At 48.1% G+C, this 55,428-nt stretch carries 64 protein-coding genes and 3 pseudogenes (2 of these 67 running past the window's edge); 12 read left to right on the top strand and 55 right to left on the bottom strand.

The window, feature by feature from the left end; translation table 11 throughout:
- From rplF to rpsJ, 17 genes and pseudogenes are all read right to left on the bottom strand, one after another.
- Positions 1-433 carry the 5' portion of a 50S ribosomal protein L6 gene (gene rplF, locus Q0537_RS06140; RefSeq protein ID WP_298028400.1) on the bottom strand. Its footprint begins 104 nt before the window's first position, so only the first 433 of its 537 coding nucleotides appear in the window; its start codon is at positions 431-433; its stop codon lies off the left edge, out of view.
- A 77-nt stretch (positions 434-510) separates the two neighbouring features.
- Positions 511-906 carry a 30S ribosomal protein S8 gene (rpsH, locus tag Q0537_RS06135; protein WP_005868989.1) on the bottom strand — a complete coding sequence of 132 codons (396 nt, stop codon included), beginning with the start codon at positions 904-906 and terminating at the stop codon, positions 511-513.
- A 9-nt stretch (positions 907-915) separates the two neighbouring features.
- The gene (locus Q0537_RS06130) at positions 916-1,101 is read right to left on the bottom strand and encodes a type Z 30S ribosomal protein S14 (RefSeq protein WP_005868990.1); all 186 of its coding nucleotides are present in this window, start codon (positions 1,099-1,101) and stop codon (positions 916-918) included.
- Between the two features lies 1 nt (position 1,102).
- On the bottom strand, positions 1,103-1,648 hold the full coding sequence (gene rplE, locus Q0537_RS06125) for a 50S ribosomal protein L5 (RefSeq protein WP_291938590.1): 546 nt from the start codon (positions 1,646-1,648) through the stop codon (positions 1,103-1,105).
- A 2-nt stretch (positions 1,649-1,650) separates the two neighbouring features.
- A complete protein-coding gene (gene rplX / locus Q0537_RS06120) occupies positions 1,651-1,884 on the bottom strand; it encodes a 50S ribosomal protein L24 (protein ID WP_005868992.1) in 234 nt (77 codons plus the stop codon).
- Positions 1,884-2,252: a 50S ribosomal protein L14 gene (gene rplN / locus Q0537_RS06115; protein WP_005868993.1), complete on the bottom strand. Its 369-nt coding sequence runs from the start codon at positions 2,250-2,252 to the stop codon at positions 1,884-1,886. The genes rplX and rplN overlap by 1 nt, the downstream gene beginning before the upstream one ends.
- Positions 2,252-2,503, bottom strand: a complete 252-nt coding sequence (gene rpsQ / locus Q0537_RS06110; protein WP_005868994.1) for a 30S ribosomal protein S17 — start codon at positions 2,501-2,503, stop codon at positions 2,252-2,254. The genes rplN and rpsQ overlap by 1 nt, the downstream gene beginning before the upstream one ends.
- 9 nt (positions 2,504-2,512) lie before the next feature.
- Positions 2,513-2,695, bottom strand: coding sequence for a 50S ribosomal protein L29 (gene rpmC, locus Q0537_RS06105; protein ID WP_005868995.1), 183 nt, complete (start codon positions 2,693-2,695; stop codon positions 2,513-2,515).
- Entirely contained in the window at positions 2,682-3,107 is a 426-nt protein-coding gene (gene rplP / locus Q0537_RS06100; RefSeq protein WP_005868996.1) for a 50S ribosomal protein L16, read from the bottom strand. The genes rpmC and rplP overlap by 14 nt, the downstream gene beginning before the upstream one ends.
- Positions 3,108-3,109: 2 nt before the next feature.
- On the bottom strand, positions 3,110-3,805 hold the full coding sequence (gene rpsC / locus Q0537_RS06095; RefSeq protein ID WP_005868997.1) for a 30S ribosomal protein S3: 696 nt from the start codon (positions 3,803-3,805) through the stop codon (positions 3,110-3,112).
- A 21-nt stretch (positions 3,806-3,826) separates the two neighbouring features.
- Positions 3,827-4,138: pseudogene (rplV, locus tag Q0537_RS06090) on the bottom strand (50S ribosomal protein L22); the annotation flags it as partial.
- Positions 4,139-4,147: 9 nt separating this feature from the next.
- Complete coding sequence (rpsS, locus tag Q0537_RS06085; RefSeq protein WP_005869002.1) at positions 4,148-4,429, bottom strand: 30S ribosomal protein S19; 282 nt, start codon at positions 4,427-4,429, stop codon at positions 4,148-4,150.
- A gap of 2 nt (positions 4,430-4,431) precedes the next feature.
- Positions 4,432-5,262 (bottom strand): 50S ribosomal protein L2, encoded by an 831-nt coding sequence (gene rplB, locus Q0537_RS06080; RefSeq protein ID WP_297897660.1) that lies wholly within the window; start codon positions 5,260-5,262, stop codon positions 4,432-4,434.
- A 1-nt stretch (position 5,263) separates the two neighbouring features.
- Complete coding sequence (locus Q0537_RS06075; RefSeq protein ID WP_298028398.1) at positions 5,264-5,545, bottom strand: 50S ribosomal protein L23; 282 nt, start codon at positions 5,543-5,545, stop codon at positions 5,264-5,266.
- A gap of 1 nt (position 5,546) precedes the next feature.
- Positions 5,547-6,161: a 50S ribosomal protein L4 gene (gene rplD / locus Q0537_RS06070; RefSeq protein ID WP_299226046.1), complete on the bottom strand. Its 615-nt coding sequence runs from the start codon at positions 6,159-6,161 to the stop codon at positions 5,547-5,549.
- A complete protein-coding gene (rplC, locus tag Q0537_RS06065) occupies positions 6,158-6,736 on the bottom strand; it encodes a 50S ribosomal protein L3 (protein WP_299226043.1) in 579 nt (192 codons plus the stop codon). Before rplC ends, rplD begins: the two co-directional genes overlap by 4 nt.
- 11 nt (positions 6,737-6,747) lie before the next feature.
- Positions 6,748-7,059 (bottom strand): 30S ribosomal protein S10, encoded by a 312-nt coding sequence (gene rpsJ, locus Q0537_RS06060; RefSeq protein ID WP_005869011.1) that lies wholly within the window; start codon positions 7,057-7,059, stop codon positions 6,748-6,750.
- Positions 7,060-7,339: 280 nt separating this feature from the next.
- Here rpsJ and Q0537_RS06055 point away from each other — a divergent pair, with 280 nt between their 5' ends.
- Together Q0537_RS06055 and Q0537_RS06050 are read left to right on the top strand one after the other, a co-directional pair.
- Positions 7,340-8,671, top strand: coding sequence for a hypothetical protein (locus tag Q0537_RS06055; protein WP_299226039.1), 1,332 nt, complete (start codon positions 7,340-7,342; stop codon positions 8,669-8,671).
- A gap of 82 nt (positions 8,672-8,753) precedes the next feature.
- Positions 8,754-9,089, top strand: a complete 336-nt coding sequence (locus Q0537_RS06050) for a hypothetical protein (protein ID WP_299226036.1) — start codon at positions 8,754-8,756, stop codon at positions 9,087-9,089.
- 1,117 nt (positions 9,090-10,206) lie between these two features.
- Here the strand turns inward: Q0537_RS06050 and dapF are convergent.
- The 3 genes from dapF to coaE all read right to left on the bottom strand — a co-directional run bounded on the left by dapF (position 10,207) and on the right by coaE (position 12,926).
- Positions 10,207-11,085, bottom strand: a complete 879-nt coding sequence (gene dapF, locus Q0537_RS06045; RefSeq protein WP_299226033.1) for a diaminopimelate epimerase — start codon at positions 11,083-11,085, stop codon at positions 10,207-10,209.
- A 178-nt stretch (positions 11,086-11,263) separates the two neighbouring features.
- A complete protein-coding gene (locus Q0537_RS06040) occupies positions 11,264-12,184 on the bottom strand; it encodes a tetratricopeptide repeat protein (RefSeq protein ID WP_299226030.1) in 921 nt (306 codons plus the stop codon).
- Between the two features lie 64 nt (positions 12,185-12,248).
- Entirely contained in the window at positions 12,249-12,926 is a 678-nt protein-coding gene (gene coaE, locus Q0537_RS06035; RefSeq protein WP_299226167.1) for a dephospho-CoA kinase, read from the bottom strand.
- 70 nt (positions 12,927-12,996) lie between these two features.
- Here coaE and purM point away from each other — a divergent pair, with 70 nt between their 5' ends.
- Both purM and Q0537_RS06025 read left to right on the top strand, forming a co-directional pair.
- Positions 12,997-13,980, top strand: coding sequence for a phosphoribosylformylglycinamidine cyclo-ligase (gene purM, locus Q0537_RS06030; protein ID WP_299226027.1), 984 nt, complete (start codon positions 12,997-12,999; stop codon positions 13,978-13,980).
- A gap of 44 nt (positions 13,981-14,024) precedes the next feature.
- Positions 14,025-14,384, top strand: coding sequence for an Imm10 family immunity protein (locus tag Q0537_RS06025; RefSeq protein ID WP_299226024.1), 360 nt, complete (start codon positions 14,025-14,027; stop codon positions 14,382-14,384).
- A gap of 66 nt (positions 14,385-14,450) precedes the next feature.
- Here the strand turns inward: Q0537_RS06025 and Q0537_RS06020 are convergent, their stop codons facing one another.
- The 7 genes from Q0537_RS06020 to Q0537_RS05990 form a co-directional block, all read right to left on the bottom strand.
- Entirely contained in the window at positions 14,451-14,624 is a 174-nt protein-coding gene (locus Q0537_RS06020) for a hypothetical protein (protein WP_299226021.1), read from the bottom strand.
- Entirely contained in the window at positions 14,624-14,896 is a 273-nt protein-coding gene (locus Q0537_RS06015; RefSeq protein WP_299226018.1) for a hypothetical protein, read from the bottom strand. Before Q0537_RS06015 ends, Q0537_RS06020 begins: the two co-directional genes overlap by 1 nt.
- A gap of 166 nt (positions 14,897-15,062) precedes the next feature.
- The gene (locus Q0537_RS06010) at positions 15,063-15,632 is read right to left on the bottom strand and encodes a flavodoxin (protein WP_299226015.1); all 570 of its coding nucleotides are present in this window, start codon (positions 15,630-15,632) and stop codon (positions 15,063-15,065) included.
- Between the two features lie 16 nt (positions 15,633-15,648).
- Positions 15,649-16,578: an alpha/beta hydrolase gene (locus tag Q0537_RS06005; protein WP_299226012.1), complete on the bottom strand. Its 930-nt coding sequence runs from the start codon at positions 16,576-16,578 to the stop codon at positions 15,649-15,651.
- 36 nt (positions 16,579-16,614) lie between these two features.
- Entirely contained in the window at positions 16,615-17,466 is an 852-nt protein-coding gene (locus Q0537_RS06000; RefSeq protein WP_299226009.1) for an aldo/keto reductase, read from the bottom strand.
- Positions 17,467-17,691: 225 nt separating this feature from the next.
- Positions 17,692-18,558 carry an AraC family transcriptional regulator gene (locus tag Q0537_RS05995; protein ID WP_299226005.1) on the bottom strand — a complete coding sequence of 289 codons (867 nt, stop codon included), beginning with the start codon at positions 18,556-18,558 and terminating at the stop codon, positions 17,692-17,694.
- Between the two features lie 227 nt (positions 18,559-18,785).
- Complete coding sequence (locus Q0537_RS05990) at positions 18,786-19,931, bottom strand: iron-containing alcohol dehydrogenase (protein WP_299226002.1); 1,146 nt, start codon at positions 19,929-19,931, stop codon at positions 18,786-18,788.
- A 231-nt stretch (positions 19,932-20,162) separates the two neighbouring features.
- Here Q0537_RS05990 and Q0537_RS05985 point away from each other — a divergent pair, with 231 nt between their 5' ends.
- Positions 20,163-20,429 (top strand): AraC family transcriptional regulator N-terminal domain-containing protein, encoded by a 267-nt coding sequence (locus tag Q0537_RS05985; RefSeq protein WP_366811332.1) that lies wholly within the window; start codon positions 20,163-20,165, stop codon positions 20,427-20,429.
- A 170-nt stretch (positions 20,430-20,599) separates the two neighbouring features.
- On the opposite strand, the gene Q0537_RS05980 is transcribed toward Q0537_RS05985, so the two are convergent.
- From Q0537_RS05980 to Q0537_RS05925, 12 genes and pseudogenes are all read right to left on the bottom strand, one after another.
- Entirely contained in the window at positions 20,600-21,127 is a 528-nt protein-coding gene (locus Q0537_RS05980; RefSeq protein ID WP_299226000.1) for a hypothetical protein, read from the bottom strand.
- Positions 21,128-21,262: 135 nt separating this feature from the next.
- On the bottom strand, positions 21,263-21,862 hold the full coding sequence (locus Q0537_RS05975; RefSeq protein ID WP_299225998.1) for a hypothetical protein: 600 nt from the start codon (positions 21,860-21,862) through the stop codon (positions 21,263-21,265).
- Between the two features lie 124 nt (positions 21,863-21,986).
- On the bottom strand, positions 21,987-22,877 hold the full coding sequence (locus Q0537_RS05970; RefSeq protein WP_299225996.1) for an NTF2 fold immunity protein: 891 nt from the start codon (positions 22,875-22,877) through the stop codon (positions 21,987-21,989).
- A gap of 238 nt (positions 22,878-23,115) precedes the next feature.
- Entirely contained in the window at positions 23,116-23,814 is a 699-nt protein-coding gene (locus Q0537_RS05965) for a phosphoribosyl-ATP diphosphatase (RefSeq protein WP_366811330.1), read from the bottom strand.
- Positions 23,809-24,126, bottom strand: a pseudogene (hisI, locus tag Q0537_RS05960) (phosphoribosyl-AMP cyclohydrolase); the annotation flags it as partial. The gene Q0537_RS05965 and the pseudogene hisI, both read right to left, overlap by 6 nt.
- Before the next feature lie 304 nt (positions 24,127-24,430).
- Positions 24,431-25,510: an SPFH domain-containing protein gene (locus Q0537_RS05955; RefSeq protein WP_299225993.1), complete on the bottom strand. Its 1,080-nt coding sequence runs from the start codon at positions 25,508-25,510 to the stop codon at positions 24,431-24,433.
- A gap of 8 nt (positions 25,511-25,518) precedes the next feature.
- Positions 25,519-26,445 (bottom strand): branched-chain amino acid transaminase, encoded by a 927-nt coding sequence (locus tag Q0537_RS05950; RefSeq protein WP_299225990.1) that lies wholly within the window; start codon positions 26,443-26,445, stop codon positions 25,519-25,521.
- 153 nt (positions 26,446-26,598) lie between these two features.
- A complete protein-coding gene (locus Q0537_RS05945; RefSeq protein ID WP_299225987.1) occupies positions 26,599-27,735 on the bottom strand; it encodes a phospholipase A in 1,137 nt (378 codons plus the stop codon).
- Entirely contained in the window at positions 27,725-28,291 is a 567-nt protein-coding gene (locus Q0537_RS05940) for a molybdenum cofactor guanylyltransferase (protein ID WP_299225984.1), read from the bottom strand. The genes Q0537_RS05945 and Q0537_RS05940 overlap by 11 nt, the downstream gene beginning before the upstream one ends.
- 61 nt (positions 28,292-28,352) lie before the next feature.
- The gene (locus Q0537_RS05935) at positions 28,353-29,129 is read right to left on the bottom strand and encodes a hypothetical protein (RefSeq protein ID WP_299225981.1); all 777 of its coding nucleotides are present in this window, start codon (positions 29,127-29,129) and stop codon (positions 28,353-28,355) included.
- Positions 29,130-29,381: 252 nt separating this feature from the next.
- Positions 29,382-29,741: a nitrous oxide-stimulated promoter family protein gene (locus Q0537_RS05930; RefSeq protein WP_299225978.1), complete on the bottom strand. Its 360-nt coding sequence runs from the start codon at positions 29,739-29,741 to the stop codon at positions 29,382-29,384.
- Positions 29,742-29,843: 102 nt separating this feature from the next.
- A complete protein-coding gene (locus Q0537_RS05925) occupies positions 29,844-30,851 on the bottom strand; it encodes an AI-2E family transporter (protein ID WP_299225975.1) in 1,008 nt (335 codons plus the stop codon).
- Positions 30,852-31,054: 203 nt separating this feature from the next.
- Between Q0537_RS05925 and Q0537_RS05920 the strand changes: the two genes are divergently transcribed.
- Positions 31,055-32,143 carry a class I SAM-dependent methyltransferase gene (locus Q0537_RS05920; RefSeq protein ID WP_299225972.1) on the top strand — a complete coding sequence of 363 codons (1,089 nt, stop codon included), beginning with the start codon at positions 31,055-31,057 and terminating at the stop codon, positions 32,141-32,143.
- Positions 32,143-32,622 (top strand): hypothetical protein, encoded by a 480-nt coding sequence (locus Q0537_RS05915; RefSeq protein ID WP_299225969.1) that lies wholly within the window; start codon positions 32,143-32,145, stop codon positions 32,620-32,622. The genes Q0537_RS05920 and Q0537_RS05915 overlap by 1 nt, the downstream gene beginning before the upstream one ends.
- Before the next feature lie 578 nt (positions 32,623-33,200).
- Here the strand turns inward: Q0537_RS05915 and Q0537_RS05910 are convergent.
- The 9 genes and pseudogenes from Q0537_RS05910 to Q0537_RS05870 form a co-directional block, all read right to left on the bottom strand.
- Positions 33,201-33,593: a hypothetical protein gene (locus tag Q0537_RS05910; protein ID WP_295150746.1), complete on the bottom strand. Its 393-nt coding sequence runs from the start codon at positions 33,591-33,593 to the stop codon at positions 33,201-33,203.
- Between the two features lie 513 nt (positions 33,594-34,106).
- Positions 34,107-34,721: a hypothetical protein gene (locus tag Q0537_RS05905; RefSeq protein WP_297902312.1), complete on the bottom strand. Its 615-nt coding sequence runs from the start codon at positions 34,719-34,721 to the stop codon at positions 34,107-34,109.
- Between the two features lie 77 nt (positions 34,722-34,798).
- Entirely contained in the window at positions 34,799-35,290 is a 492-nt protein-coding gene (locus tag Q0537_RS05900; protein ID WP_299225964.1) for a hypothetical protein, read from the bottom strand.
- Positions 35,291-36,002: 712 nt separating this feature from the next.
- Positions 36,003-36,692 carry a hypothetical protein gene (locus tag Q0537_RS05895; protein WP_299225962.1) on the bottom strand — a complete coding sequence of 230 codons (690 nt, stop codon included), beginning with the start codon at positions 36,690-36,692 and terminating at the stop codon, positions 36,003-36,005.
- Positions 36,692-37,987: a GNAT family N-acetyltransferase gene (locus tag Q0537_RS05890; protein ID WP_299225959.1), complete on the bottom strand. Its 1,296-nt coding sequence runs from the start codon at positions 37,985-37,987 to the stop codon at positions 36,692-36,694. Before Q0537_RS05890 ends, Q0537_RS05895 begins: the two co-directional genes overlap by 1 nt.
- A gap of 131 nt (positions 37,988-38,118) precedes the next feature.
- Entirely contained in the window at positions 38,119-39,234 is a 1,116-nt protein-coding gene (gene aroC, locus Q0537_RS05885) for a chorismate synthase (protein ID WP_297988446.1), read from the bottom strand.
- A 248-nt stretch (positions 39,235-39,482) separates the two neighbouring features.
- A pseudogene (gene rnc, locus Q0537_RS05880) lies at positions 39,483-40,145 on the bottom strand (ribonuclease III); the annotation flags it as partial.
- 402 nt (positions 40,146-40,547) lie between these two features.
- Complete coding sequence (gene rnhA, locus Q0537_RS05875; protein WP_297942460.1) at positions 40,548-40,970, bottom strand: ribonuclease HI; 423 nt, start codon at positions 40,968-40,970, stop codon at positions 40,548-40,550.
- On the bottom strand, positions 40,948-41,973 hold the full coding sequence (locus Q0537_RS05870) for a tetratricopeptide repeat protein (RefSeq protein WP_299225955.1): 1,026 nt from the start codon (positions 41,971-41,973) through the stop codon (positions 40,948-40,950). Before Q0537_RS05870 ends, rnhA begins: the two co-directional genes overlap by 23 nt.
- Positions 41,974-42,033: 60 nt before the next feature.
- Between Q0537_RS05870 and dnaG the strand changes: the two genes are divergently transcribed.
- The 4 genes from dnaG to Q0537_RS05850 all read left to right on the top strand — a co-directional run bounded on the left by dnaG (position 42,034) and on the right by Q0537_RS05850 (position 45,932).
- Positions 42,034-44,190, top strand: coding sequence for a DNA primase (gene dnaG, locus Q0537_RS05865; RefSeq protein WP_299225951.1), 2,157 nt, complete (start codon positions 42,034-42,036; stop codon positions 44,188-44,190).
- Between the two features lie 9 nt (positions 44,191-44,199).
- Entirely contained in the window at positions 44,200-45,183 is a 984-nt protein-coding gene (locus Q0537_RS05860; protein WP_299225948.1) for an argininosuccinate synthase domain-containing protein, read from the top strand.
- Between the two features lie 195 nt (positions 45,184-45,378).
- Positions 45,379-45,804 (top strand): hypothetical protein, encoded by a 426-nt coding sequence (locus Q0537_RS05855; RefSeq protein ID WP_299225945.1) that lies wholly within the window; start codon positions 45,379-45,381, stop codon positions 45,802-45,804.
- Entirely contained in the window at positions 45,801-45,932 is a 132-nt protein-coding gene (locus Q0537_RS05850) for a hypothetical protein (RefSeq protein WP_299225942.1), read from the top strand. The genes Q0537_RS05855 and Q0537_RS05850 overlap by 4 nt, the downstream gene beginning before the upstream one ends.
- A gap of 242 nt (positions 45,933-46,174) precedes the next feature.
- Here Q0537_RS05850 and Q0537_RS05845 read toward each other — a convergent pair whose 3' ends face one another.
- The 6 genes from Q0537_RS05845 to Q0537_RS05820 all read right to left on the bottom strand — a co-directional run bounded on the left by Q0537_RS05845 (position 46,175) and on the right by Q0537_RS05820 (position 54,352).
- Positions 46,175-47,305, bottom strand: a complete 1,131-nt coding sequence (locus Q0537_RS05845) for a hypothetical protein (RefSeq protein ID WP_299225939.1) — start codon at positions 47,303-47,305, stop codon at positions 46,175-46,177.
- A 106-nt stretch (positions 47,306-47,411) separates the two neighbouring features.
- Positions 47,412-48,758 carry a CAP domain-containing protein gene (locus Q0537_RS05840; RefSeq protein WP_299225936.1) on the bottom strand — a complete coding sequence of 449 codons (1,347 nt, stop codon included), beginning with the start codon at positions 48,756-48,758 and terminating at the stop codon, positions 47,412-47,414.
- Positions 48,733-50,316, bottom strand: a complete 1,584-nt coding sequence (gene pckA, locus Q0537_RS05835) for a phosphoenolpyruvate carboxykinase (ATP) (protein WP_299225933.1) — start codon at positions 50,314-50,316, stop codon at positions 48,733-48,735. The genes Q0537_RS05840 and pckA overlap by 26 nt, the downstream gene beginning before the upstream one ends.
- 131 nt (positions 50,317-50,447) lie before the next feature.
- On the bottom strand, positions 50,448-52,286 hold the full coding sequence (locus Q0537_RS05830; protein ID WP_299225930.1) for a biotin/lipoyl-containing protein: 1,839 nt from the start codon (positions 52,284-52,286) through the stop codon (positions 50,448-50,450).
- A gap of 41 nt (positions 52,287-52,327) precedes the next feature.
- Positions 52,328-53,689 (bottom strand): TRAP transporter large permease subunit, encoded by a 1,362-nt coding sequence (locus tag Q0537_RS05825; protein ID WP_005871492.1) that lies wholly within the window; start codon positions 53,687-53,689, stop codon positions 52,328-52,330.
- Between the two features lie 93 nt (positions 53,690-53,782).
- Positions 53,783-54,352, bottom strand: a complete 570-nt coding sequence (locus tag Q0537_RS05820) for a TRAP transporter small permease subunit (RefSeq protein WP_299225927.1) — start codon at positions 54,350-54,352, stop codon at positions 53,783-53,785.
- A 96-nt stretch (positions 54,353-54,448) separates the two neighbouring features.
- On the opposite strand from Q0537_RS05820, the gene Q0537_RS05815 reads away from it, so the two are divergent.
- Complete coding sequence (locus tag Q0537_RS05815; RefSeq protein ID WP_299225924.1) at positions 54,449-55,060, top strand: disulfide bond formation protein B; 612 nt, start codon at positions 54,449-54,451, stop codon at positions 55,058-55,060.
- 17 nt (positions 55,061-55,077) lie between these two features.
- Here Q0537_RS05815 and Q0537_RS05810 read toward each other — a convergent pair whose 3' ends face one another.
- Positions 55,078-55,428 carry the 3' portion of a type II secretion system protein gene (locus Q0537_RS05810; protein ID WP_299225920.1) on the bottom strand. 33 nt of this gene lie beyond the right edge of the window, so only the last 351 of its 384 coding nucleotides appear in the window; the start codon falls outside the window, past its right edge; the stop codon is at positions 55,078-55,080.

Raw genomic sequence — 55,428 nt, 5'->3', positions numbered from 1 at the left:
CTGCCACTTGACCTACTTGCTGCTTGTCGTCGCCTTTGATGGTTACGACGTTTTTATCTACGGAAATTTCGATTCCCTTTGGAGATTCAAAATTTATCGGATGCGAAAAGCCCAAATTTAGCTCAAGCACCTTGCCTTTCATCGCAGCCCTATAGCCGACGCCGTTGATTTCGAGCTGTTTTGAAAAGCCCTCGGTAAGACCAAGGACGATATTGTTGGCTAAAGCGCGGTATGTTCCCCAATATGCCCTGCTCTGCCTATCCTCACCCTTAGGTGAGAATTCTATCTTTCCGTCTTCGATTTTTACATCGACATGACCTTTTAAATCAAGCTCTTTTTCGTTATTCGATTTTTTAAATTTTAACGACGAGCCGTCGATTTTGACCTCAACTCCGTTTGGAATAGAGATCGGTTTTTTACCAATTCTTGACATAATTTTCCTTTTTATTTGTCTAGGGTATGTCTACTTTTACGAATGGATACCACAATGCCATAAAAAGTAGAAACTTCTTACCAGATCGTGCAAAGCACTTCGCCGCCGACGCCGGCCTTGTGTGCGTCGATACCGCTCATAACGCCTTTGCTTGTGCTAACGACGACGGTTCCGTAGCCGTTTTTGAAGCGCTTGATCTCGTCTTTGCCCTGATATACGCGGCGACCCGGAGTCGAAATTCTTTTAACTTCGTTTATCACGCTCCTGCCCTTTTCGTCGTATTTAAGCACTACGTTGATGATCTTTTTATTGTTTTCCTCTACTACGTTGTAGCTCTCGATATAGCCCTTCTCGGCTAAAATTTTAAGCATAGCCTCGACTACATTTGAGTGAAAAAGCTTAGTAGTATCTAGCCTTCGCATCGCAGCATTTCTGATGCGAGTTAGTCCATCTGAAATAAGATCGTTAATCATCTCTTCTCCTTACCAGCTTGCTTTTTTTAGACCTGGGATCAAGCCCTCGTTTGCCATCTTGCGAAGGCAAACGCGACAAATTCCAAAATCCTTATAAACGGAGTGCGGACGACCGCAAATTTGACATCTGGTATATGCGCGAGTGCTAAATTTAGCGGGGCGTTTCGCCTTGGCTACCATTGATTTTTTTGCCATATCATTTTCCTTTTGCAAAAGGCATGCCGAATAGCTCTAGCAATTTAAATGCCTCTTTATCGTTATTTGTAGTCGTTACGACGGTTATATTCATACCGTGAGTTCTTAAAATTTGATCGTATTCGACCTCAGGGAACATCAGCTGCTCTTGCAAACCGAAGTTATAATTGCCGCGTCCGTCAAAGCCCGTTCTAGGTAGTCCTCGGAAATCCTTAACTCTAGGAAGCGCGATAGAGATCAGTTTGTCTAGGAAGGCAAACATCTGCTCTTTTCGTAACGTAACCATTATGCCCACCGGAAAACCTTCGCGAACTTTAAAGCCTGCGACCGATTTTTTTGCATTGACGATAAGCGCTTTTTGGCCTGCGATCAGCGAGATAGTGTCGGCCATATTTTGAAGCACCTTTTGATCTTTGCTTGATTCCCCAGTTCCTACGCTGATAACGATCTTTTCAAGCGCCGGGATAAGCATAGGATTTTTTATATCAAATTCTTTCTGCAAAGCAGCTCTGATGGAATTAGCGTATTTATCTTTTAGTCTGCTCATAATCAACCCTCTACCAACGCAACGTTTGAAATATCCATCGGCATCTCTTTGCTCGTAAAGCCGCCTTGTGGATTTTGCTCGGTTGGTTTGATAGCCTTTTTAGCCATTTTACAACCCTCGACGATAACTTGAGCTTTTTTAGGAAACACGGCCTTAACGGTGCCTGTTTTGCCCTTATCGTCACCTGCGATGATCTTTACTTGATCGCCCTTTTTAATCTTAAATTTTACTGCCATTATAAAACCTCCGGAGCCAGCGAAACGATCTTCATAAAACCGCCGTATCTGACCTCTCTACCGATAGGACCGAAAATACGAGTGCCGATCGGCTCTTTTTTTGAATCCAAAATAACGGCTGCGTTCTCATCGAATCTAATTAGTGAGCCGTTGCCTCTGTGCAACTCTTTAGTCGTACGAACGACTACGGCTTTTACTACTTGACCGCGCTTAATCTTGCCGTTAGGGAGCGCTTTTTTTACAGAGCAAACGATAATATCGCCGATTGTGGCGTATCTTCTTTTGCTTCCGCCCAAAACTTTAATACACATAAGTTCTTTTGCGCCGCTATTATCAGCCACCGCAAGTCTGGTAAAACTCTGTATCATTATTCAACTCCTGTTTTCAAAACCGCTTTTAAGCGAAACGATTTTCTAGCGCTTAGCGGTCTGCACTCGATCGCAGATATGGTATCGCCGATCTTTACGACGTTGTTTTCATCGTGGATCAGATATTTTTTAAATCTTTTTACGATCTTTCTATATCTAGGGTGCATAACCCTTCGCTCTACCAAAACGGTAGCTGTTTTATCGCCCGCCTTCTTTACGACTACGCCTTGAATTTCTCTTTTAAATGCCATAACCTATCCTTATTTCGCTTTAATAGCTGTATTGATTCTAGCGATATCTTTTTTGATAGCGCGAATCTCGTTAGGATTGCTTAGCTGCATAGTTTTTAGCTTTTGTCTAGCCGTAAATAAAAGCAACTTACTTTGTTTCAACATAGAATTTAGCTCAGCCAAATCTTTATCTTTCAAATCAGTATATTTCATTTTCGCTTTCCCTACTTACGATTTTCGTTTTAAAAGGTAGTTTATGAATCGAAAGCATAAGCGCCTCTTTAGCAACCTCTTCGCTAACGCCGGTCATCTCGAAAATGATCCTGCCCGGTTTTATATTCATTACCCACTCTTCTACGCCGCTCTTACCCTTACCCATACGAGTTTGTAGAGGTTTTTTGGTAAGCGGTTTGTCTGGGAATACCTTAATCCAAATTTTAGCTTGACGATTCACGAAGCGCGTCATCGCGACACGAGCCGCTTCGATCTGGCGAGAATTTACCCTACCCGCCTCTACCGCTTTGATACCGAAATCGCCGAACGTCAAGGAATTCCCTCTCGTCGCATAGCCGCGATTGCGACCTTTCATCATCTTGCGGTATTTTGTTCTTTTTGGCATCAACATAACTATTTACCTCTTCTTGGTCTGCGTGTTTTTTTAGGCGCATCATCGGTCTTTTCGGCCTGGATGCCTTTTTGTAAAATTTCACCCTTAAAGATCCAAACCTTAATGCCGATATTACCGTAAGTCGTATGTGCTTCGGCAAAGCCGTAATCGATCCTAGCCCTTAGAGTATGGAGCGGAACGCGTCCCTCCAAATACCATTCGGTTCTAGCCATCTCAGCGCCGCCTAAGCGACCTGCGACGCAAATTTTAATTCCCTTTGCGCCTGCTTTTTGAGCGCCTTGGATGACTTTCTTCATAGCGCGGCGGAATGCAACGCGGCGCTCCAACTGCATGGCTACGTTTTCCGCAGCCAAAAGTGCGTTCGAGCCTACTTTGCGCTCCTCTTTGATATTGATGGCTATGTCTTTATTGACTAGCTTAACGACTTCGCTTCTTAAATTTTCAACCTCGCCGCCTTTTTTCCCGATGATAATACCCGGTCTTGCGGCTACGATCGTTACGCGAATTTTCTTAGCCGTTCTTTCGATCAAAATTTGGCTAATTCCCGCATAATAAAGCTTAGCTTTTAAAAATTTGCGGATCTTGTAATCCTCGCCGATACTCTCGGAAAGCGTCGCTTTAGAAGGAAACCATCTAGACTCCCAATTTCGATTAATTCCTAATCTTAAACCGATCGGATTTACTTTCTGTCCCATTTACGCTTCCTTCTTACTTGGTTTTGCTACTTCGACGATAATGTGCGAAGTAGGCTTGCGGATACGGCTAGCCGTACCTCTGGCGCGCGGACGAAATCTCTTAAGCACCGGACCTACATCCACTCGGCAGCTGGTAACTACGACCTCTTCAGGCTCAAAGCCGCCGTTTGCGACCGCACTTGAAATCGCCGTAGCGATATATTTAGCGCCGCGATTAGGCGTAAATTCCAAAGTAGCAAGGGCAAATTCCGCATTCATGCCTTGAATTTGTTTTGCGATAAGTCTTGTTTTTGTCGGCGAAAGGCGAACAAATTTAATAGTTGATTTACTCATATTCTATCCTTACTTGCCGATCTTTTTCTGCACGGAGCCTTTGTGGCCTTTGAAAGTGCGCGTAGGAGCGAACTCGCCTAATTTATAACCAATATGATGCTCGGTGACGTAAACCGGGATAAAATTCTTTCCGTTATGAACGTTAAACGTAAGTCCGATCATCTCAGGCACGATCGTGCTTCGTCTCGACCAAGTCTTGATCGGTTTATTATCGCCGGCTTTCTTTGCCGCAACGACTTTTTTCATTACGTGATCATCTACGAAAGGACCTTTTTTTAGCGATCTAGCCATTTTTATTTTCCTTTCCTTCTTGAAATTATAAGCTTATCGCTCGCTTTTTTATGGCGAGTTTTATAGCCCTTCGTCGGTTTGCCCCACGGAGTTACCGGATGGCGGCCGGAGTTTTTCTTACCCTCGCCACCGCCGTGTGGGTGATCAACCGGGTTCATTGCAGAACCTCTGGTTTGAGGACGGATACCTCTGTGGCGGTTACGTCCGGCTTTACCAATGACAACGTTTGCCCACTCTTCGTTACCCACTACGCCGATACTGGCCATACACTCTGCGAGCACTCTTCTCATCTCGCCGCTAGGCAGACGTAAAATGACGTATTTTTCCTCTTTACCCATAAGCTGAGCATAACCTCCTGCGCTACGTGCCATTTGAGCGCCTTTGCCCGGTTTTAACTCGATATTATGCAGGATGGTTCCCACAGGGATATTTTTCATCTTCATCGCGTTGCCCGGTTTAATATCTAATCCGCCCTCGGCAGCGGCTACCACGTCGCCCACTTTAAGATCGTTAGGCTTGATAATGTAGCGCTTCTCGCCGTCTGCGTATGAGATCAGCGCGATACGGCAGTTGCGATTCGGATCGTATTCGATCGCCTCGACCTTGCCAGCAACGCCGAATTTATTTCGCTTAAAATCGATGATTCTATAAAGTTTAGCAGCCCCTGCTTGTTTATGGCGGCTGGTAATGCGACCGTTATTGTTCCTTCCGGCTGCGGCAGGAATTTTAACGAGCAAGCCTCTAACGCTAGCTTTTGCAGTGATATCCTCGCTGCTAAGCCCTGTCATAAATCTTCTACTTGGAGTATACGGTTTATAAGTTTTAATCGCCATTTTACGCCTCCACGCTTTCTAGGCTTACGCCTTCAGGTAGTTTGACGTAGAATTTTTTCACATCGTTTCTAGCGCCAGTTCTGCCTTTAAATCTTTTTACTTTGCCATCCTGTCTTAAAGAATTTATCTTTAGAGGAGTAATCCCGAAATAGTTTTTTAAAACGCTCTTTAGTCCGTTTTTCGTAACCGACGGGCTAGTTTGGATAACGACCACGCCGTTTTCTTGAAGACCGAGAGACTTTTCCGTATAAAGGATCGTTTTGATATCTGTTATATCTGCCATTTTAGTCCTCTTTCACTATTGATTCAAATGCCGCTTTTTCGAATACGACCGAGCCGTAAACTGCGATTAGGTAAGCATTGACCTCGCTTGCATCGATGACATAGCAATTCTTAAGATTTCTATAGGCCAAAAGAGTTTGCGCGTCCAGCTCGTTTTTAACGATTAGCGCATCTCTAACGCCTAGTTTCTTAATAAAATTTGCCGCGTCTTTAGTTTTGCCGCTTTTTAGCTCCAAATCATCGAAGATAAAAATTTTACCCTCGTTTGCTTTCTCATTGATAGCAAATTCCAGCGCAAGGCGTTTTTGCTTTTTATTGACCTTCTGCTCGTAATTTCGCTCGTTAGTCGGACCGAATGCGACCGCGCCGCCTACCCAGACATTGGTTCTGGTTGAGCCCGCACGTGCACCGCCGCGGCCCTTTTGTCGCCACGGTTTTTTGCCGCCGCCGCTAACCTCGGCGCGAGTTTTTACTTTCGCCGTGTTTGCGCGAAGCGAAGCAAGGTAAGATTTGACGTACAAATATAGATTGTGCGAATTGACTTCCGAAAATTTCACAGGAATTTCAATTTCGCTTGCTTTTTCTAGTTTTTCGTTAAGCACGCTTACTTTACTCATTTTACTATCCTTATTCTGCCCATTGCGCCGTTAAATCCAGGAACCGAGCCTTTAAGCACCAAAATTTTATTCTCGGCATCAAAGCTTACGACTTCGTTTTTAGCGGTGATCGTTTCATTTCCAGTGTGTCCCGCCATCCTCATACCCGGCTGAACGCGACCCGGCCACTCGCAGTTGCCAATAGAACCAGGCCTTCGGTGGAAGCGGCTACCGTGCGCTGCAGGACCGCCCGCAAAGCCATGGCGCTTAATGACACCCTGATAACCTTTACCCTTGGATCTGAAGCTTACTTTTACGATCTTAGCTCCGCTCAAAACATCTAAATTTTGATCGCCAAGCTCGGCATTTTCTAAGCTTAGAGTCGTAAATTTATTAAATTCCTTGCTTAGGCTATATTTCTTTTGAATTCCGGCGATAGCTTTGTTATATGCTTTGCCGTCTGCGTAGGCTACGATAGCTTTTTTCTCATCGCAAACTTCGCAAATTTTGGTATTAATAAGTCGCAAAAGCGTCACGGGCGTGCTGCTCGTGTCGATCGTCCTACTCATACCTATTTTTTCTACGATATATTCCATTGTTTTACCCCTTATTTGCCCATCGCGTGAACTTCGACATTGACTTCCGGAGCCAAATCAAGCTTAGTTAGCGAATCAACCGTGTCCGGAGTCGCCGCTACGATGTCTAGCATACGAGCGTGAATTTTCATCTCAAACTGCTCTCTGGAGTCTTTATTTACGTGCGGAGATCTTAAAACGGTGTAGCGTTTAATCTTCGTAGGCATCGGCACGGGACCTCTGACGTCCGCACCTGTTCTTTTTACGGCTTCAACGATAGCCGAAACTGTGCGATCTAAAACTCGATGGTCATAAGCCTTGAGTTTTAACCTAATTTTTTGCATCACTTTTCCTTAATAAAGAACTTGTCGCAACGCGCGACCCTTTGTTTCAAACAAAAGACGCACATTATATAAAAGCGCTCCGGTTTTGTCAAGAAAATAGCCAAATTTTATGGAAATATTTCCTTTTAATAAGGAAAAATATATAGAATTTCGAAAATTTTTTAGAGTGTCGGAAATTTTCAATACAAAAATTTTAGATAAATTTGAAATAGACATAAAAATTTCATAGGATTTTTCAGATTTATTTCCTTTTAATAAGGAAAATTTTAAAATACTCGCCATGAATGATCTAAAATTTTTTTACGAAAATCCGCCGGAATTTATGGGCTTTATTCCGCGCAAAAGAGGTATAAACTCTCCCAAAACCATAATCTACGGAGTGCTAAATTCCGGCAAAAGCGCCGTGCTGAAAAATGAAATTTCGGAACTTAAGAAAGATGAAATTTTGTATCTAAATTTAGCCGATCTACGCCTTGAGGATATGGTAGCGGGCGGCACTATCGCTGCGGTTAAAAATAGCGCAGACAATATAAACGGCAGCGAAGTAAATGAGAATGAAATAAGCAAAGAAACTACGCTCGATGCAGATATTTCGGATATAGATGAATTTTACTGCGCCGCCATAAAAAATACAGATACAAAAAATGAAAGCGTAAACGGCTTAAACAACGCAAAAAATGCGGAGTCCGATGGCATAAAAAACAGGAGCGAGAATTTCTTCCGCAAGATCAAAGAATTTTTAGCCACCAACGAGCAAATTTCATCTCTTTTTTTAGATAATTTCAGTAGCGCCGATTTTGAAATTTCATCGCTTCAAAGTTTCGCCGAGGGACTAAATTTAAAGCGCTTTATCATCTCTACTCGCGATAGAGAGTTGGCCCTGCCGGGCTTTGAGCGGCTTGAGCTTTTGCCGCTTTCATTTGAAGAATTTATCGCCTTCGACAAGCGCCACAACGAGATAAACTCGATGATTTCGGCATTTTTAGCCCAAGGCGGCGGCGCAAAAAACCCCTTCATAGCGCCTGCCGAAATTTTAGAATTCGAGCAGAGGCTGCTTGCGGCAAACTTTAGCCGCACGGAAATTTTAATCCTCAAAGAGTGCCTATGCTTCGTCCACGCCGCATTTAGCGCAAATAAAATTTATACCGCGCTAAAGCCGCGCATCAAAATATCCAAAGACGCCGTATACGGCACTATCGCCAAGCTTGAGCAAGAAAATTTCATCAGATTTTTAAGCAAAGCGGGCGAGCCTACGCGCGCAAAAAAGCTATATTTTTCGCATTTTAATATGCGCGAAATTTTAACAAGCAAAAAGGACTTCTCGAAAAAATTTGCCAACGTCCTTTTTTGCGAGCTTTTGGGGCTAAATACGCCGATTTTTTACACAAAAGAGCTGGATTTTTACCTGCCTGCTCTAAAAATGGGGGTTCTCGTCATTCCTTTCAGCGACGCAGACATCATCTTTTTAAAATTCCGCAAAATCTTAAGCGCGCTCAAGAGACTCGGTATCACGAGCTTAAAAGTCGTTTCTATGGCAAACTCCGGTAGGCTCGAGATTGAGGGTATCCGCTGCGATGTCGTGCCGTTTCATGAATTCGTGCTTAGCTTCTAATTATTGATATTTCATATCATAAAAATATAAATTTTATGATATAATTTTGGCAAACCCATATCAATTACGCAAGGGAAAGCCGATGATCAAATTAAAAGACAAACTCATTTATGAAACGCTAAAACTGGTCGAATCACAAGGCGAAGATGGGCTTTTGTGTCGCAATAAGCAAAGCGATGCGGAGTTTATGCGAGCCGTGAACGAATTCGCAGCTGCGAGTGGGCGCAACTACACATCGATCAAATCAACTCTTGACATAATTCATAAAAACTGGGGCTATCTGCAGCGCGAAAGCATTAAGGATACGGGGCTTGACGCGGGCAAGGCGTCGAAGATTTTCATCTACCGCCTATGCGAGGCAGGGCGAAGCTTTATCGAAAAATACGAAAAAGCGCTCGTCCAAAACGCCGACAAATAGCCCAAAATTAAAAATTTTAAGCGCCAATTAGATAGAATTCTTTAATTTCACGTGGAGCGACAAAATTTCATTTTTATGCGACTCGCCTTAAAAAAAGGAGATGAAAATGCTGGATTTTATAGTAAAAATGTTCGCATGGAAAGCCGAGTGGGAGGTAAAAAAGGAATATGACAAAGAATTTGGCGATCTATCCTCCATGCGATCAATCTTGCGCTTTATAATACTTCTTATCATACTTAGTATTTTGATTAAATTTCAATTAAGCGTATGAAAGATACATTTTTAGACATTGCGCTCGTTTTATTTGGCATCGTTATGCTTGTCGCGATACGACAAAAATCTTTATTAAAATTTACAATCTTCGTCGTGATTTTAGCGCTCGCCAGAGAGTTAATCATCAGATTTTATGCCTAGTTTCAGCCAAACCGACGCGGATGGAATTTAAAATTTAAACGACAAAAAGACGGCGCGACGGAATTCGGCGGGCGCAAATTTAAATTTCGCCGTATCCACACTATGCTTTTATCGTCGTTAGTAAATTCTACCGCGCTTCAAGAATTGCCACATCTATAAATCCAGCCTTTATCGTCTGACAGATTTTGCCCGCGGCGAGGATTTGCGCTTGGATACCGCGTTTTCTGCCATTAGTGGCGGATTTCGCTCGTGCAAATGCGACGGAATTTCACTTGTGCGAACACGGCGGATTTTTTCCGGTGGCAGCAAAAATTATAAACCGAACGAGCGGGCTAGAGCGTAAATTTATAATGCTAAATTCCACAAAAGCCCGAATTAATGCAATACAAATATGAAATTCAAGCAAAAATTTTAAATTTAGTAGCAAAATTCCGCACGCTAAAATCTTAAAATTTTATTTCATAAAATTCCGAAATTTGGAATTAAATTTGCAGTGAAGCGCCAAATTTTACCTCAAAATTAAAATTCTCGTGCAAACCATGCCCTGTAAATTTTAAAATTTCATCATCATAAAATTTTAAAATTCCAATGTCGTATTGCAAATCTATTATTTTATAAAACGAAGCGAAAAGCGAAATTTTGTATAAATTACACTCGAAAATTTCACGGATTCTCGCGCAAACCGGCTCGAAATTCCGTCTGCCTACTCCACGTATCCGATAAATTCGCCATCGAAAGTATGCCTAACGTCGCCGCGAAAGTAAATTTTGCCTCCATCCCCTAAGCGCAAATTTAGCGTTTCACCGCTTGCAGGTATCACGCGGATGTCGGGAGCTAGCCCCATATTTTCGACGCCTGCGATGAAGCATGCTGCCATCCCCGTACCGCATGCGAGAGTTTCGGCTTCTACGCCACGCTCAAAGGTGCGCACCTTTAAAATTTTGCTTGCGAGGCGGCTTTGAACTAACGCATAATTAACGTTAGCGTTATACTTTTCACGCAGATCGCGGGCTAGCGCGGCGTCGAACTCATTTAAATCGCTAACGAAAGTTACTAAGTGCGGCACTCCTGTGTTATAAAAATACCACGTTAGTCCTGCCTCCTCAAAGCTTTCGCCTAGGCGTTTAGGACAAGTTAACATTACCTCTACGTTAGCTACTAACGCGTGAGCGTTAGGGCGAAGATTGAAAATCTCGCCAAAGCTTACATTGCGTAGCTCGCCTCGCATGCTCTCGCTCAAATTTCCGCCGAAAATACCGAAAATTTCGCCGCTAATTACGCCTGCGCCGCTTAGAAATTTCATACTCTGCGCGGCCAAAAAATTCTCATACGCATACATGCATACCGCTCGCGAGCCGTTGCCGCACATATCGGCGCTACTGCCGTCGCTATTATAAAATTCCCACTCAAAGTTTATCCCCTCGATACCGTTAAATTTCGGCAACACAACGATGAGCCCATCGGCGCCTACTCCATCGCGCCTATCACATAGCTCGCGCGCTAGCTTGGATCTATCCGCCTTAACTGAATCCGTAAATATTACGAAATCATTTCCGCTCGCATTATATTTTGAAATTTTCATTATCTACCTCGCAAATTTTTAAAATTACTAACGCTCACTAACGCTTTATTAAAATTTTACTTATATCTAAATTTAAGCGTATCGCTTATTCCTAGGCTTTACTAAGACTCAATTTACTAACGTATCTTCTTTCGTGAGCCCATTTTGTTATGCGTTTTTCGCGCTTGATGTTAGAGTCTCATCTCATAATCTCTAAATGCTCGCAAGCATCAAATCTTCCGAGCTTGCAAGCCTTTTCATAAAGCTCGCGCGCCCTCTTTTTATCTTTCGCTACGCCCCAGCCCTTTTCGTATTGATACGCCAAATTTGAACAGGCTAGCGGCTCATCGCTTTTCTCGCACGCCTCGCTAAAATACTTCGCAGCAAGCGCATGATCCTTTTGCCCGCCGTCGCCTTTGAAATACGTAACGCCCAAATTTACGCACGAATCCGCGTGTCCCTGCTCGCAAGCCCTCGTAAAAAATATCCTGGCTCTGTCCGCGTCTTTTTTCACGCCTTCGCCAAGAACGTAGCTAAGCCCTAGGTTATGGCACGCCTCTACTTGCCCCATCTTGCAAGCCTTAATCAAAAGCTCGATCGCCATTTTCGTGTCTGGATAGACGCCGAGCCCCTTTTTATAGTTGTATGCAAGGCTCGCGCACCCCTCGCTGCTGCTTTTCTTACAAGCATCGCTAAAAAGCTCATTCGCCCTCTTGCGATCCTGCGTTACCCCCTGCCCGTCGTTGTAGAGCATCCCTAAATAGACGCAGCCCTTCTGCTCGCCGAGCTTGCACGCCCTGTCGTAATAGCGTGCGGCCTGCCTGAAGCTTCTATTTGAGTCGTATGCATAGCCTAAATTTGCGCAATCCAGCGCGTTTTCCTCGCCGCCAGCGTCGCAGCCGCGCTGCAGCTCATTTATCACGCGGCTTAGTTTTTTACAATCCATCTCGCTCCCCGCGGCGCAGCCCTTTCTTAGATCGTCGATCTCCGCCGAAGCGCCCGTCGCAAACAGCGCGGAGAGTAAAACCGCTCGCGCCGTAAATTTTAATCGCTCTTTAAGCGGCGTGCTTTTAAAATTTTGAAATTTAGCGCCGCTTTGGGCACAGCTACCGATCCTCATCGCCTCTCCTTTATTTTCAACTCATCTCAATTTACGTAGAAATTTTGCGCAACCGCGCAAAGGGCTAAATTTTATCTTTTAGCTCTTTTAAAAATCTCTCCACCGCGGCCTTAAGCGCGGCAAGATCGCCACTATTGTCTATCACAAAATCCGCCATGGCGCGCTTTTGCTCTATGTCCGTTTGCAGCTCCACGCGGTGTTTTGCGGCGGCACGATCCAGCCCGTTTCGCTTCATCACGCGCGCGATCAGCGTATCTTTAGGCGCATAAACGACCGCTACTTTGTCAAAAAACTCATATCTCTTGCCCTCGAAAAATAGCGGAATATCGACAAAATAAAGCCTTCCTTTTGCCTCCAAAGCCTGCGCCTGCAATAAAATTTCAGCCGTTATCTTTGGATGCAGCAACGCTTCTAGCTTTGCAAGCTCAGCAGGGTTTTTAAACACCAGCTCGCCTAGCTTTTTTCGGTCCACCGAGGTGCAAGGGGCAGCTGAAATTTCCTCGCCCGATCTAGCGTTAAATTCCGCTTGGGGGTTCAAATTTGCAGCCTGTACGTCTTTTTGCACGACGTATTGCGCGCCAAAAATTTCCGCCACCTGCGCGGCGCAGCGATCCAAAACGTCATGCGAAATCTTATCGGCATCGATGATCTCAAATCCGAGCCCGGCAAGCAGCTCGCAAACCGCGCTCTTGCCGCTACCGATGCTGCCCGTGATGACGACGGCGTGTTTAAATTTCAAGATGAGCCTTTATAGCGTTTTTATTCGATTTTAGCTAAAATCTGCGAAATTATACCATCTTGGAGGATAAAATTTGATAAGCTACAAAGACGCGGGCGTCGATATAGACGCAGGAAATGACTTCGTAAACGCGATAAAACCGTTCGTTAAAGCGACGCAAACTCCGCACATTTTGGGCGGTATTGGCTCATTTTCGGGTGCGGTGAGGCTGCCCGCAGGCTACAAAAAGCCCGCGATCCTAGGCGCCACCGACGGTGTTGGCACAAAGCTACGACTCGCGATAGACGCGCGTAAATTTGACGGCGTGGGGCAGGATCTCGTCGCGATGTGCGTGAATGATCTCATCTGCAACTTCGCCGAGCCGCTGTTTTTTCTCGACTACTACGCAACGGCGAAGCTCGAGATCGCAGATGCCAAAGAGGTCGTAAAAAGCATCGCCGAGGGCTGCAAGCTCGCCCGCTGTGCACTGATCGGCGGCGAAACGGCAGAGATGCCCTCGATGTATGAGAAAGGCGACTTCGACCTTGCAGGCTTTGCCGTGGGCATCGCCGAGGAGGACGAGATCGACCGCTCAAAATTCGTCCGTGAGGGCGACGTGCTCATCGCGCTTCCTAGCAGCGGCCTGCACTCAAACGGCTTCTCGCTCGCGCGCAAAGTGATCGCCGAGCTGGGGCTAAAATTTGACGACAAAGTGGACGGTCGCGCGCTCATCGATGTGCTTTTGGAACCGACCAGGATTTACGTCGGCGACTTTTTAAATTTAAAAGACAAAATCCACGCGCTCGCGCACATCACGGGCGGCGGCATCGTGGAAAATCTGCCGCGCGTATTTCCGGAGGGACTAGGCGCAAAGATCGAACACGCCGCAATCCGCACGCCCGAAATCTTTAAAATCGTCGCGCAAAAGGTAGAGCCTGCCGAGATGATGAGGACGTTTAATATGGGCATTGGCATGATCGTCGTAGCTCCGAAAGAAAACGCAGACTTCGTGCTGGCAAATACCGATGGATACGTTATTGGCGAGGTCGTAAAAGGACAAGGTGCACAGCTCGTGTAAATTTGAAGCGGTAAAATTTGCCGCTTTTTGCCAAAGCAGAATTTATGTTTAGACTAAATTTTAAAGCAGGTGTTGCGACCGCTTCCAAAAACAGCGCCGAGAATTATTATATGATAGGCCTTGCGGACGACAGGTACGACTATAAAAACTATCTGCTTTTCCAAAGACCGATCAAGCTCGGGCGATACGAGGACGCAGACGCGCCGCATAACGGCTTATACGCCGAGTGTAATGGCGACGTATGTTATAACGGCTGCAAGGCAGTGAAAATCACTAGCGAGCTTATCGTTTTTGAGATCCAAGACAGCGTCATCACCGTGGATATCAGCGGCGTTAAAATTCCCAAACGCTTCATTCAGTATTGCAAAGAAATTTTCGGCGATCTGCTCAGCATCGAGTGGTAAATTTAAATGTGCCTAACGGCACGCAAAAATTTACCTGCAACTACCGTAAATTCTATCTGGAGGATACTACTCCGCATCCTTTGCGTCCGCTTTTTTGACGAGACTTTTATACTCATCCTCGCTTAGATGCTCCATCCACGTTACGTTTTTGCCGTCCTTTTCAAAGGCTGCCGCGATGTGCTCGCCGTCTTCGTGCAGTCCGGCTCCGTGCCAGTGTTTGACGCCCGGCGGACAAAGCACTACGTCCCAGGACGAGCGATTTGCACGATTCCGTCCGCCGTACCGGTGTAAATTTTGCCCTGCGTTACAATTAAATTTTGGCCCACGGGATGCGTGTGCCATGCCGTGCGTACTCCACGCGGAAAATGCACTAGCGCTGCTCCTGCATTTGCATAAGGCGTCGCGCCGAAAAGTAGCGTGACTTTCGGCAGACCGCCTGCAAAAATTTTATCGCTCACCTTGTCATAGACGGCGAGATTTTCCTTTTTAACCAAAACTTGCTTTTCCTGCATCCCTTCTCCTTTGTCTATATTTTTCGCAGTGCTCTTGTGCGCTTAAATTTAACGCGCGCACCGGTCGCTAAACTCAAAATTTTAAGAATTTTAGCGTTCATTTTTTATCTTTCATTATGCCCGCTTTAAATTTAATCACAAATTTAAAGCCAAAGTGCGAGCTCGCCTAAAATTTCGCAAGCCACTCTTTTATCTCTTTTTCGCTCGGTCTCTCGCCGAAGCACTTCCCCGCTAGCCACTCGCCGCCGTTTGCTTTCTTGGCTAAATTTTTATCGCTATTTTCAAGCCCGGAGCTATAAACGGTGCAAAACGGGATCACTTTTTTGCCGTTAAAATCGTTGTTTTTTATAAACTCGTCGATCGGCCACGCAGCATCGTGCCACCAGATCGGATAGCCCACAAAAACAGTCTCGTAGTTCTCCCAGCCGGGGATTTTAGCGTTAGTTAGCGGTACGCTCCTAAGCGATGCATCATCGTGCTCGCGACTAACGCGACTTTTTGGATCGTTGTAGTTCATATCTGCGTTTGTGTAGGGTTGTGCCGGTTTTAGCTCGACTATCTTAGCACCTAAATTTTGCGCTATTAAATTTGCCGCTCTAGCCGTATTGCCGCCTGCTGAAAAATAGACTACGAGCGTCTTTTGCGGCTCAAATTTGATATTTTCCGCTGCGCTTTGGTTTGCCGCGAATGAACACATAGCAAGCGCTGTAGCCATTATTTTACTTAGTTCTTTCATTTTATTTTCCTTTCTTTTATCTCATCTGTTCTTGCCAAAATTTGACCGCCTCATCCAGCCAGCCTTGTGCCGCCGTGCCGGTGCCTAAGCCAAATCCGTGACCTAAATTTGCGTAGCTACGAAACTGCGTTTTAACGCCCGCAGCGGCTAAATTTCGTATCCGTCGCTCCATCACGCCGGGGTTTGCGATCCAGTCGTTTTCGCCAACGACGGCAAAGGTCGGCGGATCATTTCGCGTAAAGTCCGAATAGCCCGTATATTGCATTATCACGGCTGCAGGGCGTGGATGCGAGCCCTGCTCAAAAGCCTGCGTGCCGTAGCTTCCCAGCATCGCCGCAAGTCTAGCTCCGGCCGAGCCGCCCCACAGCGAATAAAACTCCACTCCCACCTCAAGCTCCTTTGCGTGCTCAACAATAAAGCTAATCGCACGAGCAAGGTCTTGCGCCCCGCTCCTAGCGCCCGGGCGGTAGATCAACGCAAAGGCGTTGTAGCCCTTTTTAGAAAGCTCAAGCGCATGCGGGAAACTATCGTGCATCGCGCCCACATAGGTAAAGCCGCCTCCGGCAACCACCACTGCAAACGGTTTGCCCCGCTCTCCTTTGAAATAAAAAAGCCCAGTATCGTTTTTGCGCGGATCGGCGGCTTTTTCGGTATTTGAGTAAATATCATAAAATACCTGCTCGCCGGCCTTAGCGCGATCTTTTAGATAGTTTAAAATTTCAACCGTTTTATTGGCATCGATGTGCTCGTACCACGTCAAATTTAGCTCGCCAAGCTTAGCGCCGCTAAAATAACCCTTGTGCGTAGGGAAAAGCAACCTGCCGTAATCACCAAACGCCGCATCACGGACGACATCTGAAATTTTGCTCTCTTTTGTAAAGCTCTCGTTCATCTGCCCTCCCGCTAGTGCTGCCGCAAATAGCGCCGAAATCAAAATTTTTTTCAAATTTAACCTTTTTAAATTTAGCCGGCGAAGCCGAACTTATCTTAATAGGTTATTTATCATCTTTACTATCTGCGGATCGCTGTGATCGAAAAATAGGCTCGCACCATCGTCTAGCCTTGCGATCGTTTGCATATCCGCCTCGCTTAGCGAGAAGTCAAATATATTGAAATTTTCCGCCATGCGCTCTTTACTCACGCTCTTTGGTATGACGACGATACCGCGCTGCACGAGCCAGCGTAAAATCACTTGAGCCACGCTTCTGCCTTGCTTTTGTGCGATCATTTTTAGCGCTGCGTTGCCAAACATATCCTTTCTACCCTCGCCAAAAGGTGCCCAGCTTTGCATCGCGATGCCGAGCTCCTTTAAATTTACCTGCGCTGCGAGTTGCTGATGAAAAGGATTGCACTCGATCTGATTTATCGCGGGCTTTATCTCGTTGTTTATCGCAAAGTCCATAATTTGGCCGGGGTTAAAGTTACTAACGCCGATGCTGCGGATGCGACTCTCTTTTTTAAGCCTACTCATCGCTCGCCATGCGCCGTAAGTGTCGCTATATGGCTGATGGATGAGATACAGATCGAGATAATCAAGCCCTAGCTTTTTCATCGACGCATCAAAGGCTTTTAGCGCTCTATCCTCGCTTACGTCGCTCACCCAAAGCTTTGTCGTTATAAAAAGCTCTTCGCGTTTCACGCCGCCGGCTATTGCCGCTTTAACCGCCGCGCCAACGCCCTCTTCGTTATGATAAGACTGCGCAGTGTCGATGAGGCGGTAACCCACGCCAATCGCATCCTCAACGCACCTTTGAGCCTCTGCGGGCTCCACCTGATACACTCCGTAGCCTAAAATCGGCATTTTGTTGCCGTCGTTTAAGGTTAAATACTGCATTTTTACTCCTTGTAATTTTAATTTTTTAACTGAAGTGATTATAACGGTTTTAAAAAAAAGGAGGTAGAACGATCCTGTAAAATCATTGCCTATTTCTGCAAATATTATAAAAAATACAAAATTTAGATCAAATTTGTAGTTGGGGTGGGTCGAAAATCTAAATTTAGATAAAAGAGGCTTGGGAGATAAAATCAACGAGAGACAGCAGACCTGCCCGCACTAAATTTAAGCGCCAGTTATGGCTAAGACGTGCGCCTTAGGAGGCATGCCAAACATCCTGGAGTACTCTCTATTAAACTGCGACGGGCTCGCGTAGCCGACGGCAAATGCAGCCTCTGCGGCGTCTAAATTTTGATTTATCAAGAGATTTTTTGCCTCTTCGAGGCGGATCTTTTTTTGAAATTGAAGCGGACTAAGCGCCGTGATACGCTTGAAGTTATGATATAGCGACGATGCGCTGATACCGAGCTTTCTGGCTAAATTTTCGATATTTATCGCCTCGGCGTAGTTTAATTTTATCTCTTTAGCGGCGCGCGTGATGCGGTTTTCTATGGTTTCTAGCATTGCGTATTGACGCAAGAAATCGCCGTTTTTGCCCTTTAAGAGTATGTATAAAATTTCCTTTATCGCGAGCTTTGCTAAAAATTTAGCATCGTTTGGACGCTCTAGCAAACGGATAAATTTAAATACGGCTTCAAGCAGCTCATCATCTACCGCTCCAAGAGCCAGCCCTGCAAACTCGCCCTTTTTGCTCTCGGCGCCGCAAATGCTCTCGATCACGCTTAAGATATCTTCTAACTCGAAGTTGATCTTTATGGCTAGATACGGGCAGCCTTTGATCTTCGCAACGGCGGGGATATGCGTAGCGGCTAGCAGATAGCGCTGCTCATCGTACTCGTAAAAATCTTTACCGACTTTGGCTAGTTTTGAACCTTTAAAAACTATGCAAAGCGCCGGCTCGTAAACGCCGGTTAAAAACTCGGTCGGCACGCTTGCTCGGTAGATAAATAGCTCCTTTATATCGCTTTGTATCTTGCCGTCTGAGCTAAATTTAGCGCCCAAATACTTGCAAATTTCATCTATCTTGCTCATTGTGCCTCCTTGATTTTTTGAATTTTAGTAAAATTTATAAAATAGCAAGCTGCGAATATCCACCGGCCCACTTTCTCAAATTTAGCAAGTAAATAGGCAAAGTCGGCTAGCCAAATATTTAAAAGAGCTCAATCCAAAATGATAAATTCGGACGGTTTAACGACCGTCCGAAAATCAAAAGTCAAAGCAAGAGGCTAAAGACATAAGCCGATTTACTCCATTTAAATTTATCTTGCCAGCTCAAGAATTTTAACGATATTTTCGCGGCTGTAGAGCTCCACCATATTCCACGCTTTGGCGTTTGTCGCGGCTACGTCTATGACCTCGTCTAGTACCTTACCTTCGATGCCAAGCTGCGCGAGGCTAGTAGGCGTACCGATCTTATCAAACCACGCCTTAAGCGCCAGGGTGCCTTCATCCGCGCTTTTAAGGCCGAAAATTTCACGAGCGAAACGCTCAAATGCGCTTAAATTCCTATCCTTATACCACCTCATCCACGCAGGCATTACCACGCTAAGACCGGCTCCGTGCGCGCAGTCCACGACCGCGCTCATCGCATGCTCTATCATATGATTCGGATAGCCGAAGCCGCCCACGCCCACGTAGGTTAGTCCGTTTAGCGCCATCGTAGCAGCCCATGCAAACTCGGCGCGCGCATCGTAATCGCTCGGATCTGCAAGCAGAGCTTCAGTCGTGCGGATGACGGTTTTGATGTTGGCTTCGATATAGGCTCGCACGATGCCCGGGTGGACGCTAGCGGTAAAATATCCCTCGATGCTGTGCGCGACGATGTCGCTCGCGCTATATACGAGATACTCGCGGCTGACGGTTGCTTGCAGCTGCGGGTTTATGACCGAGACCTTCGGGTATAGACACGGCGCGCTGATCGGGTATTTTTGCTTGGTCTGCTCCTTAGTCACCACTCCGCCGCAGTTCATCTCCGAGCCCGTCGCGGCGAGGGTGATGATGTCAAAAATTTTAAGCGCGGCGCTAGGATTTTTGCCGGTGAAAAAATCCCACACGTCGCCCTCGTAGCAAGCGCCCGCGGCTACGGCTTTCGCCGAGTCCAGCACGCTTCCGCCGCCCACAGCAAGCACACTATCGGCGCCGAATTCTTTAGCGAGCTTGATCGCTTCATTTACTTTACTTAACACGGGATTTGATTTTATGCCGCCAAGTTGCGCAAATTCTATACTGCTTGCCTTTAAACTGCCCTCCACGACGTCCATCAGACCACTTTTTCGCACGCGCTCGCTACCGTATAACACGAGAGCTTTTTTCGCGCCCGCTTCCTTCATATACTGCCCGATATGCTTTTCTTTATCCTTGCCGAATTCTATCCTCACGGGGTTGTAAAAACTAAAATCTATCATATTCTCTCCTTTAAATAAAGTTGCTAAATTATAGCCTTTTTTAAAATTTTGCGGTAGCACGATAGTCCAAATTCCTTGCCCAATCGTGCAAATTTAAGTATAACCCGCGTAAATTTAAAGGAGAGGGGATGAACGAAGTAGATAAAATTTTAAAAGACGCCACAAAGATCGCGGACGAGCTATATCCCGCCTAGGGGCACGCTCAGAAGCCTATAGGGGCGCTTAGCTTTTATCGTCAAAAAAGCCCCAGACTTCATCGCGACGATCTATGAGCCTGGCGTGTGCTTGTGTCTGCGCGGCGGTAAAATGGTGGAATTTAGAGGCAAGCAGTATCGCTACGACATGCAGAAATTCCTACTTTGCGCAAGTGACTTACCGCTTTTAGGACGGGTGGAGCGCTGTCCGTTTCTATCGGTAAGCATTAAATTTCAAAACGATGATATTCTTGAAGCACTTAAGGAGATAGGCTGGCAGGGCTGTGCGGGCAGACTTCTGTAGCTCGTATAATTTGTGGCACCGCTTTTTCCGCGCTTTACTCTAAACATCGGGCGAAATTTTACTCTCCGATATGATCCGCGGCGCATATTTTGCGCGAGGCTAAAATTTACCCGCATCCCGCCGCTGTTCTACTCGCGCTCGCAGTACCGCTTTGTTCGTATCGCATGCTGCTACGCAAAACAAGAAAGCGGATATTTCGCGGCGCTTTTGTCCGTGAGTGCGGCGAGGAAAAGAGCGATAAATTCCTCAAGGTTTTGCGCGATGACCAGGGCATCCTCGTAGATCGGTTCCGCGCCGAATACGATCTTGCCTGCGTCCGTGCCCTGCGTGAGGATGCCCGCAAAGCAGCGCTCGCCCCTGACCGAAAATAAAAACGGCAAGCACCTGCTCCAAAACGCGCTCACGGCGGCTCTTTCCGCATCGTTAGCCGCGCACTCCAGGCTGTCTTTTTCAAAATCTCCGTAGCAAAATTCCGCCTCATCCGCGCCTGACGACGCATAATCCCGAGCAGACACGAACCAAACGGCGTCCGCAGCGTCATGTAAAGTCTCAAAAGAGCAAACGAAGCGGTAAAAATTTTCGCTTAAATTTTTAAATCTGCCGCCCAAAAATTCGCCCCGCGGCGGGCAAATTTCATCCCTGCGCCGTATCTGCCAGCCGTTTTGAGCTAGCGCGTCCATAAGTTTGTCAAAAGCCATCTCTCGCCTCCCGTAATTTGGCGCCGATTATAGCATTTTGCTGGGCGCAGCGGTGAAATGCGGCTAAATTTATAAAATTTTGCTTGCTTGTTGCGTATAAAAAGAGAAATTTTACGTAAAATTTTATAAATTCTGTTAAAAATAAAATGACGCTCCCAAATCGCCGCTAAATTTAGGCTCGGCAGAAGGCGTAAGCCGCAGATGAAAAACGGGCGTATCGCTTAAAATAGGCGTATCATCGCGGGAAGCGGGCGTGCCGCCAAAATTTGCGCCTCGGTATCCGCCCAGAATTTCTAAGCTGTACCGACCGCGCTCTACGCGAAAACTCAGGCTGTTTTGCTCGCTAATGCAGCTCATATCTTTAAAATAGCCGATGCCTGCGATTTTTAGCGTGCCCGAGGAATGAAAAACCCAGCCGCGAGAGATGATTTTCGCTTCGTCTTGTGCGAATATCTCCTCGCTCGCCTCGCCCACGGTAACCGCAAAATCGTAATAATCGCTGCGGACGCCCGATATCGGCACCGCGATACCCTCTTCTGTGACCGCGCCCCCGTGCTCGGTCTGCGTAAAATAGGCAAGAACATCGCCGCTCGCAAGCCCGTGCTCATCCAGATAGCGCGCGAGTAGCGCGGGCTCGTACACCACGAAGCCGCCCAGCTCGGAGAAAATTCGCCTTTTCATTCGCACCTTTCTTTGATCGCCGTGCGCGTCGTACGCAGAAATTTTACCGCTCATTTGCCCTCTTTATCTTTGTTTTTGCAGCGCCGATGAAATTTTATCACAGTGCCCGCGGCAGGCTAAATTTTATCTCTGCGATCGCGCCGAGAATGAAATTTAAACCCCGTTTTGCGCTCAAATTTTACAGCCCGCGGTTTTTGCTGTCCATGCCTTGGTATTTATCTACGAGCCAGCGCCCATTCTTGCGCACGAGCAGGAAGCGGCGCGCGAAGCCGTGTTCGTCCTTGGCGTAGATGTAAATTTTATTTTTGCTCTCGCATTCGGCGTCCGTTAGCTCGTACCCGCCGTAGGTGCCGCCCTCCATCATCGAAAAGGAGATGCCCTCGGGGCGGAAGCCGCTGCGCCTAACGGGCGTACAGTAGCGCGCAAAGAGCTCCTCGCACCTGCGCTGCACCTCGCCGTCGTCTGCGTCATCGATTCGCGATGTGGCAAATTTCTCCCACTCGCTCATCGCCGCGAAAAATTCTAAAAGCGCACTCTGCGCCGCCGCCAGGTCATCTGGATCAAGCTTCTTTTTGCTCTTTGCGGCGTCTCTTTGCGCCTGCTCAAATTCCGCGATTTGCTCCTTGCTAAACTGCCCGCCGCTAAGATAAAACTGGATTTTCGTATCTGCCGCGGCTAGCAGCCCCGCAAAGCTCACGTGCGAATTGACCAGGCGCAGCGATTTTAGCTTCGGGATTTGCACGATCGCTTTTAGCCCCTCATCCGTGATACTGACGTTTTCGATGCCGACGTGTTCGAGCTTGGCGTGATTACGAAAATGCCTAAAGCCCTCGCCGCTTATCTTATCGCTATCTTGCAAAAGCAGATACGCAAGCTTCGGTAGCGTGGCTAGATGCTGTAGTGCCGCGTCCGTGATGGTCGTAGCTATAAAGCCCATATTTACGAGGCTTTTTACCTCGCAGATGCGGCGCACCATCTCATCGCTTAGCGCTACGCTTTCGTAGTGATGGCCTTTGCAGTAGCGCTCGCCAACCGCGTCCAAAGCCTCCTGCATCGTGATCTGTTTCATCAGCTATCCTTTAAAATTTGATTTTAAAATTTTAGTGAAATTTTACGATTTACGCAAGCGCTTAAATTTACGCGCGGATTTGCTCGCGCAGCGCGATTAAATTTTACGGCAATAGCGCGGTTGAAGCATGCTTTCGTCGCTGAAATTCGGCGTAGAATTTCGGCGTCGCTTTTTAAATTTTGCTCGCCGCGTAAGGCGGGGAAGCGGAAAAGATGTCTTCGCGATTAAATTTTACGCATCATTTTTCTCGGCTGCGCTTTTCTTCGATGCCGCTTTGCCCTTGCCTGCGCGCTAGCTCGTCAAGCAGGGCGTCTGGATGGATATTGTGCGCCGCAAGTGCGAGCAGAAGGTGAAATAAAAGATCCGCCCCCTCATAAATCACGTCGTATCGCGGCTCGCCCGCTCTGTGCTCGCCGAAGCCCTCGCGCGCGACGTCTGCGTAAAGCTCTCTGCGCGAGAGGTCTTTGCAAGCCAGCGCGAACTCGCACGCCTCCTCGGTGATCTTTTTGAGATAGGCGTTTTCGCCCTTCGCGTAGAGCGAAGCGACGTAGGAGAGCGCGGGCTCACCGTTTAGCTTGCGATCCAAGCAGACGTGATAAATTTCGTCCAAAATGCCGTACGGGCTTTTTTCTGCGGAGCTTTCGAGCGTAGAATTTTGCGCGGCGGCGTCTAAATTTTGCTCGCTGCGCTCTGCGGCGGAATTTGTAAACGCGGAATTCGTCGCAGAGGGGCTTTGCATTGCGGAGCTCTGATTGCTGCAGTAGGTAGTAGAATTTTTGGGCGCGTAATCCGCCGAGCCGTCGCAGGAAGCGGAATTTTGCCCTGTGCGAGAATTCGCGGAATTTTTCTGCGCGAGAGGGGTTGCAGAGCCGTACTCTGCGAAATTTTTCGTGCCGCAAGCGCTCGAACTATCGAAATTTTCACCGCATTTTTGCAGCGAGATCTCTTTGTAAAAACAGCTTCGCGAGCCCGTGTGGCAGGCAGATCCACCGCATTGCTCGACTTTAAGTAGCAGCGTATCGTTATCGCAGTCTAAAAACGCCTCTCGCACAAGCTGAACATGCCTGCTCTCCTCGCCCTTTTTCCAGATGCGCCCCTTGCTGCGCGAGAAGTAGTGCGCGTAGCCCGTTTGCAGCGTCAGGCTTAGCGCCTCTTCGTTCATATACGCGAGCATCAAAACCGCGCCGTCACCCGCATCCTGCACGATCGCGGGGAGCAGCCCGCCCAGTTTTTGCCAATCTACCTTCATCTTTGATCCTTAGTTTGCGAAGTCGCGCGCCTTAAATTTAGCCGCCGCACGCGGAATTTGAGTTATGAATTTACGAAGCGGCGCGCCTCGTAAATTTAAAAGGATAAGCCTGGCGGCTAAATTTTAAGCGACCGCTAGGCTTAAGCCACGACGGGCGCGAGTTCTGCTCGTCGCGAGCTTTTGCGCTCGCCGCTAAGCTTAACTTGCGAAATCGAGAGTTAAGCTTATGCGCCCGGAGCAGGCTTATTTCAAATCTCGCTATTAAATTTAGTTCGCGAAATCGGAGCGCACAGCCCCTGAAATTTTAATTTTCCCGCTCGATGGCGCTTTGCTTTGCTTTATCTTTCGTATCGACCCAGATATTAGGCACCGCGCCGCCCGGCGTTAGGAAAATTTTCGCGTCGCTGTTTTCGCGCAACGCCTCGTTAAATTTAGCCTGCGTCTCGATCTGCTTAAGGCTTAAAAGATTTGCATCCAAGCTCTTTGCGATCTCTTTGTTGGCGTAGGCTTGCGCGTCAGCCTCGATCTTAGCGGCATCGGCACGGCCTTGAGCCTCGATTTTGACGGCGTCTGCGTTACCTTTGGCAAGAGCAGCCTTTTTAAGCGCCTCTTGATTTGCGCGCTCGACCTCGTATTTAGTGCGCTCAGCCTCCTGTTTGGCGATCTGCACGCGCTCGATCTGCTCCTTTACCTTAGCCGGCAGGATGATCTCGCGAAGCTGCACGGCTAGCAGATCTACGGGCGAATTCGGCAGTGCTTCGATATTCTTGCGGATGCCGTCGTCGATCGATTTGGCGATCTCGTCGCGTTTGGTAGGCAGCTCCTCGGCGGCATAGTTACCGATGACGCTGCGCACGACGTCCTTTACGCGCGGATCGATGATCTTATCCTCCCACAAAAAGCCCCACTCGGCGATCGTGTTGGGCGCCGTGGCTTCATTGAGCCTGTATTGCACGGTAATGTCGATACTGACGGGCAAATTTCGCGAGTCTAGCACCGAGAGCGAGTTTTTGCTGATGATACCGCCCGCAGTACCGCTTTTAGTGGCGATACCTGCGCTCATATCTTCGCTGCTGGTGTAGTTGATGATACGCGTGCGAGTATCTACGACGAATACGTCCTGTATGAACGGTACGAAAAAGTGAAGTCCCGCGCCAAGAGGCGTCGGATCATATTTGCCTAAATTTGACTTGATCCCCACCTCGCCCGATTGGATCGTGACAAAGGGTTTTGAGATCACGAGTAGCGCGATTATCGCAATAATAGCGTAAATCACGCCGCTAAACTTGCCCATTCCTCCAAAATTAGGAATTTTAAAATTTAAATTCCCGCCTTTTTTGTCGCTATTTTTCTTATTAAAATAATCATTCAAATCCGCTGGCATGCGCGTCCTTATTTAATGTAAGTGAGCCAGTGCTCAAATTTCGGGTCTTTGCCTGTAACGACGGCGAAATACGCCTTTTGCAAGCGGCTCGTGACCTCGCCCATCTCACCCTTGCCGATGATCCTGCCGTCGATGTTGCTAATCGGCGTGACCTCCGCGGCGGTGCCGGTAAAAAACGCTTCGTCCGCGGCATAGAGCTGATCGCGAGCGATGCGCTCTCTGCGGACTTCGTAGCCCAGGCTGCGCGCGATTTCTATGACTGAATTTTGAGTGATGCTCTCTAGGCTGGTGTCGTTAGGCGGAGTGATGATGAGCCCATCTTTTACGATAAATAGGCACTCGCCCGGCCCCTCTGCGACGAAGCCTTGCGGATCGAGCAGTATCGCCTCATCGTATCCCGCATCGACCGCCTCAAAATTTGCCATCTGCGAGTTAAAATAATTCGCGCTTGCTTTGGCTTTTGCCATCATCGAAAATTGCGCCGGCTTTATCCACGATGAAATTTTGGCTTTGATGCCCTTGCGTAGCGCCTCTTCGCCCATATACGCGCCCCATTGCCACGCTGCGACGATGACGTTTACTGAGCAGTTCGTAGACGAAACGCCCATCGAGCCGTAGCCGAAGTACGCAAGTGGGCGGATATAAACGGTCTGATTGAAGCGATTTTTTGCGACGACGTCGATCTGAGCCTGACGAAGCTGTTCGAAGTTAAACGGAAGCTTGATTAGGCAGAGTTTTGCCGAAATTTCAAGCCTGCGAGTGTGCTCGTCCAAGCGGAAAATCGCGTAGCCTTTGTCGGTTTTATAAGCGCGTACGCCTTCAAATACGGCGTTTCCATAGTGCAAAGAGTGCGTCAAAACGTGAGTAGTGGCCTCCGCCCATGGGATTAGCTTGCCGTCTTTCCAGATGAGCTCGGCCTCTTGAATTTGTGCCATTTCTTGATCCTTTGTTTAAAATTTAATCCTAAATTGTATCTAAAACAATATTAATTTCTAAGAAATTTAAAAGCGGTTGAAATTTGGCGCGATTTTAAGACGCGCGACCGAGCCGCGAGTTTAAATTTAGCCCGCGGCTCGGTGTCTGCGGCCTTAAAATTCTACGAACGAAAGACCCGCGCCGATCTTATTGACGCTGCGTTTATAATCCGCGAGGCTTTCGCCGTAGCCATTGAAGTAGCGCAGATAGCCGTAAAATCCGCTGTTAAAGATCGGGAAGCTATAGTTTAGCTCGATCGCGCCGCGGTTACTGCCGTCAAAATGCAGATTATTTCGCCACAGAGCGCTAAGTCGCTGCTTGCCGAAGGTGTATGACGCGCGCAGATCGCCGTAGCCCATATAATCCGCGATGTCCTCGTTCGTGCGGTCCAGCCAAAACGCATACCACGCTCTGGGGGTAATAGAAAATCCGTCCGCGCTCCAGGTGCTTTGTGCGTAGAGTCTATTCCACGAGCGCGATTCCTCGCCGCCCTTGCCGTTTGATTCGTGCATGGCGCCGATCTTTAGCTCATCCGCAAACGGCACCGGTGCGCTAACGTAGAGCTCGGGGCGGTAGTTGCTTTCGCGAAAAGGGGCGCTATCCTGCGTGATCTGCCACCAGGAATTTTGCGCGTAAGCAAATGAAATTTTCTCCCCAAACCCCAGTGCGTCGTAGGTAATCGGCCGCTCAAAGCTAAACTCAAAATGCAACTCATCCGCCTTACGATCGGGCTTTTTACTAAAATCGTGGGTGAAAAGCATATAGATCGGCTCGTAGTATTTAAGCCCCAAAAATCCAAAATTTCGACCATTTTGCTCGCCTTGCGGCGCGGAATTTGAGGCAGTGGAATTTTGCGGGAGCGAGGCGGAATTAGATGCTAAATTTGACGCGGAGCCTGACGTGGCCGAGTTTGTGTCTGCAAAATTTGACGAAGTGGAATTTGGCTCGATGGGTTTTGGCGCGGCGGAATTTTGTGCGAAAGAGTTTTGCGGCGGCGCAAAGCTTAAAACGGCGGTATCATTGTGCGAAGCGCGGTTTTCTGCGGACGAGGTAGAATCTTCTGCGACTTTTCGGCGCGGTTTATCGCCTTTATCCGCCAGGCTTGCTGCGGCAATCTTTTTGTAATAGATCATCGCGTTTTTGTAATCGCCTTTGGCCTCGTATTCGCTAGCCTTTGCGTATAGATCGGATAGGTCTTGTGCGGCTAGGCTCATGGCGCAAAATGCGAATGCTAAAGCTTTAAATTTCATCTACGCCCTTTAAATCGTTTTGATAATTTATATTTAAAAACTGCTCTTTGTTTTTGAAATTTAGCACTTTGGAATTTGCAGATCCGATGAGCGCGCCGATCTTATGCTCTCCTGCGCGGTAGAGCTCAAGCGCGCGCGGCGCGAGATCTGCGTCAAAAAATCCACACAGGCTATGTCTATGCGCTTCGTCGCCCGCCACGCAAATTTGCCCCTCCTGCTCGCTAAGAGCGCGAATAGTGGAAATTTCTACAAAAGGCATGTCGGCTGGGATGATAAAAATGCGCTCGCCGCTAAATGGCTTTAGCGCCGAATACAACGCGCCCATCGGCGAAAATTCCTCAAATTCATCGTAGATCATAGGAAGCGGCGGGTTAAATTTAGAGCTTTTGGCGCAGGCGAAAACCCGCTCAAACTCGCGGCTTAAGCGCGAGAAAAGAAAGTGCGTCATACTGGGATGCCCGCGAAATGGAAACAGCGCTTTGTCGCTGCCGAAACGCGAGCTTTTACCGCCGCAGAGAATGACGCAGGTTTTCATCGAAATTTCACCGGCTTTCATCGATCTTTATCGCGGCGAAATTTTAAATTTGAAAGTAAAATTTGAAAGAAGCGCAGGCATATCAGTCTTTTTGCATATATTTGGCTTTGCCAAGGGCGTTATTTGCGATGAACTGATAAAGGCTCGGCGCCTGAAGCTTGGCTAACTCTGGGTATTTGGCCTTAAGCGTCTTCCAGATGTCATAGACGCGCATACCGCTTGCGTAAAGCTTCATAATCTCGCTAAAATGCGGATCATAAAGGCTCGGCTTTTTATACAGCGAGAGTTTGCGGTCGGTATCAAGCACGGCGTTTGCCTCGATAAAAGCGGCAAGATCGCGCTCGCTTACTTTGGCAAAATCTTTTTCGTATTGAGATTTCATATATTTTAAAATTTCTTTATTGCTAACGCCTTGGAAGTGCATTTTCTTTATCTCGAAGCGATACGCGTATAAGAAATCCTCGCTTTTTTTGGCGGTTGCGCGAAGTCTTGTTTTTTCATCTTTGAACGTCACGGAGATGAAGTGCGTAAGCCCGGGCGCAGTAACGGCGTTTTTGAACGCTTCATCCTCCTCGCCGATCTTTTTTAGGATCGCCTTGACGGTGTAGCCCTCGGCAATAAGGTTTGAAATTTTATCTTTATAAGGTTTGTAATCGAATCGCACACGCCTAAAGCCCGTCTCGACACTGATTTTTTTATAGATTCTCGCATGCTCTCTAGATGTAAAATATCTCGATTTCAGCCCTTTGCGGAGTTGTTCGGCAACCGCGGTAAAATCGTCATAATCGGCGATAGACGCGATTAATTCCTTTTCGTTTACGACCCTGCCGTTAACGACCGCGATGGTAATGACCTTCATATTTTCTCCTTTGATTGGGCACAATTCTAACTTAAAACTATAAACTCAAATTTAATTATTTATTATCAAGGATTGCGGAGGATTTGCGTTTGCAAGGTAGAATTTTACGCGCTAAGATTTAGCATTTTGATTTATTTTATATCTTTTTTGCGCTTGTTCTCACGCTACTTTTTTATACTTTTTGCATAAGGATGAAGCGAGCTTGCAAAGATAAATTTTACCCGCAAACTCTAGCTGAATTATAAGTACAAGTTAGCTTTTTTTAAACGAAAAAAGCTTTTTGATCTTCGTAAGCCCAAGCTTCATGCCGCTATATTTCATCATCTTAGCCATATTTACCCACATTTCACGCTCGTAGCACGGATGCGGGCAGTGGTGACAGCGCGGCTTTTCGGTATGCGGGCAGGCACCAAGGCGCACGTAGGCATAGCGTAGCATTCGCTCACAGTCGCTACAGAGATGAAAGTGCGTCTGCACGAGCCCCTTGTCGTCTTTGTAGTTATGAAGCACGGCACCATCTTTTTTAGGCGCATCCGCATGCTTGCCATCGCAGTAAATTTGGATAAATTTCGTCACCGTGTTTACTTCGTAAATAAATTTTTCGCTCGTCATATTTGATCCTTTTGGGCGGATTTTATCTAAAAGAGACAAAAATACTCTTGAGCGCGCTCAAGCTAAAATTTATAGAATTTTAAAATTCCGCGGAATTTCGCTTTATCTTTCGACCTTGTTGCTTAATAGAGTCGCGATGAAGCGCGTTTTGTCATTTGAGGCAAGCGCGATCTGAATGCTCATCGTAAGCGGCACAGCCAAAAACAGCCCACCGATACCAAGCACGAAGCCCCATAGCAGCAGCCCTGCAAGTACGCTGATCGTTGAAAGCCCGAGCCCTTGCCCTAAAAATCGTGGCTCGATGATATTTCCGATCGCTACGTTTACAACCAAATAGATTGCGATAGTCCAGATGCTAGAGCTTATATCCATCGTAGCTAGCGTCACGAAAAGTGTCGGAAAGACCGCTACGATCGAGCCAATGGTGGGGATGAAATTTAGTACGAAGGCTAAAATCCCCCACAGCGCGGCATACGGAACTCCGAGCGCCCATAGTCCGAGCCCGATGAGCGCACCGGTGCAAGCTGAAGCGATAGTTTTAATTAGCAGATATTTTTTGAGGCTGGAGGCAAATTTCTTCACGAAAGTGTGCGTAGCACGGCTACTTTGCGAAAAATAGCGGATTTTTTCGTCGATCACAGAGCTTTCAAAGACCATAAATGAAACCATTATAAAAATGAAAAATCCCGTCGAGACTATCGAGCCTGTTTTGCGCAGTAGTGCAGATAGCTGCGCGGCGGCTTCGCTCGGATCAATGCCTAGGCTTGCGGCGTTAAGCTCTATGCCGAATAGAGAGAGCTTCGCACTCACGCCTCCTAGCACCTCTTCAAATTTTGCTTGCAGCTCGGGTAGGCGCGCTGAAAATTCCTTGATCGCATCGAAGATGACTGCGCCGAAAAACACTATAATCGCCACGAAGGCAAAGGTAATGATGAGGAAACTAAAGACGCGCCCGACGCGGATCTTTTGGACATAAAGCACCAGCGGCGAGACGAGCACCGTGATGAAAATAGCTAGCAAAAATGGCACGACGATAGCCTGCGCGGCTTTAAGACCAGCCAGGATGATTATGACGCAAGCAACCGACATCAAGGACATTTGAAGTTTCAAGGATTCTCCTAAATTTGACATTTTCGCAGAGCTTTTACGCGAAATTTTGGTGAAAGGATTTTAACTAAAATTCTATAAATTTTAAGACGGAATTTTAAAATTTCATCGCAAAATTCTAAGATATGCGCAAATTCTTAGCGGGCGCAAGAAAAGTTAGAATTTTTTGCTAAAATTTTGCGAAATTTACATAAGCAGGATCAAAAATGAAACTTCCCAAACAGCTTTTAGATCGTTACGGCGCCGAGCGTCAAAGCGCGGGCGAGGCGCAGCGGACGGCGAATGAGATCGCCTTTGCACCTGTAGTTTTTCAGGTAAGTAGGCTGATGAAAAAATTTGGAATTTTAAGCGCACTTCATGAGGTGGAGGGCGGGCTAAGCATAAGTGAGATCGTGCAGAAGCTCTCGCTTAGCGAATACGCCGTAAAGCTGCTTTTGGAAAGTTCGCTTAGCATCGGCACGGTGCTGCTGTGCGGCGAGAAATTTCGGCTTAGTAAGGCGGGATATTTTCTACTCACCGACGAGCTCGTCGGCGTGGATATGGACTTCATCCACGACGTGTGCTACGAGGGGCTCTTTAGGCTCGAAGAGACGCTAAAATCGGGCAAACCCGAGGGGTTAAAGGTTTTTGGGCAGTGGGCTACGATCTACGAGGCGCTTTCGCATCTTCCGCCGCACGTGCGCAAGAGCTGGCTCGCGTTTGATCATTTTTATTCGGATTTGGCGTTTGAGCCCGCGCTAGAGATCATTTTCTCGCGCAAGACGGATAAAATTTTAGACGTAGGCGGCAACACGGGGCGCTTTGCTAAGCGGTGCGTAGGCTACGACGAAAATGTGCGCGTCACGATAATGGATCTTGCGGGGCAAATTTCGATGATGAAAGACGCCGTCGCAGGCGAGAAGGGCGCAGGGCGCATAGAGGGGCTTGCGGCCGATCTGCTGGATCCTGCCACGCGCTTTCCGTACGGCTTTGATGCGATCTGGCTAAGTCAGTTTTTGGACTGCTTTGCAGAGGAGCAGATCGTAAGCATTCTCTCGCGTACGGCGGAGTCGATGAGCGAGCAGGCACGGCTTTATATTTTGGAGCCGTTTTGGGACAGACAGCGCTACGAAACCGCCGCGTATAGCATGACGCAGATCAGCGTGTATTTCGCCGCGATGGCAAACGGAAATAGCAAAATTTATCACTCGGACGATATGATTAAATTTGCGCAGCGCGCCGGGCTTAAAATTTCACGCATCCACGACGGGCTGGGCGTCGGACACACGCTGCTGTGCTGCGAAAGGGCGCGCTGATGGACGCGCAAAGCTTAAGCGCGCGGCTAAATAAGCCGATTAAAATTTTGCTAGTGCTTTTTGGAATCGGAATTTTGGCAAATGTGGCGATGGAATTTTATGCGGAGAAAAAACGCGGCGAGCTAGAGCGAAACTTCTGCGAAAGCAAACAGGTGCGAGATGCGCTAGCGCGGATAAACGAGGGCGTGCCGCGCAGGATCGACGATGCTACGACTTTAAAAGGCGCCGCATGCGAAGAGGGTAGCTTCATATACGATTACGCGCTAAATAGCTCGCCAAATTTAGATCTTAGCGCGCTAGATGCGGGTGATGCGGAAATTTTAAAAGAGATGCTGTTTGCCAAGGCGAAGGCTAGCTTTTGCAGCACGGAATTTTCGCAGCGCCTGCGGGAGCTCGGCAAAACTATGGTGTTAAATTACGAGATAGAGGGCTTGCCGCCGATAAAAATCGCGCTGGATAAAAGCAGTTGTGCGCAGTGAATTTTAAAACCCAAGCGAAGCATTTGATTAGCCGCGTTTTGTGTGGCGGTGCGTTAGCTGGCTGACACATCTGCAAGCTTGCAAGCGAGCTTGTGCTTTGACGCAAAATTTTATGCAAGCAGATCGCGGATACAATTCAGCAAGATTTCATCGCAGCAGGTGCAGCGTCACAATAAATTCTAAAATTCTGACTCAAAATCTACGATGCTGTTTCAAATAAAATTCCGTAACTTATAGAATTTCGCGCGAAAGCTTTACGCGGTGTTTGCGCTGCTACATAGATATAATTCCGCGTGAAATAGTCAAATTTTAATGAAAAACGCCACTGGCAGAACCTGACGCAAAATTAGATCGCGGCTTAAAAAGGACTCGCGCGTTTTAGCGCTTTGTGGTGACGAAATACACGCCGATCCGCGTCATGATATACGCGGCGGCGCGGTAAAAGTCAAGCAAAGATTTTAACATGTTACTTTTGCGCAGGCGAAATCAAAAGCGAAGCGGATAAATTTTAAGCGAATTCGGCGCGGGCGAGTAGGCAAAGGCTCACACCGCGCTAAATTTTAAATCTCGCGCAAGCGCTACTTGCAGTCGCTAGGCTTAAATTCTACCCTTATAAATTCTTCGCCACTTTTTATCTTATAGCTCCATATCGCGCTGTTTATTAGCGGATGCATTACTTTCATCTGGTTGCAAAAAATTTGCTTATTTTGACTATCTATGACATTTTGTATCACGGTTTTTTGATCATTTCCGACACTGTCAAATTTCATTCCCATGCCGTCATTTAGCTCGTAGTTATAGATGAAGCTGCCATCCTTGCACTCAGCACCCGTTAATGTGGTAATCTCGTCGACTCGCATCGGCGCACTCTTATTGATACCTTCCACAGCCGCTTTGAGTTGGACATTATCGCAACTTGGTGCCGCAAAAAGCGCCGCGAAAGCAAACGGAAGCAATAAAAACTTTTTCATAATTCTCTCCTTAAAAAATTTAGTAATGATATAAAAATTAATATTAATCGGTGCTTTAAATTTAGGGCGAATCTTTTGGTACTGCGAATATAAAATTTATGCAAGCAGGGCAGAGAACGTGAAAAGTTTATTTGCGGAGTTTAGCCCTAAAAAACGGAATTAGGCAGTATGTCAAGGTGCGGAATTTATCGGCTTGCCGCACTTAAATATGGGCTGCCAAGTTAATTTCATAACGTGATTTTTACGGAATTTACCCAGCTTGTGATATTAATTCGATGTCTAGAGCGCTGGCAAACTCGATATCAAAATCCAATGCCCCCAAATGAGTAAATCCCGCAAGAAAGCGCGTCTATGGGAGCTTTAAAGCCATATTAATTATATCGCCAGATAGAGCTTAGGCGCGACGATCCGCAAGCGCGTGCCGTAAGATCGCCGCGACAAATTTTACCACAAGACGGCAGGTAAAAATAAGCAACCAGATGTCGCTTACCACGCACAAAGGCGCAAGCACGATTAATTATCGTTGATTACGTCCAAAATCTCTCTAGCGTGCACGGCGTAATCATTCGCCATCGATTTTTGAAAGATCCCGCCGATCTGCGCGTATGAGCCCTGACCGCCGCCGAAGAATTCCTCCTCGCCGAAGTTGCGCTCGTTTACGGCGATATTTTGGTTGTAGATCGGCTTTCCGTTTTTAAACATTTTTAGACGTAGATTGTAGCGCACATAGGGCTTTGCCGAAACATCGATGCCGTCAGAGCTGTAAAAGCCAAAGCCGAATGAGCTAAGCTCAGGCGCGATAACGAGCCCTTTGCCTTGCAGCGCTTTTTCGTCGTCGGTGACGCTCACGCGCCTTAGGTAGGTGCCGAAGAAGCGCTTTGCCTCGCCTGCGACGAACTCGCCGACGTCGATTTTAAGCTCATCGTCTCTGCCTAACTTCGAGCTTGCGACGTAGCTTTTTGTCCCCATTAGCTCGCCAGGGATGTAAATGAGCGCACTTTGCATGGCGTTGGTCGCGCTTATAGTGTCGTCAAACGGCGCTACGTCGGCGTTTTGATTAAACTGCGCTTCATATGCGCAACCGCTAAAAAGCGCGCAAACTATTGCGGCTAGAAAGAAATTTTTCATTGTTTGCTCCGTGTAAAAATTTTTGTAATTCTACCCCGCGGGTCTAAATTTTACGCTGAAACGGGCGGAATCGCTCTTCAATCCAAGCTAAAAAACCGTCTAAGCTTTCGCTTAAACGTGTCTTTTGGAATTTGCGTATCGCTAAAATCATCGCTCCAAATTTCGTTTTTATCGGTAAACAAGCCTTTATTTTGCGCCTGCGGCATAAAGACCACTTTATCCGTAACTTGGACGCCTTTTTGCTTAAAATACTCTAGTATCTCATCCAGATCTCGCCTAGAATATATATTTATAAGGAAGTAATTTCTATTTTTGAACCTTAGCACGATATTTTTGCGGATTAAGCCCAAAGGCTCATCCGCTCTTATCAGCATATAAATTTTAAACGGCAAGATGAATAATATAAAATTTATCGTAAGATATAAAAACAATACAGCCTTTCCTATGTGTACCCCTATGGACGACTTTTTATACAGCTCGTATGACGAAAAATAGTGAAATCTTCCGTAGCTATCGTATAGCTCTGATATAACGCAAAAACTCACCTTATCTATTCGCAGGCATTGCAAATTTTTATTATTTCCTCTTTCTTGACAAAATAAAAATCATTTAGCGCTTGATTTAGCGATCCAGGCTTATCGTCGAAAGCATTTATATAGCTGATTTTATTATTTTCCAATAAAAAATACGCGGGGCTGCCCTTTCTTTTAATAGGCCAAAGTAATGTAGCCGGCAACAATAAAAAGACCACTACGATAAACATAACTAAATCGGCACTAAAATGCGTGTAAAATTTCAAGTTTAACGGAGTAACTTCTAGATTGAATATTTTATATAGGCAACCGAGTGAAAGAAAAAGAACGATATTGTTTTGAAAGTAAACCGCCCTATCTATGATTTTGATCGGCTCTTTGTCTTAGTCCCTCATAAAATTCCTTTTCGGTATGATTTTTGACGAAGCGCATTTTATCACCGCCTTGCTTTCGGTGCGTTTAAAGGTCGGGGTATTTGCGGAGGCTCTTGCGGCGAGGCGAGTTGCGACGAACGGCGACCATCCTCGTTAAGCGGACGGACAATGTGGCGCTCTTTGCGACTAGCTATGGGGCTTTTCAGACACAGAGCGATCTCATCTGCGATTGCCGCGGACGGAATTTTGCTCGAAATCTAACCCCAATCTCGCCGCGAAATACTCGCGCAGCATCCGCCTTTGCGCTTCGTTTACGTTTAGCCGTAGCCAAACTACTCCGCGGGTCTAAATTTTACGCTGAAAACCGAAAAATTTCACGCCTTAATGTCGTAGCTGAAATTTTTCAAAAAATATATACGTAAAGCTTCACGCTCGGCGCGGCTAGGACGGATGCAAAAAAATACCGCCGCGCCCGTATCGTCCTTGCCGCGCAGTAGCAGGCAGTCGCGCAGTCGTAGCCCCGCTCGTCCGTCTAGCCTCCGCGCGACGACGAGCTTTGAGGCGATCAAAATAGCAAAAATGCCCGCCGCTGCATAGATCGCAGCTTCGACAAAGCCGAATTTGATCGTCAAAAACACGCCCGCGACGTATGCGAAAAGAAGCAAGAATTTTAAAATTTCTTGCAGTTTCAAAAACCGCTCGTAGCTTATAAACGGCACGCGAAATGTCCGCACGAATCCGAATGACGGCTCTATCAGATCGACGCATCCAAGCATAAGATCGTATTTGTCTAGCCCTCTGCGAAAGGATATTTTAAGCTCGTCAAATTCCACGCGCGCCGCCTCTTTGCTACCGCTTCGCAGATAAAGTAACGCTAAAAACAAAAAAACGATCGTCAGGCTAGGTTTGGCTCGCTGCGAGCGTAGCAGGCTGTCCGTGTAAAACAGCTCCCCCGATCCGCCGATGTCCAAAGAGATAAAAATGCAAAAAAACGCAAGGATAGAGGCGGAGAAAATTCTATAAAACGTATCGTCGCAGATGAGGCTGAATTCGGACTTTTGCATTAGTTTTTGTATAGCGGCGCGTCGGTGATTTTAAATCTAAATTTATTGCCTGCGCCGATAAATTTCACGAAGCTCGCTACGTCAAAGCCCTGCTGCGGCGCGCTTAGCGGCGGTTTAGCAAGGATCTCGAAGCTAAGACCTGCGTAGTTGAAAAACTTGCCGCAGCGCCGAAAGCCGTGTCTGCCGTAGAATTCTATGCGGCGCAGGCGTTGCGCGAGATTGGGCGCGTCCTCGTGCGGAGGCTCGACGTCAAGGACGATTTGCGCGCTTGGATTTTGCTCGGCAATGAGCGCGAGCAGCCTTGAGCCGATCCCTAGTCCGCGAAATTTCGCATCGATGCCAAGGTAGGCCACGTAAAAAATCTCGCTTTCTCCGCCGCTTGGAATTTCACTCTCATCGCGACGCGAAATCCCGCTTTCCGAGGCGATCGATGAAATTTTGCCATCTGCGGCGCTTGATGAAATTTCATCCCTTCTGGCGCTTGATAAAATTTTGCCGCCCGCACCGCAAATCGAACAGTCTGCAGCGGTTAAAATTTTGCTATCTGCGCTCGCATTTAAAATTTCATCGCCGCCAAGAGACTGCGTTTTTCGGTCTGCGATTTTACCAATCGTATCGTTTGAAAATTCTGCTTCTGAAAATTTCACTTCGTCACCTGAAATTTCATCCTCTGCGCCTTCAAATTCCACGCCGCTATGGGCTTTGGATCTTAAAATTTTATCCGCATTGAGGCGAGGCGGCGGCTGTTTGTGGTGCAAAACCGCGCGCTTGTAGGTTTGCTCGGTCCTATAGACGCAAAAGCCAACCAGCTCCTCGCCGCTTAAATTTTGCGCCGTCGTGGCGCAATTATCCGCAGAGCCGCAATTTTGGCTCGCTTTGCTGGGATTTTTACTTTTCAAGCTGGATTTTTCACACGTCGCATTAGATTTTTTATCAGCCGCGCCGCGATTTTCGAAACTCAAAAAGGCTAATTCTACCGCGCCGCAGTCGCTCGCATCGGAATTTTTACTCGCAACATCGCGATCTTGGCTAGCTTCGTCGCAATCTTGCTTTACCGCGCAAAAATCTTGTTTCGGCGCGTTTAAATTTTCGCTCGCCGCGTGATGTTTATCAGCCGCGCCACCGCCCAGGGCGCTAAAATCCTCGAAAATCGCCGCGATTTCAAGCTGTCCTTTGCGCGACATTTTTAAGAAATTTTTTATGCTGATACGCTCGATTTCGGGGAACGCCGCGACGTTGATCGCCTCTATGCGCGCGATCAGCGCCGAATCCTCGCCGATACGCTCAAGTCTCATTTGCCCTCCTTGTCGCGATAGCCCTACCGCGTAAATTTAAAATTTGCCCGCCTCGCTCGTGGGAATTTCATCGCTCGGCCCTTGAAATTTCATTAAATTTCGCAAAATTTCGCCGCACCGCCCGTCTAAATTTAATCCTCGCCGTAAATTCGCTTTAAATTTCCCAGCGTCGCGCTTGCGTTTAGCAGCAGCGCATCGGCGATCGCCAGCCGCGCCATCGCGGTGGCTACGACGCTGCCGCGCACGGCGATACACGGATCGTGCCGCCCGCGCAGCTCGCAGATCGCGTCTGCGCCGTGCACGTCCACGCTGTGCTGCGCCATAAAAATACTCGGAGTGGGCTTAAAATGCGTCGCAATCTCGATAGGCGCGCCGCTGCTTATACCGCCTAAGATCCCGCCTGCGTTGTTGCTTGCAAAATTTGCGCCGATCTTGCCGCCGTTGGTGCGGATCAAATTTTTACTAGCGTGCATAAAATCGTTGTTTTCGCTGCCTTTTAGCGTGCTTACTTTCACTCCAGCGCCGATCTGCACGGCCTTTACGCCGTTTATGCCCATCAGCGCGCCCGCAAGCGTCGCATCCAGCTTGCCGTACAGCGGCTCGCCGAGCCCCGCAGGCACGCCCGTGACGCGCGTTAGCACGCAGCCGCCGATACTATCGCCAGCATTTTTGACGCTTAGAATTAACTCCTTCTGCGCGCCCTCCACAGCGGGATCGAGCGCGAAAATTTCGCTATTTTGCGCAAAATCAAAATTTAAATCTTTGGCGTAAATTTCGCCCACGCCGTAAATCCCGCTTTTTACGGAAATTTTAAAGTGATTTAGCAAAATTTGCGCAAACGCTCCCGCAGCCGCGCGTACGGCGGTTTCGCGCGCGCTTGCTCGCCCGCCGCCTCGGTAATCGCGCAGTCCGTATTTGGCAAAATATGAAAAATCGGCGTGTGCGGGGCGGAAAATATCCTTTAGATTTTCGTAGTCCTTCGAGTGCTGGTTTGCGTTGCGGATGATAAATCCGATCGGCGCGCCGGTGCTGCGACCGTCAAAAATCCCGCTTAAAATTTCGATCTCGTCGGCTTCTTTGCGCGGCGTAGCGTATTTGCCGCCCGGCTTGCGGCGGTCAAGCTCGCTTTGGATATTTGAAATCTCGATCGCCACGCCTGCCGGAAAGCCGTCCAAAACGCCGCCGATCGCCGCGCCGTGGCTCTCGCCGAAGGTGCTAAGGCGCAATCTCTCGCCGAAGGTGTTCATAGCGCGTCTCCTTGATCGCCGCTGCTTTGTTTATCCGTATCACGCCCGCTTCGCTCATTGCTTTTTTTAGCGCTCGGCGTGCCGCCCGATGTGCCGGCGCGATCGCTCTTTGCGCTGCCCCGCGCTCGTCCGCTGCTGCCTTGTGAGCCTTTTTTGTCGTCCTGAGCGCAGTTCGCGCGGCTTTGTGCTTCGCTATCGCATGCTGTTTGCTCGCTATTTGTCGCGCTAGTGCCGTGTGAGGCGCTGCTTTGTAAAAGCTCGAGCGCAATTTGCGCGCATTTTTGCTCGGCCTCTTTTTTGCTCGCTCCCACGGCGGATGAGAGCCGCCTGCCGCCAACAAGCGCCGCCATTTCGAAGCTTTTTTTGTGATCGGGGCCGCTCGAGCCCAAAAGGACATATTCGGGCGTGACGCCGAATTTTGCCTGCGTGAGCTCTTGCAGCGCGGTTTTGTAGTCTTTAACGAGCTCGTTAAAGCTGATGCGCGGATAGAGGATTTCTAAGATTGCGGTCGCGATGCGGGCCGTGTTTTGCAGCCCGCTCTCAAGATAGACGGCGCCCATTATCGCCTCAAAGGCGTCCGAAAGCAGCGATGGCTTCTCGCGCCCGCCGTTGCGCTCCTCGGACAGCGACATATTAAGGTTCTCGCCGATGCCCAAAAATTTTGCAAATTTAGAAAAGCTGCTTTCGTTCACGAGTGCGGCGCGCAGCTTGCTCAGATCGCCCTCGTCGCTGCTAAATTTTTTGAAAAGATACTCGCCCACGATCAGATCCATCACCGCATCGCCTAAAAATTCTAGCCTCTCGTTGTTGTGTCCGTTTTTGGCGCTTTTGTGCGTAAGAGCGATCTTGAGGTGGGTTAAATTTTTAAATTTATAGCCCAGTTTTTCTTGTAATTTTTCTAAATTTTGCATTATCAACCTTTTTATAAAATTCTATGAAATCCGCGGCAACTCGTATGCAAATGGCGCCTGGTGCGAAGGAAACCCGTGCAAGCGGAACGAACGAGTGCAAGCACAGCCCGCGCCAAATTTGCACTAATGCGCCGAATAAAACGCACCGTCGCCGATCCGAGGCGAATAAAATTTAAACGTGCCTGCTAATTCTAACACAAATCGCGCCGAAGCCCACTTGCCGCAAATTTAATCTTCGCCAAAAACACGCCTGCCCTCAAATACAAAAGCCCGATTGCGTGAACCAAACTCGCTAAAACCGGCTTCGGGCGATAAAATTTACGCCGAAGCGGCTCTGCGTACAAAGCAAACGCGGGCAAATCCATGCTAAATCCGCGTAACCGCGAGCTTCGCCATAGAATTTCAGCCCTTTATCGCTTCTGCAGCCGCGCGAGCCATAGCGTCGCACTCCTCGTTTTGCGGATGACCCGCATGCCCCTTGACCCACGAGGCCTTGATCTCGTGAGGCGCCGCCGCCGTAAGGTATCTGCGCCACAGATCCGCGTTTTTCTTGCCCTTAAAATCGGTAACGACCCACTTTGCAAGCCAGGAATTTATCGCCTTGACGACATACTCGCTATCGGTAAAAAGCTCGACGCGGCAGGGCTGCTTAAGCGCGCTAAGCCCCATTATAGCGGCCGTTAGCTCCATTTGATTATTAGTCGTCATCGCTTCTGCGCCGCTTGCCTTTTTTATCGCGTCGCCGTACTGCAAGATATAAGCCCAACCGCCCGCTCCTGGGTTTCCGAGACAGCTGCCGTCGCTAAAAAGTTTGACCGATTTCACCGGTTTTCTCCGAAATTTGCGCCCTGATCTCCATGCTGCCTAGCTCGTAGCAGACCGGGCAGCGGTGCGAAAAAAGCCCCACCGAGCTTTTGCACTTCGCGCAGGTGTAGCTAAAGCTAAGCCCCGCGTCCTCAAAGCCCGCATCTTTCATAGCCATAAGCGCGTTGATCTCAAAAATTTTACTCGCGCTCTTAGGCTTTTGATCGCTTCTTCCAAGCGCGTAAAAAAGCGCGTTGTACTCCGCATCCTGCGTATTTACCGCCGCAGGAAAATCATAGATTAGATCGATCGCCTGCTCGATCGGCGGGAAGCGCTCAAAGCCCTCCATAGGCTCTTTGTTTTTGATAAAAAGCTCCATGCAGAACCGCCCCGAGCCTTTGAAGTTTAGCTTTGAAATTTTAGCGATCTTCTTGTTAAACGGCGTATTGGCGTCGTTTGCGATGATCTGGGCGCGCTCGAACTGGCTTTGGGCATATACTTCGGCGTCCTGCTCGCGCAACGCGTCAAGCACCTCAAGCGCCTCATTAAAGCGCTTCAGCCGCTCATAAATCACCGTAAGATGCGTAAGAGCCTCTTTGTTTCTCGGGCGCAACTTCAGCGCCTGTAAAAACACCTCTTCGGCGCGCCCTAAAAAGCCCGCTTTGAAATATACGATACCGAGATTGGTGAGGATAAATTCCCTCTGCACGCCGCCGCTAGCCTTGCCTAGCGCGATTAGATAAATTTCTATCGCGCGCTCGAAGTCGCCGCTTTTTACGAAAGAGCTAGCCAAAATTCCAAGCGTAGGGATGTCTATCTGCGGGCTTGCTAAAAGCTGTCTGTGCTCGGTGCTAAGCGCGTCTAGGGTGTCAAATTTTTTGATAAAATTCTCTAAACTCTGCCTCTCGTTTTTTTTAGAAAAAACTCCCCAAATATAGCTTAGAATCGACACTAGCAAGATTATGCTTATCAGCATGATAAGCCCGAAAATCGGGTCGCGATCGTCTAAGAAAAAATTATCCAAATCAAACCTCGTCGCAAAAATAAAGGGCAATTATAGCAAAGTGCGGGTATAATTTCGCTTATGATTAAAAACGAAAGTATAGAAAATCTGCTGGCCACCGTAGATATAGTAGACGTCGTAGAAAAATATGTCCCGCTTAAGCGCAGCGGCGCAAATTTCGTGGGCGTCTGCCCCTTTCACGACGATTCGCATCCGAGTATGAGCGTGAGTTCAAAGCTTGGAATTTTTCACTGCTTTTCGTGCAAGGCCGGCGGCAACGCGATTAAATTTATCCAAGATTACGAAAAGATAAGCTTTCCAGAAGCGGTCGAAAAGCTTGCGGGGATGTATAATTTCGCGCTGCAATACACCGGCGCCAAAGTCCAGGAGCGCAGCGAAGAGAAGAAGGTGCTCGGGATTTTAAACGCCTACTATCAAAGCTGCCTTTACCAAAATCCTGCCGCCGTGAAATACCTGCACGATCGCGGCCTAAGCGAACAAAGCATTCGCAAATTCGGCCTTGGCTACGCAGGAGCTAGCGCGCAGACGATCAGGGTTTTGCAAAATGAAGAAATTCCGCCGCAAGATGCGCTAAATGCGGGCGCGGTGAAGCAAAACGAGCGCGGGCTTTATGCTAGCTTCATCGAGCGCATCACCTTTCCGATCTACAACCACGCGAGCAAGCTCGTGGGCTTCGGCGGTCGCACGATAAGTGACAACCCTGCCAAATACGTCAATTCGCCGCAGTGCGCGCTGTTTGATAAATCTAAAATTTTCTATGCATTCGACCTTGCGAAAAAAAGCGCGATCGCCAAAAAAACTCTCATCATCACCGAGGGCTACATGGATGTCATCATGCTGCACCAAGCGGGCATCGACAACGCCGTAGCAGTGCTCGGCACGGCGCTGACGCCCGCTCATCTACCGCTTATAAAGCGCGCGGAGCTTAACGTCGTGCTTAGCTTCGACGGCGATGCCGCGGGCATCAATGCGGCGATGAAATCGGCGCGGCTTTTGTGCCTGAATAAGATCGACTCAAGCGTCGCTATAATCGGCGGAGGCGCCGATCCCGCGGATATGATAGTCGCGGGCAAGGTGCGCGAGCTAGAGCAAATTTATGCTAGTGGCATGGAGAGCGGGGAGTTTCTGATTCGACAGATCGCTAAAAAATATGACCTCGCCCGCCCTGTGCAAAAAGAGGCTGCGCTAAATGAGATCAAAGAATTTACCGCAGCGCTCGGCCCCGTGCTAGCCGAGTCCTACCAGAGCCTAGTGGCGCAAATTTTAAACGTCTCGCCGGGTTCGTTCAATCTCTCTAGCGGCGGTAAAAATTTCGGCGCGGACTTTGAGGGACGAAATTTTAACGAGAGCGGAGGCTTCGGCTCTCGCGATTTCGGCTCTTACGGAGGGCGTGGCGCAGACGGCAGGGGCGGTGCGAACGGGAACTTAAACGGCGGAAATTTTGTTCGCGCGCAAAACACGGCGCGCTACGAAAGCTCCGCGCCGCCTACCGCTTCGGCGAGGGCTGGGCGGACGCTACTGCGCCGCAAGGAGATCGCCGAGCTTCAGATCATAAAATCGATGCTGCTTGATGGCGAGATGGCACAGCTTGGGCTCGGATGCTTGGAGCGGCGCGATTTTCGCATGCACGGCGATATCTTCGAGGCGTTTTTGGCTTTTGCTCGCAGCGGCGTGAATTTTAAAAATTTCATCGCGGTCGGTAATGCGAATGGTAGCGCTTTCGAAAATTTTACTGCAGGCGGCGCTGGAGAAAATTTTATCCGTAGCGAGAGCGTAAATTTAAAAGGCGACGAGAGCTCTAGCGAGCAAAATTTTATCGGGCAAGACTCTGCGGGCGTCGTAAATTTAAAAGGCTCCTCCGCGCAGCAGGGCGCAAACGACGGCAAGAAGCAAGAGAGTGCAAATAACGACGAGAGACGGAGCTCAAACAGCGCCGCAAAGCAAGGCGAAAAGAAAGCTGCCGCTCAAAATGCTCAAAGCGCTCAAAGCGTCCAAAATGCCCAAAGCGTCGAAAACGAAGCCTTTGAAAATCTGCGCGCGCTAGCGCTAGATGATGAAATTTTGCCGATCGGCGGCGCGGCGCTTTTTAACGACGCGTGCAAAATTTTACGCCGCAACGCCCTGCAAGATCTGATGCAAAAGCTCAAAAACTCCGACGCGCCCGACAAGATCGAGCGGATCTTGGAGTATCAAAAAAAGATCAATCAACTCAAGTAAAGGAACGAAATGAAGGCATTGGCGCTCTTTAGCGGCGGGCTTGACTCCATGCTCGCGGTCAAACTCATCGTCTCGCAAGGCATCGAGGTGCTCGCGCTGAATATGGATATCGGATTTGGCGGAAAGGACGATAAGAGCGAGATCATGCGCCGCAGAGCCGCAGCTGCGGGAGCGGATTTTAAAAGCGTCGATATCAGAAGCGAATATCTACAGCGAGTGCTTTTCGAGCCCAAATACGGCTACGGCAAGCACTTCAACCCTTGCATTGACTGCCACGGATATATGTTTAAGACTGCGCTCGCGATGCTGCAAAGCGAAGGGGCGAGCTTCATTATCACGGGCGAGGTGCTCGGACAGCGCCCGATGAGCCAGCGCGCACAGGCTCTAGCTCAGGTCGGCGGGCTTAGCGGCGATGAGGAGGGGCTGATCCTGCGCCCGCTGTGCGCGAAACTGCTGCCGCCTACGACGCCCGAGATCAAGGGCTGGGTTGATCGCGACGCGTTGCTTGATATCAGCGGGCGCGGGCGCACTAGGCAGATGCAGCTGGCGGCGGAGTTCGGCTTTGAGGATTACGAAACGCCCGCAGGAGGCTGTCTGCTGACCGTGCAGAGCTTCAGCGAGCGGATCAAGGATGCGGTAAAATTTGAAAAGATCGAAACGCCCGCGGATGCTGAAATTTTAAAATTCGGACGCCATCTGCGCCTGCCGGGCGGCGCGAAGCTCATAATCGGGCGAGATGAGAGCGATAACAAAAAGCTTGCCGAAGTGCAAAATCCGAAATTTAGCGAGATAAAATTTAAAGATGACGTCGTGGGCGCGCTAAGCCTCATAAGCAGGGGCGCGAGCGAGGCGGATAGAGAGCTTGCGGCGAGGCTGGCGCTAACATACACCAAAACGGACGCCGCGCGCAGCTACGCCCTGCTCATAGAGGGCAGCGAGCTGAGCGCAAACCCCTTTGAGAGCAAGGATGCTGCGCGCGAGTACTTTGTGTAAAATCTAAACCGCGATCTAGGTTGTATTAATAGAAATAAAAACGATACATAAGCGCAAGAAGCTGCGATAGCAGATACAAGAGTAAAATTTAAATGGCAACGCCCGAAATAAACCGAAAATGCGTCAGGCTCAGAGTTAAATTTAACCGCCGCGAGCGCTAAATTTAAACAAATTTTATAAATTTAAGGAGCGTTTATGGAGTATTTCAAACCGTTTTTCGTAAAGATCGCAGGGCGCGCCAGAGATGACGATCATACGAGCGCGCATGAGCAGATCATCGCGCCGCTACTGCAAAATGCGCTCGCCGCCTACGTCTATAACGGGCGTAAAGATAGCATCGTGGGGGCATTCGGCAGCGTGGAGCACCCGCTAAACTTGAGCGAGTTTAGTTTCCTCGTGCGCGAGCGGGGTAAATTTCGCCTCGATCTCTCGCGAGAATGCGTAAACGGCGCCGAAATTTTTTGGAACGCTTGCAGTTTTAGACGCGGCTCGGTCGTTGTTTTGCTTGAGGGCGAGTTTGATATGGCGCCTATTTTACGCCGCTGCGCCGAGATAAGCATATACGAAACGCCAATATGGGCAACAGCCCCGCAGCGACCAAGCTTGCCAAGCGTGCGATGAGCGAGGGGCGGATCGCCGTGCTTTTTAGCGCGTCAAACGGGATAGAGTGGATCGATATCTACGCTCCCGAGGCGGTACAGGCTAAAATTTTAAAACTTGCGGATGAGATAAACGGGGATGAAATTTAGAAATTTAAAAGCAGGACTCCGCATTAAATTTCACGCAGGATAGGCATTATGCGCCCCTGTGCGCGCAGGCAAAAACAGAAGTCGCAAAAAATCAAGCCTCGCCTTGCTTGCGATTTTAATTTATGACTTTTTCGTCGCGAGCGATAAAATTTGCGGCGGCAGATATGAAATTTAAAACAGGATATTTGCCGAAATAGCGCTGTTTATGGATAATTTAGATTGCGCTGCGCTTCGGATAAATTTTAAAAATCCCGCACCGCATCAAACCACTCCTGCGTTTTGCTCTGCGGTATCTCAAAGCGCGCATTATCAGATATCTGGCGTACCGCCACATAAGCGTCCTCGCGCTCGGGCGTCTCGATATCCGGTAGCTTATTTATCGCGCCTACGAGCCCCTCTACGACCGCTCTTGCTTCGCGCTCGCAGCTTGCTTTTTTGATCGCTTTTAGCACGGTTTTGTAGGCGCGGCTTTGCCGTTTTTGCCCTCCACAGTTTGTAAAGGGGGCGTTAAACTCGCTCTCAAACCACGCCTTTTTACGCAGCTGCGCGACGGCGGCGTACTCAAACTCTCGCGTTTTAGCAGGCGCGGCAAGCTCCTTTTTAAGCGCCTTGCCTGCGTCTTGCTCGACATTCCACGCGATAAAATAATTAAGCCCGCTCCACGAGCTAGGCGGCCCGCTCAAATCGCGGCAGTATCTTATCTGGATGGAATTTAATCCCTCAAGCTCGCTAAGGGCGCGCAGGTTGCAGACCGCGCCGTTTAGACTGACGCTTTTTAGCGCGGAAAACTGCAACAAACTCTCGCAATCAAATGGCTCGCAGCAAACGGGCGCGTCTATTTCTATGCGCTCTATGCCTACTAGCGCCGTAAATACCAGTAGCTTAAACGGCTCCACGCCCTCGGCGCCATCCTCGCGAAAGCAAAAGGAAACGTCTTTAAGTCCGCTCGCGTCCTCGATCGTAAAATTTTCTGCCTTGCCGTAAAATTCCGCCTTGCGCGTATCTGCGCCGAGTCGAACGCAAATTTTAAAGCGATCGCAGTCTAGGCTTAGGCGGCGGATGTGAGCCTTGCTAAGATCCAGCGAGACGTCTTTTTGCAGCGCCCAGAAAAAGCTCTCTATCTCACGCTCCTGCGACCACTGCGCAAAACCCGCGTCGTTGCCCGCGTAGTAGAAAAACCTGGGCCAATGCCCGCCGGCCGGTATTTGCATGCCGTCAAATGCGCTCCACGAAATGGGCGTATCCGCATCTACATAGGCATCGCCGTAGCCCTTAGGCGTGATACTAAAGCTGCCTTGCCCCGCGGGGATATCCACCTCATGGCTATTTTCACCCATTAGCGAAATATAAAATTTACCTTCATTTTTTGTCATGATCTATCCTTTTGTCTGCCTTTTGCAAGCGGTGCGTCGCGTCTGCAAAGCAAAACCCCTAGCCTGTAAGCGGGCATTGCGCCAAATAGCCCTCCCGCACCCGTCATCACCGCTTTCTTGCTAAAAGATAAAACAAAATGATCGCTGCTAAAACCACCGCGATTGCGGCGTAAATTTTGCCCATGCCGCCGTAGCTTTTGGAGTCGTCGCTTAAATACAGATTTATTATCGCACCGTTGTCTGTCGAAATTTCAAGCTTCGCGCCCTTTGCGCCGTTTAGCTTTACGCGCAGCATATTCGCCGCGGGGCTTGAAATTTCGGGCTTATCCATAAAAGAGTAGCTGGTTTTGTAGCTTTTCATCAAATCGTTGCAGTCTTTGGGGGCTACGAATATATCGTAAAATGCGCCGTTTTTTACGCTCAGATTTTCTCCACCTTGCACGACGAAATATCTAAATTTAGGCGCTTGCGTGATAAACTCCCACCGTAGCGTTTTTTGCTTGCCGCCCTGCTCGTAATTAAACTCCGCGCCGTATTTGGTGTCAAATTTAAAAACCTCTCTGCTGAAAAGCACGAACTGCCTATCGCTTAAAATGGCGTTAGGATCGGAGTTTTTGTCTAAAATTTTAACGTTTTGAAGCTCCCTGCCGCCTTCGTAAATTTTAAAACTTTTCATCGCTACGGGCGGTCCCTCGGCATTAAATTCCACGCTTACAGGATTTGCGGTGATTTTGCACTCTGGCATGGGATCTGGAATTTCGTTGCTGAAAAATGCAAGCGCGGGCTCGTCGTTCGGGTAGTAAACGTAAGGGCGCGAGTTTAGCGCAGTGGCGCTTTTGAACTTATCCTCCTTCATCCGTAGTGTTTCATTTTTACACATCCCCAGTAGAAATTTGCCGCTTCCTTCGTCGTTTAAATTTCGTAAGCAAAAGGCGTTGAGGCGCGAATTTCCCATCTCAAAAACGTAGCTACTTTTTTTGCCGTGCTCAAAATAGCCGATGCCGATCTCATCCGAGGCAAAATCCAAAAATGCAAATCTATGGTAAATCGCGCTTAAAAGCCCGTCGATCGCGCTTTTTAGATCGCTTGAGTTATAGGATAAATTTTCACTCACGACGGCATTATAGCCTGCGTAAAAAGCGCGCTTTGACGGATTTTCGCCCGTAAAATTCGGCTTGCCCGGACTCTCGTCGTGAGACATCGCCTCGTTTGCGACGACATATTTTGCGTGATTAAGCGCGGAGGTGTTTAAAATTTCATTCTGCGAAAGCTGATTTAGCCCCGATTTTGCGCGCACATTGTTGATGTAGCTTAGCGGATCGTCGTAAAAGGAAAAGCCGCTCATCGCAACGAGCGGCTGTTTTAAATTTGAGGGGGTATTTTCGCATGCGGCAAAAAGCGCGCAGATCGCCCCAAGACCCAGGAGCCTAAGCCGTAGGGCCCGCTTTAGCAAACTCGACCCCTTCTTTTACGTCCTCGTAGCGTTTAAAATTCTCTTCAAACATCTTTGCTAGCTTATCGCGCGTGATCTTATATTCCGCCGGGTGCGTCCACGTATTAATAGGATTTAGCAGCTTCGTCTCGACGCCTGCGAGCTCTTTTGGGATCGCGAGGTTAAAAATACCAAAATTTTCAAACTCGCACTTTTTGATACTGCCGTCCAGGATCGCGTTTATGCATGCGCGCGTGGCTTTGATGCTCATTCGCTTGCCTACGCCGTACGCGCCGCCGCTCCAGCCGGTGTTTACGAGATAGACGCTGACATTATGCTTATCGATCTTTTCGCCTAGAAGCTTAGCGTAAACGGTCGGGTGCAGCGGCATAAACGGCTCGCCGAAGCACGCGCTAAAGGTCGCCACGGGCTCGGTGATACCGCGCTCGGTGCCTGCGACTTTGGCTGTATAGCCGCTTAGGAAATAATACATCGCCTGCTCTTTGGTTAGTTTTGCGACCGGCGGCAAAACGCCGAATGCGTCGGCGGTTAAGAAGATGATATTTTTCGGATGGCCGCCAGCAGAGCTTGGCTCGTAGTTATCGATGTGATAGATCGGGTAGCTGACGCGGGTGTTTTCGGTCTTGCTGCCGTCTTTGTAGTCCACGACGCCCGCCTCATCCGCGACCACGTTTTCAAGTAGCGCGTCGCGTTTGATCGCGGCGTAAATTTCAGGCTCGCTGCTCGGGTCTAAATTTATGCACTTCGCGTAGCAGCCGCCCTCGAAGTTAAATATCCCCTCATCGTCCCAGCCGTGCTCATCGTCGCCGATCAGCTTGCGGTTTGGATCGGTCGAGAGCGTCGTTTTGCCCGTGCCGCTTAGACCGAAAAATAGCGCCGTATCACCGTCCTTGCCCACGTTTGCCGAGCAGTGCATGCTTAGCTTGCCCTCAAGCGGTAGCCAGTAGTTCATCATAGAAAAAATTCCCTTTTTCATCTCGCCGCCGTACCACGTACCGCCGATAACGGCGACGTTTTCCTCGACATTAAATATAACGAAAACGTCGGAGTGCAGCCTGTCGCTCGCGTAATCTTCGTTTTTGCATTTGCACGCGTTGTAAACGACGAAATCGGGATGAAATTCCGCAAGCTCGCTCTCGCTTGGGCGGATGAACATATTTTTAACAAAATGCGCTTGCCACGCGACTTCAGTTACGAAGCGCACGTTTTTACGGCTGGATTTGCTGGCGCCGCAATAGGCGTCTTGGATAAAGATTTCCTTGCCGCTTAACTGAGCTTTAGCTTTGGCTAAAAGTTTATCGAAAAGCTCTTTTGAGATAGGCTGATTTATCTTGCCCCAGGCGATGTATTTTTGGCTCGGGTCCTGCTTTACGAAGTACTTATCCTTTGGGCTACGACCCGTAAAGATGCCCGTATCGACCATAAAGGTGCCGTTACTTGACACGCGTCCCTCGCCCATAGCCTTTTCAAGCTCGAAAAGCTCGTCGTAGCTTAAGTTGTAGTTGATTTTTTTGATATTTTTAAGACCTAGTTTATCCAGATCGTTCGGAGTTGTCATTTTGCGTCCTTTTTAAATTAAATTTTGATAAAAGATTGCGCTATTATAGCTTAAAATTTAGGTGAGCTCGCTTAAGCACCGAGGATGATCGCCATGAAATTTAGGCGGAAGCACCCGCCTAAATTTGGAATTTATCTTAAAATCGCGAGCACCTGATCGGCATCGACCGTATCGCCTTGAGCGATCAAAATTTTATCGATTATGCCATCACGCGGACTTTCGATATTTATCTCCATCTTCATCGCTTCAAGCACGATGACATTCTGTCCTGCCTTAACAGCGTCGCCTTCCTTTATTAAAATTTTAAATACGTTGCTAGGAAGCGTCGCTTTTATATCGTTATCGTCCGCACCACCTCGCGCGTTAGCAGTGGGCTGCTCGCCGGCGGAGCTTTGCGGCTGCGGCTTCGCGGGCGCTGAGGTATCGAAGCTGACGTCGTATCGATCGCCGTTTACGAGCACATTTTGCCCGGCGAATTCTACGCTGTAAATTTTGCCGTTAATTTTAACGTCAAATTTGCCGTTTTTAGAAATACCGCTTTGATGACTTGCGGCAGGTGCTACGTCCTCTTTTTTACGACTCATCACCTTGCCCTCGCCCTTCAAAAACGCGATGCCCTTTTCTTTGCACGCAAGCGCGATAAATATGTTCTCCTCGTTAGGTTCGATGCCCTGCTCGCGTAGAATCTTCTGCGCATACGCGACGCTCTTGTTCTCGTCGGCATCGGCTATATCTACGGCGTGTTTAGTCGTAGGCTGTAGTCCCAGCTGCTCCGCCGCCATCTTAATCACGCCGTCATCGGGTTTAACGGGCGTTTTGCCGAAATAACCTAACACCATCTTGCCGTAGCCTTCGGCGATCTTTTTCCACGGACCAAACATTACGTTATTAAACGCCTGCTGGAAATAAAACTGACTAACCGGCGTTACGCTCGTGCCGAAACCGCCCTTTTCGACGACTTCGCGCATAGCCTTGATGACGGCTGGGAATTTGTCTAAAATTTTATTATCGCGCATCATCTGAGTGTTTGCGGTAAGCGCGCCTCCAGGCATTGGGCTAAACGGAATGAGTGGGCTTACCTGCGTAGCCTCGGGCGGCATGAAATAATCCTTCAAGCACTCGCCCAAAACCTCTTCGTATTTTAAAATTTTCTCTGCATCTAGCCCCAGATCGAAATTTTGCCCCTTCGTCGCGTGCAGTAGCGTAAGGATGTCCGGCTGGCTGGTGCCGCCGCTTACGGGATGCGCGGCAAGATCGATGCCGTCTACACCCGCTACGAGCGCAGCCTGATAGCATGCGACGCTAACGCCCGCCGTCTCGTGTGTGTGCAGGCGGATATGCACGCCGTCGCCTAAAATTTTACGCGCGCGCTTGATCGTCTCATAGACCTTCTGCGGGCTGCTGGTGCCGCTTGCGTCTTTGAAGCAGACGCTGTCGAACGGAATCTGCGCGTCTAAAATTTGACGTAGAATTTTCTCATAAAACGCCGCATCGTGCGCGCCGCTGCATCCCGGCGGCAGATCCATCATCGTAACCACGACTTCGTGTTTAAGGCCGTGGCGATGTATGCACTCGCCGCTAAATTTTAAATTTTCCACGTCGTTTAACGCGTCGAAATTTCGAATCGTCGTCGTGCCGTGTTTAGCAAAAAGTTTGGCGTGCAGATCGATGATCTCGCGGCTGCCGGTATCGAGCGTGACGGTATTTACACCGCGGCTAAGGGTCTGCAGGTTCGCCTCAGGCCCCACGATGCTTCTAAATTTATCCATCATCTCAAAGGCGTCTTCGTTTAGGTAAAAATACAGGCTTTGAAACCGCGCGCCGCCGCCAAACTCGAAGTGCGTGATGCCCGCGTCTTTTGCCGCGCTAACGGCAGGCAAGAAGTCCTCCATCGCCACGCGCGCACCAAAAACTGACTGAAATCCGTCGCGAAAAGTCGTATCCATAACGTCGATAAGCTTTTTAGCCATTTTTAGCTCCTAGGTTAAATTTAGCGTGAATTTTAATATTTCTAGCCTAAAAAAGCTTTTAAACCAAAAACCCCCGGAAAGATTGCGAGTGTTAATAGCACTAGAATTTGCAATAAAATAAAAGGCAGTACGCCCTTGTAAATGTCCGTGGTGTGGATTTGCGGCGGCGTTACGCCCTTTAAGAAAAATATCGAAAATCCAAATGGCGGCGTCATAAACGATGTTTGTAAATTTACAGCGATTAAGATCGCAAACCAGACAGGATTGATATGCAAAGACTCTACTATCGGCAAAAGTATCGGCAAAATGATATATGAAATTTCTACATAATCGAGAAAAAATCCAAGCACTATGATAACTACCATCGTAAGCGCGATAAATCCCCATGCTTGACCGGGCAGATTTTCCATAAAATTTTTTACGACCTCATCTCCACCCGTGTAAGAAAAAATCATCGAAAATGCCGTGGCGCCCATCAAAATCATAAAAACCATGCCCGAAATTTTAGCGGTATTTTTTAGCGCGTCATAGATCAGCCTAAACGAAAACGTGCGGTACAAAACAGCTAGTGCTATCGCGCCCAAGCAACCTACCGACGAGCTCTCCGTAGGCGTAGCGATGCCCGCAAAAATAGATCCCAAGACTAGCAAAATCAGCACGAGCACCGGCACGACGTTTTTAAGCGCAATAAAAATTTGCTTTGATTTGCTAAGCCCCTCTAGCGGCGGAACAGGCGGCGCATAATCTTTGCAAATATATGAAATAATCGCAATATAAATCACGTAAAAACCCACTAGCACGAGCCCAGGAATAACTGCTGCAGAGAAAAGATCACCTACCGAAACAGAAAGTATATCGCCTAAAATAATCAGCACGATAGAAGGCGGGATAATCTGCCCAAGCGTGCCCGCAGCAGCGATAGTGCCGGTAGCTAAAGGCTTATCGTAGCCGTATTTCATCATCACGGGCAGGCTGATGACGCCCATAGCGATGACAGTCGCGCCCACGATGCCCGTCGTAGCCGCAAGTAACGCCCCCACCAAAACAGTGCTGATCGCCACGCCGCCTCGTACGCCGCCGAATAAAAATGCCATTGACTCTAATAAACGCTCCGCAAGGCGAGTCTTTTGCAAAATCATACCCATCAAAATAAAAAGCGGCACCGAAATTAGCAGCTGATTTTCCATAATCGAGTAAATTCTATTAGGCATCAGTGAAAAAAACTGTCTGCTCATATCCTCGAAAGCTTCGGTTAAAATTTCAAAGCCCTGCGCGTAATCCCACGCCTCACTAAGTCCGTAGATAAAGCCGAAAATCACAGCCACGGCGCCGAACGTAAACGCAACGGGAAAACCGAGTAACAGCATAAAAAGCGCTGCCGCAAACATCACTATGCCTATCATAGCTCGCCACCTTTTATCTTGCCGTGGCAAAATTCCGCCCAAGCGCGAAAAGCGTAAAATTTATAGAATTTTAAATTTAAGCTCATTCTGCCCTCACACACTCTGTGCGCCCGAAGAATTCCCACTAAGAAATTCCGAGCCTTTGTTTTCCCTAACATCAAGCAAGGCATTAATATTTTTAATCAAAAATCCAAATGCGTAGATAAATAAAAACGCATAGCTAAGCGTGATTGCGGACTTGATGATCCAAAGATGCTGCATACCGCCGGGATTGGCACTGGCCTCATGACTCGTATAAGCCTCGCTCACATAATCGATCGAAAAAAACGCCACGAGCGCTACGAAAGGCAAAATGAAAAATATCGTGCCTAAGATATTTATGAGCGCTTTTGCAGTGGGGCTAAAATTTTCGTAAAAAATATCCACGCGAACGTGTGCGTTTTCTTTAAGCGCATAGGTCACACCGAATAAAAACATCGCCGAATATAGCCACCATGTAAGTTCTTGCATAGCGACGGAATTTGCGGCTGGAAAAAGATAACGCGCCACAACATTGTAAAAAACGACTATAACTAAAAGCGCCAAAAATACGATACTCAATACGCCTAAAATATTTGCGAACGCATCAAAAGCTCTTTCTAGTCTGCGTAAAAAATCCCTCAAAATTTTACCCTCTGCTTGAAATTTTTGCTATGAAAGCTGGAATTTTAGCAAAAATATCTGCAATTTATTATAAAATTATGCGCGGAAAGGATTTTTATGATTTTAAAATTTCAAAACAGATACTCTAAAAGATTTCTCGCCTTTTGCGCTATTTGGGCGCTTTTTTGGCTAGCATTTTCATATTTTTTCTTGCAAAAATTCCTTTTTATCTATCCGGAAAGCTTTAGCATTCACGTGAGATTCGCACTTTGCGCCGTAGCGCTAGGAGCGGTGATTTTAGTGGTTTGCGGCAAGGACGTTTACGGCGCAATCTGTGGATATGCGGTGTGGTTTTACGGCGCGGCGCTGGGCTTCGTATCGTCATTAAATTTAGCTAAAATTCACACGGTACTGCGAGGGAGCGGAGATATGAGCGGGATGAGCGGCTGTGGTGGAGCGGTGAAATTTTTAAATTTTGATCTAAGCGTAGTGCCAATTTTTAAGCCATTTAACAGCTGCGCATTCGACGTACCGGCGGTGCCAACCGATACAATGCTAGACGGACTGCAAGCCAAACTAACGGCGCTTTATAGCGGAGGCTGGTATCTATTCCCGGCAAGTAAAAGCGTGGATCTGGCGCAATTTTGGAGTTTTATCTTTATATTTTTCGCGATTGTTTGGATGATTGGAATTTTGCTTGGATTTATAAATAAAAAGGTGCGATGTTAGCTCGCACCCGATAAGAATTATTGGACGATTAGTAACGCATCTGAGCTATAAATACTATTTATAGTTTTTAGGCTCGATACTTTCCATACTGCTTCGCACAACCCACCATAGCTCTTTTTTAATGTCATTTGAGTATTGCTGTTGTACTCGTAAGTAGCACAGACATTTTGCCTAATTTTAATAGGATTGGTTACGTTTGTCATACTTGAAAAATTGCTATTATACTCACCTTTTGCCATATAATAACCCATAACATCCGTTAGCGACGTAGATATATTCTGCGCCGTCCTCACCACCTCTGCATCATCGCGCGTAGCTGCTAGTTTTGGAATGGCAATTGCCGCCAAAACACCTAAAATCACGATCAC

The sequence above is a fragment of the uncultured Campylobacter sp. genome (assembly GCF_938017775.1).
GTDB lineage: Bacteria > Campylobacterota > Campylobacteria > Campylobacterales > Campylobacteraceae > Campylobacter_B.
Note: the sequence above shows the minus strand (reverse complement) of the source record. Positions and strands in the feature narration are given on the sequence as shown.

Coding starts and splice junctions, on each gene's coding strand:
- aroC (WP_297988446.1), bottom strand. CDS start 39,234: ATGAACACCTTCGGCGAGAGATTGCGCCTTAGCACCTTCGGCGAGAGC.
- Q0537_RS05895 (WP_299225962.1), bottom strand. CDS start 36,692: ATGCAAAAGTCCGAATTCAGCCTCATCTGCGACGATACGTTTTATAGA.
- Q0537_RS05940 (WP_299225984.1), bottom strand. CDS start 28,291: ATGAAAGCCGGTGAAATTTCGATGAAAACCTGCGTCATTCTCTGCGGC.
- rpsQ (WP_005868994.1), bottom strand. CDS start 2,503: ATGGCATTTAAAAGAGAAATTCAAGGCGTAGTCGTAAAGAAGGCGGGC.
- Q0537_RS05830 (WP_299225930.1), bottom strand. CDS start 52,286: ATGGCTAAAAAGCTTATCGACGTTATGGATACGACTTTTCGCGACGGA.
- Q0537_RS05975 (WP_299225998.1), bottom strand. CDS start 21,862: ATGAGCGGTAAAATTTCTGCGTACGACGCGCACGGCGATCAAAGAAAG.
- rpmC (WP_005868995.1), bottom strand. CDS start 2,695: ATGAAATATACTGATTTGAAAGATAAAGATTTGGCTGAGCTAAATTCT.
- dapF (WP_299226033.1), bottom strand. CDS start 11,085: ATGAAAATTTCAAAATATAATGCGAGCGGAAATGATTTCGTAATATTT.
- Q0537_RS05910 (WP_295150746.1), bottom strand. CDS start 33,593: ATGAAAAAGTTTTTATTGCTTCCGTTTGCTTTCGCGGCGCTTTTTGCG.
- Q0537_RS06075 (WP_298028398.1), bottom strand. CDS start 5,545: ATGGCAGATATAACAGATATCAAAACGATCCTTTATACGGAAAAGTCT.
- Q0537_RS05920 (WP_299225972.1), top strand. CDS start 31,055: ATGAAACTTCCCAAACAGCTTTTAGATCGTTACGGCGCCGAGCGTCAA.
- Q0537_RS06040 (WP_299226030.1), bottom strand. CDS start 12,184: ATGAGGATCGGTAGCTGTGCCCAAAGCGGCGCTAAATTTCAAAATTTT.
- Q0537_RS05890 (WP_299225959.1), bottom strand. CDS start 37,987: ATGAGACTTGAGCGTATCGGCGAGGATTCGGCGCTGATCGCGCGCATA.
- Q0537_RS05850 (WP_299225942.1), top strand. CDS start 45,801: ATGAGCGAGGGGCGGATCGCCGTGCTTTTTAGCGCGTCAAACGGGATA.
- Q0537_RS05980 (WP_299226000.1), bottom strand. CDS start 21,127: ATGGCTTTTGACAAACTTATGGACGCGCTAGCTCAAAACGGCTGGCAG.
- dnaG (WP_299225951.1), top strand. CDS start 42,034: ATGATTAAAAACGAAAGTATAGAAAATCTGCTGGCCACCGTAGATATA.
- Q0537_RS05945 (WP_299225987.1), bottom strand. CDS start 27,735: ATGAAATTTAAAGCTTTAGCATTCGCATTTTGCGCCATGAGCCTAGCC.
- rpsS (WP_005869002.1), bottom strand. CDS start 4,429: ATGGCTAGATCGCTAAAAAAAGGTCCTTTCGTAGATGATCACGTAATG.
- Q0537_RS05855 (WP_299225945.1), top strand. CDS start 45,379: ATGGAGTATTTCAAACCGTTTTTCGTAAAGATCGCAGGGCGCGCCAGA.
- Q0537_RS05915 (WP_299225969.1), top strand. CDS start 32,143: ATGGACGCGCAAAGCTTAAGCGCGCGGCTAAATAAGCCGATTAAAATT.
- rplX (WP_005868992.1), bottom strand. CDS start 1,884: ATGGCAGTAAAATTTAAGATTAAAAAGGGCGATCAAGTAAAGATCATC.
- rplB (WP_297897660.1), bottom strand. CDS start 5,262: ATGGCGATTAAAACTTATAAACCGTATACTCCAAGTAGAAGATTTATG.
- pckA (WP_299225933.1), bottom strand. CDS start 50,316: ATGACAACTCCGAACGATCTGGATAAACTAGGTCTTAAAAATATCAAA.
- Q0537_RS05935 (WP_299225981.1), bottom strand. CDS start 29,129: ATGAAGGTCATTACCATCGCGGTCGTTAACGGCAGGGTCGTAAACGAA.
- Q0537_RS06015 (WP_299226018.1), bottom strand. CDS start 14,896: ATGCAGGAAAAGCAAGTTTTGGTTAAAAAGGAAAATCTCGCCGTCTAT.
- Q0537_RS05905 (WP_297902312.1), bottom strand. CDS start 34,721: ATGAAAAATTTCTTTCTAGCCGCAATAGTTTGCGCGCTTTTTAGCGGT.
- Q0537_RS06130 (WP_005868990.1), bottom strand. CDS start 1,101: ATGGCAAAAAAATCAATGGTAGCCAAGGCGAAACGCCCCGCTAAATTT.
- Q0537_RS05825 (WP_005871492.1), bottom strand. CDS start 53,689: ATGATAGGCATAGTGATGTTTGCGGCAGCGCTTTTTATGCTGTTACTC.
- Q0537_RS05860 (WP_299225948.1), top strand. CDS start 44,200: ATGAAGGCATTGGCGCTCTTTAGCGGCGGGCTTGACTCCATGCTCGCG.
- rplP (WP_005868996.1), bottom strand. CDS start 3,107: ATGTTGATGCCAAAAAGAACAAAATACCGCAAGATGATGAAAGGTCGC.
- Q0537_RS05815 (WP_299225924.1), top strand. CDS start 54,449: ATGATTTTAAAATTTCAAAACAGATACTCTAAAAGATTTCTCGCCTTT.
- Q0537_RS05950 (WP_299225990.1), bottom strand. CDS start 26,445: ATGGCACAAATTCAAGAGGCCGAGCTCATCTGGAAAGACGGCAAGCTA.
- Q0537_RS05970 (WP_299225996.1), bottom strand. CDS start 22,877: ATGAAACAGATCACGATGCAGGAGGCTTTGGACGCGGTTGGCGAGCGC.
- Q0537_RS05955 (WP_299225993.1), bottom strand. CDS start 25,510: ATGCCAGCGGATTTGAATGATTATTTTAATAAGAAAAATAGCGACAAA.
- Q0537_RS06010 (WP_299226015.1), bottom strand. CDS start 15,632: ATGAAAGAACTAAGTAAAATAATGGCTACAGCGCTTGCTATGTGTTCA.
- rpsC (WP_005868997.1), bottom strand. CDS start 3,805: ATGGGACAGAAAGTAAATCCGATCGGTTTAAGATTAGGAATTAATCGA.
- rplN (WP_005868993.1), bottom strand. CDS start 2,252: ATGATACAGAGTTTTACCAGACTTGCGGTGGCTGATAATAGCGGCGCA.
- Q0537_RS06055 (WP_299226039.1), top strand. CDS start 7,340: ATGAATGATCTAAAATTTTTTTACGAAAATCCGCCGGAATTTATGGGC.
- rplE (WP_291938590.1), bottom strand. CDS start 1,648: ATGAGCAGACTAAAAGATAAATACGCTAATTCCATCAGAGCTGCTTTG.
- rplC (WP_299226043.1), bottom strand. CDS start 6,736: ATGGAATATATCGTAGAAAAAATAGGTATGAGTAGGACGATCGACACG.
- Q0537_RS06050 (WP_299226036.1), top strand. CDS start 8,754: ATGATCAAATTAAAAGACAAACTCATTTATGAAACGCTAAAACTGGTC.
- rpsH (WP_005868989.1), bottom strand. CDS start 906: ATGATTAACGATCTTATTTCAGATGGACTAACTCGCATCAGAAATGCT.
- Q0537_RS05845 (WP_299225939.1), bottom strand. CDS start 47,305: ATGACAAAAAATGAAGGTAAATTTTATATTTCGCTAATGGGTGAAAAT.
- Q0537_RS06000 (WP_299226009.1), bottom strand. CDS start 17,466: ATGCAGTATTTAACCTTAAACGACGGCAACAAAATGCCGATTTTAGGC.
- Q0537_RS05930 (WP_299225978.1), bottom strand. CDS start 29,741: ATGACGAGCGAAAAATTTATTTACGAAGTAAACACGGTGACGAAATTT.
- rplD (WP_299226046.1), bottom strand. CDS start 6,161: ATGAGTAAAGTAAGCGTGCTTAACGAAAAACTAGAAAAAGCAAGCGAA.
- Q0537_RS06025 (WP_299226024.1), top strand. CDS start 14,025: ATGTTTAGACTAAATTTTAAAGCAGGTGTTGCGACCGCTTCCAAAAAC.
- rpsJ (WP_005869011.1), bottom strand. CDS start 7,059: ATGCAAAAAATTAGGTTAAAACTCAAGGCTTATGACCATCGAGTTTTA.
- Q0537_RS05990 (WP_299226002.1), bottom strand. CDS start 19,931: ATGATAGATTTTAGTTTTTACAACCCCGTGAGGATAGAATTCGGCAAG.
- Q0537_RS05995 (WP_299226005.1), bottom strand. CDS start 18,558: ATGAGCAAGATAGATGAAATTTGCAAGTATTTGGGCGCTAAATTTAGC.